At 56.7% G+C, this 55,979-nt stretch carries 53 protein-coding genes, 2 tRNA genes and 1 riboswitch (1 of these 56 running past the window's edge); of the genes, 23 read left to right on the top strand and 32 right to left on the bottom strand.

From position 1 onward, the window contains the following. The 3 genes from ACVLVH_RS22900 to ACVLVH_RS22890 all read right to left on the bottom strand — a co-directional run. On the bottom strand, positions 1-409 hold the 5' portion of the coding sequence (locus tag ACVLVH_RS22900) for a hypothetical protein (RefSeq protein WP_192415477.1). Its footprint begins 374 nt before the window's first position; 409 of the gene's 783 nt are visible here — the first part of the coding sequence; it begins with the start codon at positions 407-409; its stop codon lies off the left edge, out of view. After that, the gene (locus ACVLVH_RS22895) at positions 393-2,351 is read right to left on the bottom strand and encodes a lipase family protein (RefSeq protein ID WP_498950171.1); all 1,959 of its coding nucleotides are present in this window, start codon (positions 2,349-2,351) and stop codon (positions 393-395) included. The genes ACVLVH_RS22900 and ACVLVH_RS22895 overlap by 17 nt, the downstream gene beginning before the upstream one ends. A gap of 177 nt (positions 2,352-2,528) precedes the next feature. Beyond that, positions 2,529-2,693, bottom strand: a complete 165-nt coding sequence (locus tag ACVLVH_RS22890) for an MbeD family mobilization/exclusion protein (protein WP_110867689.1) — start codon at positions 2,691-2,693, stop codon at positions 2,529-2,531. 208 nt (positions 2,694-2,901) lie between these two features. On the opposite strand from ACVLVH_RS22890, the gene ACVLVH_RS22885 reads away from it, so the two are divergent. From ACVLVH_RS22885 to ACVLVH_RS22875, 3 genes are all read left to right on the top strand, one after another. Continuing rightward, positions 2,902-3,801, top strand: a complete 900-nt coding sequence (locus tag ACVLVH_RS22885; protein WP_110867690.1) for a LysR family transcriptional regulator — start codon at positions 2,902-2,904, stop codon at positions 3,799-3,801. A gap of 99 nt (positions 3,802-3,900) precedes the next feature. Beyond that, entirely contained in the window at positions 3,901-4,842 is a 942-nt protein-coding gene (locus tag ACVLVH_RS22880; RefSeq protein ID WP_192415473.1) for a glutathione S-transferase family protein, read from the top strand. Between the two features lie 11 nt (positions 4,843-4,853). After that, positions 4,854-5,459, top strand: coding sequence for an alpha/beta hydrolase (locus ACVLVH_RS22875; RefSeq protein ID WP_192415471.1), 606 nt, complete (start codon positions 4,854-4,856; stop codon positions 5,457-5,459). Here the strand turns inward: ACVLVH_RS22875 and ACVLVH_RS22870 are convergent. The 3 genes from ACVLVH_RS22870 to ACVLVH_RS22860 all read right to left on the bottom strand — a co-directional run bounded on the left by ACVLVH_RS22870 (position 5,456) and on the right by ACVLVH_RS22860 (position 8,077). Further along, positions 5,456-6,253, bottom strand: a complete 798-nt coding sequence (locus ACVLVH_RS22870; protein ID WP_192236925.1) for a sugar phosphate isomerase/epimerase family protein — start codon at positions 6,251-6,253, stop codon at positions 5,456-5,458. The two genes, ACVLVH_RS22875 and ACVLVH_RS22870, sit on opposite strands and share 4 nt — an antisense overlap. A gap of 106 nt (positions 6,254-6,359) precedes the next feature. Continuing rightward, a complete protein-coding gene (crcB, locus tag ACVLVH_RS22865) occupies positions 6,360-6,737 on the bottom strand; it encodes a fluoride efflux transporter CrcB (RefSeq protein ID WP_101762757.1) in 378 nt (125 codons plus the stop codon). Positions 6,738-6,827: 90 nt separating this feature from the next. Further along, positions 6,828-6,903, bottom strand: a riboswitch (Fluoride riboswitch). 145 nt (positions 6,904-7,048) lie between these two features. Beyond that, on the bottom strand, positions 7,049-8,077 hold the full coding sequence (locus ACVLVH_RS22860) for a zinc-binding alcohol dehydrogenase family protein (protein ID WP_498950167.1): 1,029 nt from the start codon (positions 8,075-8,077) through the stop codon (positions 7,049-7,051). A 135-nt stretch (positions 8,078-8,212) separates the two neighbouring features. Here ACVLVH_RS22860 and ACVLVH_RS22855 point away from each other — a divergent pair, with 135 nt between their 5' ends. Together ACVLVH_RS22855 and ACVLVH_RS22850 are read left to right on the top strand one after the other, a co-directional pair. Continuing rightward, complete coding sequence (locus tag ACVLVH_RS22855; protein ID WP_101762759.1) at positions 8,213-9,115, top strand: GntR family transcriptional regulator; 903 nt, start codon at positions 8,213-8,215, stop codon at positions 9,113-9,115. 174 nt (positions 9,116-9,289) lie between these two features. Then, entirely contained in the window at positions 9,290-10,642 is a 1,353-nt protein-coding gene (locus ACVLVH_RS22850) for an MFS transporter (RefSeq protein ID WP_222235040.1), read from the top strand. A gap of 409 nt (positions 10,643-11,051) precedes the next feature. Here the strand turns inward: ACVLVH_RS22850 and ACVLVH_RS22845 are convergent, their stop codons facing one another. Both ACVLVH_RS22845 and ACVLVH_RS22840 read right to left on the bottom strand, forming a co-directional pair. After that, positions 11,052-11,966, bottom strand: coding sequence for a LysR family transcriptional regulator (locus tag ACVLVH_RS22845; protein ID WP_110867695.1), 915 nt, complete (start codon positions 11,964-11,966; stop codon positions 11,052-11,054). Between the two features lie 2 nt (positions 11,967-11,968). After that, the gene (locus tag ACVLVH_RS22840; RefSeq protein WP_498950164.1) at positions 11,969-13,024 is read right to left on the bottom strand and encodes a dipeptidase; all 1,056 of its coding nucleotides are present in this window, start codon (positions 13,022-13,024) and stop codon (positions 11,969-11,971) included. Positions 13,025-13,222: 198 nt separating this feature from the next. Here ACVLVH_RS22840 and ACVLVH_RS22835 point away from each other — a divergent pair, with 198 nt between their 5' ends. The 6 genes from ACVLVH_RS22835 (at position 13,223) to ACVLVH_RS22810 (ending at position 19,953) form a co-directional block, all read left to right on the top strand. Next, on the top strand, positions 13,223-14,818 hold the full coding sequence (locus ACVLVH_RS22835) for an ABC transporter substrate-binding protein (protein ID WP_192415466.1): 1,596 nt from the start codon (positions 13,223-13,225) through the stop codon (positions 14,816-14,818). Continuing rightward, positions 14,818-15,828 (top strand): ABC transporter permease, encoded by a 1,011-nt coding sequence (locus ACVLVH_RS22830; protein WP_498950161.1) that lies wholly within the window; start codon positions 14,818-14,820, stop codon positions 15,826-15,828. Before ACVLVH_RS22835 ends, ACVLVH_RS22830 begins: the two co-directional genes overlap by 1 nt. Continuing rightward, entirely contained in the window at positions 15,825-16,724 is a 900-nt protein-coding gene (locus ACVLVH_RS22825) for an ABC transporter permease (RefSeq protein ID WP_312464093.1), read from the top strand. Before ACVLVH_RS22830 ends, ACVLVH_RS22825 begins: the two co-directional genes overlap by 4 nt. After that, complete coding sequence (locus ACVLVH_RS22820; protein WP_498950159.1) at positions 16,725-17,552, top strand: ABC transporter ATP-binding protein; 828 nt, start codon at positions 16,725-16,727, stop codon at positions 17,550-17,552. 137 nt (positions 17,553-17,689) lie between these two features. Further along, the gene (locus tag ACVLVH_RS22815) at positions 17,690-18,430 is read left to right on the top strand and encodes an ABC transporter ATP-binding protein (RefSeq protein ID WP_498950157.1); all 741 of its coding nucleotides are present in this window, start codon (positions 17,690-17,692) and stop codon (positions 18,428-18,430) included. Further along, positions 18,427-19,953, top strand: coding sequence for a serine hydrolase domain-containing protein (locus tag ACVLVH_RS22810; protein WP_498950155.1), 1,527 nt, complete (start codon positions 18,427-18,429; stop codon positions 19,951-19,953). The genes ACVLVH_RS22815 and ACVLVH_RS22810 overlap by 4 nt, the downstream gene beginning before the upstream one ends. A gap of 111 nt (positions 19,954-20,064) precedes the next feature. On the opposite strand, the gene ACVLVH_RS22805 is transcribed toward ACVLVH_RS22810, so the two are convergent. The 11 genes from ACVLVH_RS22805 to mntP all read right to left on the bottom strand — a co-directional run bounded on the left by ACVLVH_RS22805 (position 20,065) and on the right by mntP (position 31,372). Beyond that, the gene (locus tag ACVLVH_RS22805; protein ID WP_192415461.1) at positions 20,065-20,901 is read right to left on the bottom strand and encodes a fumarylacetoacetate hydrolase family protein; all 837 of its coding nucleotides are present in this window, start codon (positions 20,899-20,901) and stop codon (positions 20,065-20,067) included. A gap of 77 nt (positions 20,902-20,978) precedes the next feature. Next, entirely contained in the window at positions 20,979-21,800 is an 822-nt protein-coding gene (locus ACVLVH_RS22800; protein ID WP_222235034.1) for a M55 family metallopeptidase, read from the bottom strand. Continuing rightward, the gene (locus ACVLVH_RS22795; RefSeq protein ID WP_498950152.1) at positions 21,800-22,840 is read right to left on the bottom strand and encodes a DmpA family aminopeptidase; all 1,041 of its coding nucleotides are present in this window, start codon (positions 22,838-22,840) and stop codon (positions 21,800-21,802) included. Before ACVLVH_RS22795 ends, ACVLVH_RS22800 begins: the two co-directional genes overlap by 1 nt. 2 nt (positions 22,841-22,842) lie before the next feature. After that, the gene (locus ACVLVH_RS22790; protein WP_280172194.1) at positions 22,843-23,727 is read right to left on the bottom strand and encodes an ABC transporter permease subunit; all 885 of its coding nucleotides are present in this window, start codon (positions 23,725-23,727) and stop codon (positions 22,843-22,845) included. After that, complete coding sequence (locus tag ACVLVH_RS22785; protein WP_008106670.1) at positions 23,727-24,656, bottom strand: ABC transporter permease; 930 nt, start codon at positions 24,654-24,656, stop codon at positions 23,727-23,729. Before ACVLVH_RS22785 ends, ACVLVH_RS22790 begins: the two co-directional genes overlap by 1 nt. Positions 24,657-24,901: 245 nt before the next feature. Further along, positions 24,902-26,443, bottom strand: coding sequence for a glutathione ABC transporter substrate-binding protein (locus tag ACVLVH_RS22780; RefSeq protein WP_101762769.1), 1,542 nt, complete (start codon positions 26,441-26,443; stop codon positions 24,902-24,904). Between the two features lie 21 nt (positions 26,444-26,464). Then, complete coding sequence (locus tag ACVLVH_RS22775) at positions 26,465-28,327, bottom strand: ABC transporter ATP-binding protein (protein WP_498950148.1); 1,863 nt, start codon at positions 28,325-28,327, stop codon at positions 26,465-26,467. An 18-nt stretch (positions 28,328-28,345) separates the two neighbouring features. Next, the gene (gene dgcA, locus ACVLVH_RS22770; RefSeq protein ID WP_192415457.1) at positions 28,346-29,311 is read right to left on the bottom strand and encodes an N-acetyl-D-Glu racemase DgcA; all 966 of its coding nucleotides are present in this window, start codon (positions 29,309-29,311) and stop codon (positions 28,346-28,348) included. Position 29,312: 1 nt separating this feature from the next. Further along, on the bottom strand, positions 29,313-30,320 hold the full coding sequence (dgcN, locus tag ACVLVH_RS22765) for an N-acetyltransferase DgcN (protein WP_101762772.1): 1,008 nt from the start codon (positions 30,318-30,320) through the stop codon (positions 29,313-29,315). Positions 30,321-30,569: 249 nt separating this feature from the next. Continuing rightward, the gene (azuC, locus tag ACVLVH_RS22760; protein ID WP_141400269.1) at positions 30,570-30,647 is read right to left on the bottom strand and encodes a stress response protein AzuC; all 78 of its coding nucleotides are present in this window, start codon (positions 30,645-30,647) and stop codon (positions 30,570-30,572) included. Positions 30,648-30,799: 152 nt separating this feature from the next. Continuing rightward, a complete protein-coding gene (mntP, locus tag ACVLVH_RS22755) occupies positions 30,800-31,372 on the bottom strand; it encodes a manganese efflux pump MntP (RefSeq protein ID WP_101762773.1) in 573 nt (190 codons plus the stop codon). A gap of 284 nt (positions 31,373-31,656) precedes the next feature. Between mntP and ACVLVH_RS22750 the strand changes: the two genes are divergently transcribed. The 4 genes from ACVLVH_RS22750 to ACVLVH_RS22735 all read left to right on the top strand — a co-directional run bounded on the left by ACVLVH_RS22750 (position 31,657) and on the right by ACVLVH_RS22735 (position 34,840). After that, complete coding sequence (locus ACVLVH_RS22750; RefSeq protein WP_498950146.1) at positions 31,657-31,896, top strand: DUF1158 domain-containing protein; 240 nt, start codon at positions 31,657-31,659, stop codon at positions 31,894-31,896. 535 nt (positions 31,897-32,431) lie between these two features. After that, a complete protein-coding gene (mqo, locus tag ACVLVH_RS22745; RefSeq protein WP_498950144.1) occupies positions 32,432-34,042 on the top strand; it encodes a malate dehydrogenase (quinone) in 1,611 nt (536 codons plus the stop codon). Positions 34,043-34,172: 130 nt separating this feature from the next. Beyond that, positions 34,173-34,475, top strand: coding sequence for a type II toxin-antitoxin system HigB family toxin (locus tag ACVLVH_RS22740; protein ID WP_036621935.1), 303 nt, complete (start codon positions 34,173-34,175; stop codon positions 34,473-34,475). Beyond that, positions 34,475-34,840 carry a helix-turn-helix domain-containing protein gene (locus tag ACVLVH_RS22735; protein WP_192415454.1) on the top strand — a complete coding sequence of 122 codons (366 nt, stop codon included), beginning with the start codon at positions 34,475-34,477 and terminating at the stop codon, positions 34,838-34,840. Before ACVLVH_RS22740 ends, ACVLVH_RS22735 begins: the two co-directional genes overlap by 1 nt. Positions 34,841-34,907: 67 nt before the next feature. Here ACVLVH_RS22735 and ACVLVH_RS22730 read toward each other — a convergent pair whose 3' ends face one another. Further along, positions 34,908-35,495, bottom strand: a complete 588-nt coding sequence (locus tag ACVLVH_RS22730) for a LysE family translocator (RefSeq protein WP_176972553.1) — start codon at positions 35,493-35,495, stop codon at positions 34,908-34,910. Positions 35,496-35,631: 136 nt separating this feature from the next. On the opposite strand from ACVLVH_RS22730, the gene ACVLVH_RS22725 reads away from it, so the two are divergent. After that, entirely contained in the window at positions 35,632-37,122 is a 1,491-nt protein-coding gene (locus ACVLVH_RS22725; RefSeq protein ID WP_370581473.1) for an aminotransferase-like domain-containing protein, read from the top strand. On the opposite strand, the gene ACVLVH_RS22720 is transcribed toward ACVLVH_RS22725, so the two are convergent. Continuing rightward, the gene (locus ACVLVH_RS22720; protein WP_101762777.1) at positions 37,089-37,712 is read right to left on the bottom strand and encodes a glutathione S-transferase family protein; all 624 of its coding nucleotides are present in this window, start codon (positions 37,710-37,712) and stop codon (positions 37,089-37,091) included. The two genes, ACVLVH_RS22725 and ACVLVH_RS22720, sit on opposite strands and share 34 nt — an antisense overlap. Positions 37,713-37,825: 113 nt before the next feature. Here ACVLVH_RS22720 and ACVLVH_RS22715 point away from each other — a divergent pair, with 113 nt between their 5' ends. Further along, a complete protein-coding gene (locus ACVLVH_RS22715) occupies positions 37,826-38,674 on the top strand; it encodes a PhzF family phenazine biosynthesis protein (protein WP_101762778.1) in 849 nt (282 codons plus the stop codon). An 82-nt stretch (positions 38,675-38,756) separates the two neighbouring features. Here ACVLVH_RS22715 and ACVLVH_RS22710 read toward each other — a convergent pair whose 3' ends face one another. Next, entirely contained in the window at positions 38,757-39,515 is a 759-nt protein-coding gene (locus ACVLVH_RS22710; RefSeq protein ID WP_192415450.1) for an SDR family NAD(P)-dependent oxidoreductase, read from the bottom strand. Between the two features lie 115 nt (positions 39,516-39,630). Between ACVLVH_RS22710 and ACVLVH_RS22705 the strand changes: the two genes are divergently transcribed. From ACVLVH_RS22705 to ACVLVH_RS22695, 3 genes are all read left to right on the top strand, one after another. Further along, positions 39,631-40,530, top strand: a complete 900-nt coding sequence (locus ACVLVH_RS22705; RefSeq protein ID WP_101762793.1) for a LysR family transcriptional regulator — start codon at positions 39,631-39,633, stop codon at positions 40,528-40,530. A gap of 45 nt (positions 40,531-40,575) precedes the next feature. Then, positions 40,576-41,583: an inner membrane protein YhjD gene (yhjD, locus tag ACVLVH_RS22700; protein ID WP_110867713.1), complete on the top strand. Its 1,008-nt coding sequence runs from the start codon at positions 40,576-40,578 to the stop codon at positions 41,581-41,583. 289 nt (positions 41,584-41,872) lie between these two features. After that, complete coding sequence (locus tag ACVLVH_RS22695; RefSeq protein WP_101762781.1) at positions 41,873-43,207, top strand: MFS transporter; 1,335 nt, start codon at positions 41,873-41,875, stop codon at positions 43,205-43,207. Positions 43,208-43,455: 248 nt separating this feature from the next. On the opposite strand, the gene ilvC is transcribed toward ACVLVH_RS22695, so the two are convergent. Further along, complete coding sequence (gene ilvC, locus ACVLVH_RS22690) at positions 43,456-44,931, bottom strand: ketol-acid reductoisomerase (protein WP_192415448.1); 1,476 nt, start codon at positions 44,929-44,931, stop codon at positions 43,456-43,458. 161 nt (positions 44,932-45,092) lie between these two features. Between ilvC and ilvY the strand changes: the two genes are divergently transcribed. Next, on the top strand, positions 45,093-45,974 hold the full coding sequence (gene ilvY, locus ACVLVH_RS22685; RefSeq protein WP_008106630.1) for an HTH-type transcriptional activator IlvY: 882 nt from the start codon (positions 45,093-45,095) through the stop codon (positions 45,972-45,974). Here ilvY and ilvA read toward each other — a convergent pair whose 3' ends face one another. The 6 genes from ilvA to ilvL form a co-directional block, all read right to left on the bottom strand. Further along, positions 45,975-47,522 carry a threonine ammonia-lyase, biosynthetic gene (gene ilvA, locus ACVLVH_RS22680; RefSeq protein ID WP_192415445.1) on the bottom strand — a complete coding sequence of 516 codons (1,548 nt, stop codon included), beginning with the start codon at positions 47,520-47,522 and terminating at the stop codon, positions 45,975-45,977. Positions 47,523-47,525: 3 nt separating this feature from the next. Beyond that, positions 47,526-49,376 carry a dihydroxy-acid dehydratase gene (gene ilvD / locus ACVLVH_RS22675; protein WP_192415443.1) on the bottom strand — a complete coding sequence of 617 codons (1,851 nt, stop codon included), beginning with the start codon at positions 49,374-49,376 and terminating at the stop codon, positions 47,526-47,528. A 62-nt stretch (positions 49,377-49,438) separates the two neighbouring features. Continuing rightward, a complete protein-coding gene (locus tag ACVLVH_RS22670) occupies positions 49,439-50,368 on the bottom strand; it encodes a branched-chain amino acid transaminase (RefSeq protein ID WP_007888821.1) in 930 nt (309 codons plus the stop codon). A gap of 18 nt (positions 50,369-50,386) precedes the next feature. Continuing rightward, positions 50,387-50,644 carry an acetolactate synthase 2 small subunit gene (gene ilvM / locus ACVLVH_RS22665; protein WP_101762784.1) on the bottom strand — a complete coding sequence of 86 codons (258 nt, stop codon included), beginning with the start codon at positions 50,642-50,644 and terminating at the stop codon, positions 50,387-50,389. Beyond that, entirely contained in the window at positions 50,641-52,287 is a 1,647-nt protein-coding gene (gene ilvG / locus ACVLVH_RS22660) for an acetolactate synthase 2 catalytic subunit (RefSeq protein ID WP_008106622.1), read from the bottom strand. Before ilvG ends, ilvM begins: the two co-directional genes overlap by 4 nt. Before the next feature lie 149 nt (positions 52,288-52,436). Next, entirely contained in the window at positions 52,437-52,535 is a 99-nt protein-coding gene (gene ilvL / locus ACVLVH_RS22655) for an ilv operon leader peptide (RefSeq protein ID WP_071531048.1), read from the bottom strand. Positions 52,536-52,863: 328 nt separating this feature from the next. Here ilvL and ACVLVH_RS22650 point away from each other — a divergent pair, with 328 nt between their 5' ends. Further along, positions 52,864-54,384: a YifB family Mg chelatase-like AAA ATPase gene (locus tag ACVLVH_RS22650; RefSeq protein ID WP_192415441.1), complete on the top strand. Its 1,521-nt coding sequence runs from the start codon at positions 52,864-52,866 to the stop codon at positions 54,382-54,384. A 30-nt stretch (positions 54,385-54,414) separates the two neighbouring features. On the opposite strand, the gene ACVLVH_RS22645 is transcribed toward ACVLVH_RS22650, so the two are convergent. Next, a complete protein-coding gene (locus ACVLVH_RS22645) occupies positions 54,415-54,753 on the bottom strand; it encodes a MaoP family protein (RefSeq protein ID WP_008106616.1) in 339 nt (112 codons plus the stop codon). A 121-nt stretch (positions 54,754-54,874) separates the two neighbouring features. Between ACVLVH_RS22645 and hdfR the strand changes: the two genes are divergently transcribed. Next, complete coding sequence (hdfR, locus tag ACVLVH_RS22640; protein WP_008106614.1) at positions 54,875-55,696, top strand: HTH-type transcriptional regulator HdfR; 822 nt, start codon at positions 54,875-54,877, stop codon at positions 55,694-55,696. Between the two features lie 105 nt (positions 55,697-55,801). Here the strand turns inward: hdfR and ACVLVH_RS22635 are convergent. Both ACVLVH_RS22635 and ACVLVH_RS22630 read right to left on the bottom strand, forming a co-directional pair. Next, positions 55,802-55,877, bottom strand: a tRNA-Trp gene (locus tag ACVLVH_RS22635). An 8-nt stretch (positions 55,878-55,885) separates the two neighbouring features. After that, a tRNA-Asp gene (locus tag ACVLVH_RS22630) sits at positions 55,886-55,962 on the bottom strand. Positions 55,963-55,979: the final 17 nt, after the last annotated feature.

Here is a 55,979-nt window from a genome sequence, read left to right as displayed (position 1 = left end):
TGATGTTCTTTCCATTTGCTAAAGCAGATGTTTTTGATAGCTGTATCCCTAATCGTATGCCGCTCAGCTTCCAGCCACATTTGCCTCCGCCATTCAGGGCTATCTTCGCTTCCCGGTAGCCACTGCTGTCCGTCTGACTGAGAGAGACAAGTTGTGGGTTAACCCCCCTGACGGTAGCCATATGCGACTCGGAGGTATTGTCATAGACCTCTTTCCGACACGTCTCTGAGCGGTACAAAACATCCAGCGGCAGCGCCTCCGTTTCCTGCGGTAATTTTACGGTCACAGTCACCCAATCGTTACTCACAGGAGGGTTCAGCGTATAGTCCAGACGACTGGCGCAGCCGCTCAGCGGCAACATTGCAATTGCCGGAAAAAGCGCCGCGAGCGTTTTAGTTAGACAGTTCAACTTCTTCCTCCGCAACCGATTTGAAACGAATGAGAGCATTTTCTCCGCCAGGATACTTTCGGGTAATAATCAGCGAATTCCCCACCATATCCTGCAGGGCCAGGAACATCCGGTTTCGCTTCAGCTCCTCCGGGGGAGAGCTGTCACCGAATGTGTCCATCTGCTGCCTGAAGTCGGCCCTGTACGTTTTACGGCTTAGCTTCCGCTCCGGATCAGCTATCTCGAGCAGCTGGTTATTCAGAAACGGCAGGTACTCTTTCACCATCGAGTGCCGGGCGGGGTTGCTCGCGTGGTCAAAAGCGGGGTTGGTATTGCGTGGGAAAATCTTCTGAATATCGGCCATCGGAAACTCGCTGATAAACGCCTCCTGCGCCTCTTTCGCCTCCTCGCTTTCTGTCTCTGCCATTGACGGAACGAGGAACAGCTTCACCTTGTACTGCTGGCTGTATTTCAGCCGTCTGCACGTATTCGGATTCATCATCACCCTGCATTCTTCGAATGAACCGGTCTGGGTAGTGCGGAAGAACACCACCGGCTTGCCGTGGTGCCAGTAGTGTTCCCCGATATACAGCCCTCCCATCTGCGCCGGCAGTTCGGTGGTCAGAGTCCAGAAAAAGCCTAACGTGGCGCCGAGAGGCCCAAACTTGCCGTACAGCCAGTTGTCCAGATTGGCATCAAACGGCACGCTGGTGATGGTGTCGCTGTCGTTGACGTGCCGGTAATGGGTCACCTGATACAGGCGGCCTACCGCGTCTGCGGTGAAGGTGCGCGGCATACCGTAGGTGTAAAGGAGCGGTTCAAAAGCCTTCATCTCCGCCGCATAGATCAGCCCCAGAGCCCCACCAAGGCTGTGCCCGCAGATGTATAATTTCTTACCTTTATCCAAGATACCTTTGATATCGCTAAACTTATCTCCAAACCGCTCCTTAGCCAGCCGGTAAGCATCCAAAAAACCGCCGTGAATATGACCGGCCTCCGAAAGTTCAGGGGGACAGCGCTGCGGCGAAAAAGACAAATCGACGAACCAGTCAGGAGCCTCCTGGGTTCCCCGCCATGACACCACCACCTTTTCCGCGTTTTCCACGTAAAAAAGCTGCGTGCTGTCGAGCAACGGACGATTAGCAGCGCCCTCCCTGAGCTGACTGGAGTCCAGGAATTCAGCAGCGGTATAACGCTGACTGAACGGCACGTCAACGACCAGAGCCTGAGAAAACGACGGAAAGTCGATGTATTCGGGCGTGCGGGACAGATCCAGACACTGTTCAAAAAAGAACTGTTTTATGACCGTATCACCGCCCTTTGCGTAGGCCATATCGGCCATCACCCCAAGGTTATAGCCGTTCGCCAGCGAGTAATCTTTCGTGTCGTGCAGCACCAGCGACCACGCCCGGAATGGACAGACTTCGATGACATGTCGCTGATCCAGGCCTTCCCGCGCAATCGGCGTCCCTTTCATCACATCGCCGCTGGGGAAATGAAACCGGGGTGGTTCATTCTCTTTACAGTTATCAATCACTGGAAGCCGGTCGCAGAGCTGACCGATTGTCACGTAGTGGTGCCGCTGGCCGGCCGCATCCGCCTTTTTCTGCACGTCTGACTGCCATGTAAGATCCCGGGTGGCCGGCCTGGAACGGTTTTTACTTTCCGGATGGCTGTTCGGGTTGCGCCTGACGCCCAAGGGGCGCTGCTCCATCTCGTCAGCCAGCTGCTGCCCGTCAGCTTTTACGTTAACGCCGATCCAGTACAGGTTATCAAACCGCACCAGGCCCTGGCTGTCGGTGACGCCGACCGGCGGATTTGGCGGAGGCGTCGGATCGTAGCCGTCTTTGCCAAACCGTTTTGACGCAGCCACCTCCGCAGCCGTAGCCAGAGGATGATATTCAAGACTGACGTTCAGTCCGGAAACCGGCACGTTGTTTTCATCAACAAACTGCAACTCCATCCAGTATTTCCGGGGTTTACCCCGGCACAGTACGGTTTTAGATTTGGGTACAACGCTGGTTACACAGGTGTTATCGCCAACTATCTCCATTCCAATTCCATTTGGTTTATAGGGTTAATGGGGGTTAATCATACCCCATTAGTTTCACACCTGAATTACTTTATTGAAAAATGGTCTTTAGATCAGACAGCCTCGCGGGTGAATCGAACATAACATCCGTTGCGTAGTGCCAAACATCGTTTGCAATTCCCCTAAGGCGGCGTCCCACTCCCTCATCCGCAGCGAATAGTCCTGCTGTAGCTGCTTTAATGCGCTCAGCAACTGTTTTTCCAGCTTTGTCATCGTTCGTTACTCCTGCACCAGTCTGACTGCGTTCTGCTTCGATTTCCCTTCCCCGACCGTCTAGCCCGGTGCGGCGGTTATCCACAGCGGACCGGCGCGATTTTGTAGGGTTGCCAGTCATGAACTGCACCCCAAATGCACAGTGCAGAATTTGACACGGGCGGCCCGCAGGCCGCACCCTACGATTTTCTCGTCAGCTGGAATGTTCATGGATCGCCTCGATTGTGACCGCATGTTTGTCGCCGTGCTGGAAGTCGGCAGCTTTGCCGGTGCGGCTGAACGCCTCGGTACCAGCAGCGGCCAGGCGTCGAAACTGGTCTCCCGGCTGGAGCAGGAACTCGGCGTGCAGCTGTTTAAACGCAGCACGCGCGCGCTCTCGCCCACCGAAATCGGTCGCGCCTATTACGAACGGGTAAAAACGCTACTCGAAGCCTTTGATACGCTGGATGCTACGGTGCGCGACAGCGCCACTACGCCGAGCGGCCGCCTGAAGATCAGCGCGCCCGGCACCTTTGGTACTGCGGTGTTGGCCAGCGTGCTGGTGGAGTTCGCGCGTCATTATCCGCAGATCGAACTCGACGTGAACTTCTCCGATCGTGCAGTTAACATTGTCGATGAAGGCTTTGATATGGCGATCCGCATCGGCAAGCTTGATGACAGCAGCCTAATCGCGCGCCGCCTCGGCGATGTGCCGATCCGCGTGGCGGCGTCTTCCGGTTATCTGCTGCAACACGGCACGCCACAGCACTGGCGCGATTTGGCGGCTCATCAGTGCATCAGCGATACCAACTTCCGCGATCCCTGGCATTGGCCGTTCGTGACACCGTGCGGCGACAGCGTCAGCATGCCGATTCGCGGTCGTCTCTGTTTCTCCAATACCGAAGCCTGTTTGCAAGCAGCGATCGCCGGATTGGGCATTGCGCGGCTACCAGGTTTTATTGCCGCGCCCGCCCTGCAGCGCGGTGAAATCGTCTCGCTATTAGAGGAATTCGCCACGCCGCCCATGGGCCTGTTCGCGCTCTATCCGCCGGCGCGTCATCTGGCGCAGAAAACCCGGCTGCTGATCGATTTCCTCGCCGCCCATTTCCAGCACCATCCGCCCGGCTAATTCCTTCCATTTTGGAAGCAATGAAAGCCATTTTGCCCGGATTATCGCCTAACCAGCAGCGCTGTATGCTCACTTCATCAACACTGAGGAGAGAAGACGATGCTGGTAAACGGTAAGTGGAGTGCAGAGTGGCATCCGGTGCAAGCCACCGATCAACAAGGCGGATTTGTGCGCCAGACCTCCAGTTTTCGTCACTGGATTAGTGCAGATGGTTCCAGCGCATTCGCTGCCGAGCCGGATCGTTATCACCTCTATGTGGCGCTGATTTGTCCGTGGGCCTCGCGCACGCTGCTGGCGCGCAGTCTGAAAGGGCTGGATAAGGTCATCAGCGTGTCGGTGGTTGAGCCGCAGCTCGGCGCGCAAGGCTGGCGCTTCGGTGATTATCCTGGCGCGGATCGCGACTGGCTGAATAAAGCCGAATACCTTCACGAACTCTACACCCGTGCCGATGCCGATTTCACCGGCCGCGCCACCGTGCCGGTGCTGTGGGACAAAAAGACGCAAACCATCGTCAATAATGAGTCAGCCGATATCCTGCGCATGCTGAACAGCGGCTTTGGCGCGCTGGCGGACGATCGCATCGATCTTTATCCCGAGGATCTGCGCGCTGAGATCGACGCGCTAAACGAATCGATCTATCCGCGCCTGAATAACGGCGTCTATCGCGCCGGTTTTGCTACCACGCAGGTGAGTTATCAGCAGGCATTCAACGATGTGTTCAGCCAGTTGGATGAGCTGGAGCTGCGTTTGCAGGATGGCCGCACTTTCCTGCTCGGCGAGCGCTTAACCGAAGCGGATATTCGCCTGTTCGTCACGCTGGTGCGCTTTGACGCCGCCTATCACGGCCTGTTTAAATGCAACCTGCGCCGCCTGCGCGACTATCCGCTGCTCGATCGTTATCTGAAGAGTATGCTTTCGGTCTCTGGCGTGCGTCAGACAGTGAATATCGATCACATCAAGCAGGGCTATTATTCAATTAAAGCGCTGAATCCCAACGGCATTGTGCCGGTTGGCCCGGATATGGCGGCCTACGATTTATAAGGAACAGGGCGATGGCAAAAGCGTTAGTGATTTTTTTACATGGCGTCGGCAGCAACGGCGATGATCTCGCGGTGCTCGGCGAACATTGGGCTCGCCTGCTGCCGGATGTGGCGTTTGCCTCGCCGAATGCGCCCTATCCTTTTGAACACGCGATGGGATATCAGTGGTTTAGCCTGACCGGCATCACGCCCGAAAACCGCCCGGCGCGCGTGCGTGAAGCGCGCGCGGCCTTTGATAACACGCTGCAGCAGCTGATGGCGCAGCACGGCATGGCGGATGTGTGGGACAGAGTGATTCTGGTGGGCTTTTCGCAGGGTTCGATCATGGCGCTGGATGCGCTGGCGTCGGGCCGTTATCCGCTGGCTGGCGTGGTGGCCTTTTCCGGCCGTCTGGCATTTGATGGCGCACTAACGCCGCAGCCGTATACGCCTGCGCTGCTGATTCACGGCAAATCCGATGAGGTGATTCCGTTTAGCGAAAGCGTATCGGCGGAGCAACGTTTACAGCAGGCTGGCGTGACGGTGGAAGCGCGTTATGAAGCGGCAACCGGCCACACCATTTCATCGCAGGGTGCGATGGATGCCGCCGGTTTTATTGCGCAATGTTTACAGGATTAAGGCCAGTAACGATTTAACGCCTGCCACGCTTTTTGCGCAGCCACGTCTGCTGGCTGCGCCTTCAACTTATCGTTGAACACTTCAATGCCGACCGGCCCGCTGTAACCGGCACTTTTCAGCTTATCGACAAAGCGTTCCACTTCGATGATGCCATCGCCCGGCAACAGGCGCTGGTGACGCGCGTACTCGCTGAGCGGCTGCTTATCCTGCGGTGGCATGTCGGCCATATCGCACAGCTGCACTTCGTAGATACGGTCAGCGGGAATGCCATCCAGCTGCGACGCATCGCCGCCTAACGCGCAGATGTGGAACAGATCGACCACCAAACCGATATTCGGCTGGTCCAGCCGTTGCAAGCGTTCCCACGCCAGCGGCAGCGTGTTATCTACGCTGCACCACGCCATCGGCTCATACATGATGCGCATGTTGTAGCGCGCGGCTTCCGATGCCATCCAACGTAAATCTTCATCAATACGCGCCGCCACACAATCTTCACGCGTGCTGGCCGGTGCCTGAATGGTGTCGCAGCCGATGGTTTGGGCAATCTGAATGAACTGACGCAGCTCTTCGCGTTTTTGCTGGCGGTCGCGATCCGGTGCACCGGTGAAATCGCGCAGCACCTGCACATTGGTGAAGCCAAGCTGCAACTGCTTCGCTAACTGTGGCGTACTGGCTTGCACATCGTCGCGCCAGATCTCAACCTGATCAAAACCGGCGGCGCGTGCGGCACGCAGCTTCTCCTCAGGTTCACCGTTTAACAACACCAGGTTAAGGAATTTAGGGTTACAACGCATGACACAGCTCCTTAATCGTCCGGATAATCGGTGACAAATTCTGTGCGTCACGCGCACAGAATGGCGATCAGTATCTACCTCTGAGGAGTTATTTCAAGCGCGATGGTTATCCCAGCAGATTGACCGCGGCAAAACCGGCGAAAGTCATCAGCAGCGAACCAATAACATGCACCATCACGCTCGACATCGCCCAAAGGTATTTACCTGATTGTAGCAACCCAACAATTTCTGCAGAAAAAGTGGAAAAGGTGGTTAAGCCGCCACACAAGCCAGTGACAATTAACAGTTTCCAAAAGGGATCGATATGCGGATTACGCACAAAGAAAGCCAGTGCCGCACCGATGATAAAACCGCCCACCAGATTCACCATCAAGGTGCCGGGCGGCAAATTGGGAAACAGCGCGTTGAAACGTAATGAGATCAACCAACGCAGCGTACAGCCCACCGCACCGCCCAGCACCACCGCCAGTAACGATTTCAACATAGTTTGGAGCTCCTGATATGAATGACGCGCAGGGCCGCGGCAGGACAGAATAACACCTGACACACCGCCGTCTCCCGCGCAGGGATACGAGTGTTGTCAGGCGTCATCAGCCGTCTGTGACCAGAACGGCGGTTGGGGAAGGTGGCACGCCATCACCTTAGGCGGGAGATAATACGCTGGCTTGGCAATGCAGACAATATGGTGAAGGAGGCACAATGGTGTCGCGGCGCGATCTATCGCGCGCATCAGTGAAGGCACCGTGCCAACCCCTCTTGGCGCAATAAATTGCGCCGCTACGGTTGGTGCCAATATCAACGTTCGAAGTGAATCACGCCCTTAATCAGTTCCCGGTTGTTAATCACATCCGCTTCAAAGCGATCTGCCAGGGTAGAAAAATCATAATGGCGATTGAGCATCATGTCGGCACGAAGCTGCCCGTTCGCCATCAGTTCGCCTACTTTCGCGAAATCTTCCAGCGTGGCGTTGCGGCTGCCCAGCAGCGTGGTTTCCTTTTTGTGGAACTCGATATCCGGGATCACCAGATCGCCTTTATGCAGGCCGACAAACACGATGGTGCCGCCGTGACGAATCAGTTTCACCGCGCCGTTCATCGCCGCTGGGCTGCCGGTGGCATCGATCACTTTGGCCGGCAAACGCCCACCAAATTCCGCCCGCAACTGCGCCTCAAAATCGGCGTCTAATGGATTCACCGTCGCCAAACCCAGCTTCTGCGCTACGTGCGCACGGCGTTGCTCGCTGGTGTCGGCCACCACCACATTCGCCCCCGCCGCCGCCGCAATCGCGGCCACGCCAAGGCCAATCGGACCTGCGCCCACCACCAAAACCTGCTCATCCGCCGTAACGGCCGCACGGCGCACCGCATGCGCGCTGATGGCGAAGGGTTCAATCAGCGCGGCGGCTTCGGGATCAACCTCATCCACCGCCAGCAAATTGCTGGTCGGCGCGCTGAGGAATTCGCAGAAACCGCCATCCTGATGCACCCCAATCACCGAGATTTTTTCGCAGCAGTTGGTTTTGCCACTCAAACAGGCATCGCACTGCTGGCAGGCAACGTAGGGAATCAGCACCACGCGCTGGCCCAGCCTGAAGCCGCTGGCCTGGCTGCCGAGTTCCACCACTTCACCACACAGCTCATGCCCCAACACGCGTGGATAGCTGAAAAACGGCTGATTTCCGGCCCAGGCGTGGATATCGGTGCCACAAATGCCGGCGGCGATCGGTTTGATCAGAACTTCATGGGCGGCGGGCGTCGGCTTCGCGCGCTGCTGCCATACCATCTGGCGCGGCTCGGCGACTACCAGCGTTTTCATCATTGTCATTGGCTTCTCCTGTGCTGTTGTCGCAGTTATGGCGAAAATCGCCGATGGCAGCGTTTTGCATTGGGGGAAGTGTGAAGCCAACCGCTTTTTTTGGGCTTTGTATGGTTTTTAATAGATAAAAAACCGGAGACGCGTATGAGCCGCAGCCAGAACCTACGTCAGAACGTGATTAACCAGATGCTGGAAGGCATTGCTAAACGGCATATCCGTTCGCCGTTGCCCCCGCAGGCGGCGCTGGCCGAGATGTTCAACATCAGCCGCACTACGGTGCGCCACACTTTGCAGCATCTGCATGAGCGCGGCGTGCTGGAAAAGGTGGATGAAACCTACGTTATCGTGCGCGATCCCAGCGAAGAAGATGGTTTTAACGCCCTGACGCCGCCGATCGATCAGCAGGCGCTGCAGTTTGAGCAGACCTTTTTCAACCTGATTAATCAGCGTCAGCTGATGCCGGGCGATACCTTTAGCGAGCTGCAGTTAGCCCAGCAGGTGAAGGTCAGTCCGGTTGTGGTACGTGAATTCCTGCTGCGCTTTATGCGTTATGACCTGCTGGAACCGGTGAAGCGCGGACAATGGCGCATGAAGAAGTTCGATCAGAAGTATGCCGAGAACCTGTTTGAGCTGCGTGAAATGCTGGAAACCCACGCGCTGACCCGTTTTCTCAACCTGCCTTCGCAGGATGAGCGCTGGATGCAGGCGCGCGACCTGCTGGATCGCCATCGTTCGATGCGTGACACCATCGCCAGCAATTACCGCCACTTCGCCGCGCTGGATAAAGAGATGCACACGCTGATTCTCTCCGCCGCCAACAATCCGTTTTTTAATCAGTCGCTGGAGATTATTTCCGTGATTTTTCACTCGCATTATCAATGGGATGAAACCGATCTTAAGCAAAGAAATATCGTGGCGCTGGAGGAACATATGGCGATTCTGACAGCGCTGATTAGCCGTCAGGATGTCGAAGCGTTATGTGCGCTACACAATCATCTCGGCACCGCCAAGACATCGATGATCCGTTCGATCCGCCAGTACAATTAAAAACCGATTAAAAACCACAAAGCATTAGCTCCCGCACGAATCTGAAACATCTCCGCAACATCCCGATCTGATTGCTTCTAGTCTCGAAGTCTATCCGTTGGGGCAGCACCGTTTTGCTGCCGCAGGATCCCACACAAACGCATAACGATAAGTACCCAGATCCGGGAGGTCGCAATGGAAAATACTTCGGCTCGTGGCCGCGAAAACGCGCCACAACCGGCTGCAGACGGGCAAGATTTTATCCCGGCACGCAGTGACGTGGTGCGCTCGCCGCGCATCAGAAAGATCCAGATTACCGCCATGCTGCTGCTGCTGTTCGCCGCCATGATCAACTATCTCGACCGCAGTTCGCTGTCGGTGGCCAATATGACCATTCGGGGAGAACTGGGTTTATCCGCGACAGAAATTGGCGTGCTGCTGTCGGCCTTCTCGCTGGCGTACGGCTTAGCGCAGCTGCCGTGCGGTGCGCTGCTCGATCGCAAAGGGCCGCGCATCATGCTGGCGATTGGTATGTTCTTCTGGTCGCTGTTCCAGGCGGCCGCCGGTTTGGTGCATAACTTCACCCAGTTTATTTTGGTGCGTATCGGCTTAGGTATTGGCGAAGCGCCGATGAACCCGTGCGGCGTCAAGGTGATCAACGACTGGTTCAACATCAAAGATCGCGGCATGCCGATGGGCATGTTTAACGCCGCTTCGATGATTGGCTTGTCGATTGCGCCACCGATTTTGGCCGCGATGATGATGGTGATGGGCTGGCGCGGCATGTTTATCACTATCGGCGTGCTCGGCATGTTTCTCGCCATCGGCTGGTATCTGATGTACCGCGATCGCGATAACAACACGCTGAGCGGTGAAGAGATTCACTATCTGCAGGCGGGCAGCGTGGCATCGCGCAAAGAACCGCTGAGTTTTGCCGAGTGGCGCGGCCTGTTCAGGCAGCGCACCATGTGGGGCATGATGATTGGCTTCAGCGGCATCAACTACACCGCGTGGCTGTACATCGCGTGGCTGCCGGGCTATCTGCAATCCACTTATAATCTTGATCTGAAAAGCACCGGTTTACTGGCCGCGATTCCATTCCTGTTCGGCGCGGCGGGCATGCTGCTGAACGGTTATGTGGTCGATGCGCTGGTGCGTCGCGGCCATGATGCGGTGAAGGTGCGTAAGATCTCAATCGTCACCGGCATGCTGTTGTCCGCCGCGTTTACCGCCTTTGTAACGCGTGCCACCGACACCACCAGCGCGGTCACCATGATTGGTATGGCGCTGTTCTGCATCCACTTTGCCGGTACATCGTGCTGGGGTCTGATTCACGCCAACGTCACGGCGCGCATGACCGCCTCGGTCGGCAGCATCCAGAACTTCGCCAGCTTCGTGTTCGCCTCGTTCGCCCCGGTGATCACCGGTTGGGTGCTGGATACCACCAAGTCGTTTAGCCTGGCGTTGATGATTTGCGCCGGTGTGACGGTGGTGGGTGCGCTGGCCTATTTGCTGCTGGTGCGTAAGCCGATTACCGATGGGGTTTGAATGGTCGCCAGGAATGGCGTAATACATGTCAGTTAAGCGCAGTGCGACTTTCGTTCGCCTCGTACTGAGGCAGTTGCAGCACCTTCGTGCGGCGACCGAGCAGAGGGCGTCTGGCCACGCCCTCTGCACTCCCAGGCCTTGCGCCAGCCCAACCCGCCGCTTCGCGGTACCTTCACTCATTCACGATTCCTGACGGACCGGTGTCGATTCGCTCCTGCTCAACGCCACCTCTCGCCGCATCCATGCGGCTCGTCCTGGAATCCCTCAATCGTTCAGCGGATTGGGATGTCGCCTCAACACCCTCGCTGCAGCAGCAATGCGTTTTCTTAATTCACAATCGCTATAAGCTCCGTAAAGTCGCCATGCATGGCGACCGGATGCCTATGAATATGCGCACCGGCAATTGGCGTTATGCCGGGTGGGTGAAAAACTGCGATTCACACTGGCGCGCGATCTCCCACAGCTTGTTGCGAATCACCTGTTTCAGCTGCAGCGTTGATTGCGACTGCGGCTGATCGCGGCGACTGATTAACATCACTTCAAACGGTAGCGGCTGCGCGACCGGTAACAACTTGAGCTGGTCGGCATAACGGCACGCGGTAAACAGATCGACAATCCCGACGCCGCCGCCCGCCAGCACCATATCGGCAATCACCGAATAGGTTTTAATCGACAGCGATACCGCCGGATTGAGCCCTTTATCGCGCAGCGCGCGGTGCAGCACCCGACCAAGCGGATCCTGATTCTGCATCATCAACAGGTTGTTGGCGCACAGCCACTCCAGCGTCACCGGCTCATGGTGGGTGTGATCGCGCGGCAGCAACGCCACCATCGACGACTGAAACAGCGGTTCCGCCAGTAAATCGGCATCCACCTGCTGACCAAACACCAGCGCGAAATCGAGCTGATTATCCATCAGCATGCGGCACAAGGTGCTGAAGTGCTCGGTGACCAGTTCCACGCTGACCGACGCCGCCTGTTGCCGCCAGTTCACCAGCGCGGGTGCTAATACCATCTGACCAAACGCATGCGCAGCACCGACGCGCACCGTTTGCCCTTCGCCGCGCCGCAGTTGCTCGGTCAGTTGGGTAATCGCCTGTAAACGCTGATAGATATCTTCCACTTCCGGCAGCAAGCGCCTCCCTTCTGCCGTCACCACCATGCCCTGCGCGCGCCGCTCAAACAGCGCAAAACCGAGCTGCTGCTCGGCGTGATTAAGCACGCGGCTGACATTCGGCTGCGACACATTTAGCAAACGCGCCGCCGCACTGATGCTTCCGGTCTGCACAATCGCCTGAAAGACTTCGATATGCCGCAGCCGCATGATTATTCGCCCCAGGTGGCTTCAAGCACGCGCAGCCAGTTGCCGTGGCAAATCTTCTCCAGCAGCTCACGCGAATAGCCCCGCTGCGCCAGCGCCTGCACCAGTAGCGGGAATCCGGCCACGTCCTTCAGATCGCCTGGCATGGTGGCGCCATCGAGATCCGAACCAAAACCGACGCCCTCTTCCCCCACTTTTTCCAGCAGATACTCAACGTGACGCACGATGGCATCGACGCCGGTCGGCGCATGACGATCGCCATCTTCACGCAGGAACGGCACGGCAAAATTGACGCCGACAAAGCCGTTGGTTTCGGCAATCGCCGCCAGCTGGCGATCGGTGAGATTACGCGACTGCGCGCTGAGCACATGCGCGTTGGAGTGGCTCGCCACCAGCGGCGCATCGCTGATTTCCGCGGTGTGCCAGAAGCCTTTCTCATCCATATGCGACAAGTCGACCATGATGCGGCGGCGATTACAGTCGCGCACCAGCTGCTTGCCCGCAGCCGTCAGGCCGTTGCCGATATCTGGCGACGAGGGATAGAAGAACGGCACGCCGTCGCCGAACTGATTCGGGCGGCTCCACAGCGGTCCCAGCGTGCGCAAGCCGCTGGCATACAGCATGTCGAGCAGCTCGCCGTGGGTATCCAGCGCTTCCGCACCTTCGACGTGCATCACCACCGCTAACACCTTGTTCACCATGCAGTGACGAATCTCGCGCACGCTGCGGCAAATCTTCACCTGGCCATTCGAGGCCTGCTCAATGCGCAGCAGCAGCGCCAGCATGGAAAACGTCGCGTCGCGCGCTGAGTTGATAATTTCCTGAGGAAAATCTGCGAGGTCTGGCGCACTTCTTGCAATCAAAGGGTGGGACGGCACCCAGGTGGCGAAAATGCCACCTGCCATATTTCCCTGACGGATACGCGGCAAGTCCATTTGGCCCGTTTTGGTGCCAGTAAAAAAGGCATTAACCGCGTCCGGCTGATGGTGCTGCCACAGCTTATTCAGCACGTCGTTGTGGCCGTCAAAGACCGGAATATCGAGGGTAATCGAGTCAGACATGTTGTTCAGTTCCATGTTCGGGGGAAAGCGCAGCACTGCCAGCTGGCGGAGCAAATTGCACCATAAAAGGGCAAAACCACACGCGTGAAACAAAGGACGTAGAACCGGTATTAATCCTCCGGTGGGTGCCTAAAGTCAAGACAAAAAACAATCAAACGGCAATTTTTTATTTTAATTATCAATAAGTTGGGAGTTTACATGGTTACCAGAAGACGTTTTCTTGCAGGATGCACTGCTGTACCTGTTGTTTCCTACCTCAGCCTGAATGCTTCCTTTGCCGCGACGCCGCCGACCATGCTGGTGATCGCGATGCAGCTCGATAACATCACCAGCCTCGATCCACACGAAAGCTTCGAAGCCACCGGCGGCCAGATCTGCGGCAACCTCTATCAACGTCTAGTCACGCCCGATCCTAAGCAAGCCGATAAAGTGATTGGTCAACTGGCGCAAAGCTGGGACGTCAGCAGCGATAACGGCACTTACACGTTCCATCTCGATCCGGCGGCCAAATTCGCCGATGGTTCGCCGCTTACCGCAGAAGACGTGGCATTCTCGATTGAGCGTATCGTCAAGCTGGATAAGAGCCCGGCCTTTATTATCAACCAGTTCGGCTTTACCAAAGACAACGTTACGCAGCGGGTCACCGCGAAAGATGCGCACACCGTGGAGATGAAACTCGGCGCGCCGGCGGCCGAAACCTTCCTGCTCTACTGCTTGTCCGCCACCGTCGGCAGCATCGTGTCGAAGAAAGCCTGTCTGGCGAACCAGCAGAACAATGACTTCGGTAACGGCTGGCTGAAACAGCACAGCGCCGGTTCCGGTGCCTTTACCCTGCGCACCTGGAATGCCAGCGAAACGGTGATTCTGGAGATTAGCCCGCAATATAAAGGCGCCAGCAAAACCAAACGCGTGATCCTTAAACACATCGCCGACCCAGCCGCGCAGGCGCTGATGCTGAAAAAAGGCGATGTTGATGCCGCGTATGACCTCACCACCGAACAGCTGCTGCAGGTGAAAAACGACAGCAGCGTGTCGCTGGTGAATCAGTCGCTGTCGGCCATCATGCTGATGTCGTGCAACACCAATAATCCGTATCTGAAAAAACCGCAGGTGTGGCAGGCGCTGAAGTGGGCGCTGGATTACGACAGCATTCAGAAAAACATTCTGTCGATGAGTTTTGTTACCCATCAAAGCTTCCTGCCGAGCGGCTTCCCGGCGGCGCTGGACGATACGCCATTCCACAAAGATCTGGCGAAAGCCAAAGCGCTGCTGGCCGAAGCGGGATATCCGGACGGTTTCGAAATCACCCTCGATCACTACTCCATGCAACCCTATCCGGACATCGCGCAGGCGATTCAGACGCAATTGGGCGCGATTGGCATCAAAATGTCCCTTATCGCCGCCGAAAACCGCCAGGTGCTGACCAAGATGCGTGCGCGTCAGCATCAGCTGGCATTGACGGTTTGGGGCGCCGATTACTTTGATCCCAACTCCAACACCGAAGCCTTCTGCGTTAACACCGACAACAGCGATAACGCGCGTGCGCGAACGCTGGCGTGGCGCTGCAGCTGGTCAGACGATGAATTTAACAAACTCACCGAGCAGGCGCTGCATGAGCCGGATCCGACGAAGCGCATCGCGCTCTATCAGCAGATTCAGCAGTTAGGCCGCGAGAAGAGTCCGTTTATTTTCATGATGCAGAAGACCAAAAACGTGGCCACCAGCAAAGCACTGAGTGATGTCCACATGACCGTGCTGGAGCAGTGGCCGTATGCGCAGGTGAAAAAAGCCTGATGCCGTTACTGAAGAGAATCGTCAGCACCCTGGGAAGCCTGGTGCTGACGCTGTTTGGTCTGTCGGTGTTGACCTTTTTCATTGGCCGCGTCATGCCCACCGATCCGGTGCTGGCGGCGGTCGGTGATAACGCACCGCAATCGGTCGTCGAGCGCGTGCGTGCGGAAATGGGGCTGGATCAGCCCCTTTACGTGCAGTTTGGTCACTACATCAATCAACTGCTGCATGGCGATCTCGGTAAATCGATTCTCACCTCGAATCCGGTGATTACCGACATCGCCCGCTTCTTCCCCGCCACCATGGAACTGGCAACGGCGGCCATCATCATCGCGGCGCTGATCGGCATTCCGCTGGGCGTGTGGGCGGCGGTACGACAACGTTCGTGGGTCGACCAAACCATTCGCGTGATCTGTCTCGCAGGCCATTCGCTGCCGGTGTTCGTGCTGGCGCTGCTGAGCCTGCTGGTGTTCTACGCGGTGCTCGGCATTGCGCCCGGCCCCGGGCGTCAGGACATCATCTGGCAGGATATGGTGCCGCAGGTCACCGGCTTCCTCACCATCGATTCGCTGCTGGCAGGGGAAACCGACGCCTTCTGGGATGCGCTGGCCCACATGGCGCAGCCGTTGCTGATTCTGGCTTACTTCAGCATGGCCTACATCACGCGTATGACGCGCACCTTTATGCTTAACGCGCTGAGTGGCGAGTTCGTGATCACCGCGCGCGCCAAAGGTTTGTCGTCACGGCGGGTGATTTGGCGGCATGCGTTTCCCACCGTGGCGGTTCAGCTGGTAACGGTGCTGGCGCTGACTTACGCCGGATTGCTGGAGGGCGCGGTGGTGACGGAAAACGTCTTCGCCTGGCCCGGCATCGGCCAATATCTCACCACATCGCTGATGAACGCCGACATGAACCCGGTGATCGGCGCCACCTTGCTGGTCGGCACCGTGTATGTGCTGCTCAATCAGCTGGCTGACCTTCTCTATCGACTTTGGGACCCGCGCGTAAAATGATCTTCTTCTCACGAGAATGGCTGCTCGACGACACGCCAGCCAATCGTCGCCAGGCGGTGTGGGGCCGGCGTTATCGCTTGTGGCTCAGCCTGCGCAGTAATCCCCTGGCGATGGCCGGACTGCTGGTGGTGGCGGTGATGCTGCTGCTGGCGCTGTTTGCGCCGTGGCTGACGCCGTTCGATCCCGGCATGCAGCATCTGGAAAACCGTCTGGCGGCCCCTTCTGCCGCGCACTGGCTCGGCACTGATGAACTGGGTCGCGATGTCTGGACGCGCATTATCTACGGCGGCCGCACCACACTCGGCATGGTGATCGCCGTGGTGCTGCTTACCGCGCCGCTCGGCCTGCTGATTGGCTGCATCGCCGGTTATGCCGGCGGTTTCATCGATAAAGCGCTGATGCGTTTGACCGACATCTTCCTCGCCTTCCCACGGCTGATTCTGGCGCTGGCGTTTGTCGCGGCGCTGAAACCTGGCGTGGAGAGCGCGATTCTGGCGATTGCCCTGACATCGTGGCCGCCGTATGCGCGTCTGGCGCGGGCCGAAACCCTGCAGTTCCGCCACAGCGACTTTATCGCCGCCAGCCGTCTGACCGGCGCTTCGCCGCTGCGCATTATTTTGCGCCACATTATGCCGCTGTGCGTGCCGAGCCTGATTGTGCGCGTCACGCTAGACATGAGCTCCATCATCATTACCGCCGCCAGCCTCGGTTTTCTCGGCATGGGCGCGCAGCCGCCGTCACCGGAATGGGGCACGATGATCGCCACCGCGCGTCGTTTCCTGTTCAGCGAATGGTGGGTGCCATTGATGCCGTGTATCGCGATTTTCCTGACGTCATTGGCGTTTAACTTTCTCGGCGACGGTCTGCGTGACGTGCTGGATCCCAAGGAGCGCTAAATGTTGGTGGAAATCGAGAACCTGCGCGTTGCCTTCCGCTCGCGCAGCGAAACCGTTGAAGCCGTGCGCGGCGTCAGTTTTAGCGTGGGCCGCGAGAAGTTTGCCATTGTCGGCGAAAGCGGTTCCGGCAAGTCGCTGACCGCGCGCAGCCTGATGCAGTTATTGCCGGGCAATGCGGAAGTCAGCGCCGACGTGCTGCGCTTCGACGGTATCGATCTGCGCGGTGCCAGCGAGAAAGTGCTGCGTAAAATTCGCGGCAAGCGCGTCGGTTTTATCCTGCAGGACCCGAAATATTCACTCAATCCGGTGATGACCATCGGCCAGCAGATTGCCGAAGCCTGGCGCGAGCACAAAGGCGGCAGCCATAAAGCAGCGATGCAGGCGGCGATTGATCTGCTGGAGCAGGTGAAGATTCGCGATCCCGCAGCCGTGGCGAAACGCTATCCGCATGAAGTCTCGGGCGGCATGGGCCAGCGCGTGATGATTGCCATGATGCTGGCGCCCGATCCGGAGCTGTTAATCGCCGATGAACCCACCAGCGCGCTGGATGCCACGGTGCAGGCGGAGATCCTCAAGCTGATTGACGAGCTGGTATCGGCGCGCGGCATGGGGCTGATTCTGATTAGCCACGATTTGCCGCTGGTGTCGCACTTCTGCGATCGCGTGGCGGTGATGTACGCCGGCCGCATCGTTGAGCTGCTCGATGCCGGGCAGCTGCAGCAGGCGCAGCATCCCTATACGCGCGGTTTGCTGGCGTGTTTGCCGTCGTTGCGCCATCCGCGCGAGCGTTTACCCGTATTGCAGCGCGATGCCGCGTGGCGCAACTAACGCAGTTTCAAGCCGCTCCGTATGCGTAGCGGCGCGATTCATCGCGCATTTTGATGTTGGCACCGTGCTCATCCGGGCATTGCGCAATAAATTGCGCCGCTACGGAATGGTGCGTGAAAAATGAAAACAGGCTTCCCATGATTCAAATCGATAACCTGCGCATCAACTTCGGTGCGCACACGGCGGTAAAAGACGTCAGTTTCTCGGTCGGTAACGGCGAAAGCTTTGGCCTGGTCGGTGAAAGCGGCTCGGGCAAATCCACCATCCTGCGCGCGCTCGCCGGACTGAATGCCGACTGGCAAGGCAGCATGCTGTTTGGTGGCATGCAGCTCAGCGCCAAACGCAGCCGCGCCTTCTATCGTCAGGTGCAGATGGTATTTCAGGATCCGTTTGGTTCGCTGCACCCGCGCCAGACCATCGATCGCATCCTGCACGAACCGCTGCTGGTGCATCAGCTTGATCGCGCCGAACAGCGCATTAGCCAGACGTTAAGCGAAGTGGGGTTGCCCGCGTCGGTGCGTTTCCGCTATCCGCATCAGCTGTCGGGCGGCCAGCGTCAGCGCGTGGCGATTGCGCGCGCGCTGATCGCCGAACCGGAAGTGCTGCTGCTGGATGAGCCGACCTCGGCGCTGGATGTGTCGGTGCAGGCCGAAATACTCAATTTACTCAGCGATCTCCGCAGCGAGCGCAAACTCACCTACATTATGGTGACGCATAACCTCGCGGTGGTAACGCATCTGTGTCAGCGCATTGGCGTGATGCAGAATGGCGAGATGGTGGAACAGCTGAGCGCCGACGATCTGCGCGCGCGGCGCATCCAGCATCCACATACCGCCCAACTTTTCGATCTCAGCATGACGCTGGAGGAACCGGCATGACCGCTTACTGGCAACGCGCCGCGGATGTCGCACAACAGATCACTGAAAGCTGGCAACAGCCAGGCGCGCCGGGCGGTGCGATGATCCTGTTTGATGCGCACCAGATTCACTCAACGCACTGCGCCGGATTGGCTGATTTGGCGCAGCAAACGCCGTTCAGCGCCGACAGCGTGGTACGTTTCGCCTCCATCACCAAACATCTGTTTGCTGCGCTGGTGACCGGGCCGGGCCGCCGCTATCTCAAGCTCGACGATCCGCTGGTGCAGCATCTGCCGCAGCTGCGCGGCGCCAACGGCCAGATCACCGTCGGCCAGGCGCTGGATATGAGCAGCGGTTTGCCGGACGTGCGCGAAACCTTATCGCTGCTGGGATTGTCGGTGTACAACGCCACCCGCGCCGACGACCTGCTGGATTTTGTCGCGCGCGAAGGCGATCTCAACTACGCGCCCGGCAGCGAAATCTCCTACACCAATACCGGTTATCGGCTGGTTGAAGAGGCGCTGAAAGCCAAAGGCGTGTTATTCAATGACCTGCTGCAGCAGTACATCTGCGATCCGCTGGATATCAACCTGATTGCGCCGGAAAGCTGGTTCGATATTGTGCCCGGTTTAGTGCCCGGCTACTGGCAAAACGGCGCGCAGTGGCAGCTCTCCAGCGCCGGTTTGCATCTCTCGGCATCGGGCAGCGTCACCGGCAGCCTGAATCATCTGACGCGCTGGCTGCAAAGCCTGCTGGCCGATAGCGGGCCGGGTGCGGGCGTGCTGCAGCGCCTGAGCGCGCCGCGTCATCTCAACGATGGCCGCACCAGCGGATACGGTTTGGGCATCACCAGCTCGACGCTTGGCAGCCAGACGCTGTTCGGTCACGGCGGTTCGCATGCCGGTTATAAGAGCTATTTCCTGCTGCATCCGGAGCTGAAAATCGGCGTGGCGCTGGTCGCCAACCGCGAAGATGTCACCACCTCAGAAAGCGTGCTGCGCGTGATGGCGGCGCTGCTCAATCGTGCGTTACCGGAGAAAGGACACGATTTAACGCCCGGACTTTACGTGGCGGAAGACGCCGCCGACTGGCTGGAAATCAAAGGCGTGACCGCCACCTGGCTCGGCGCAGGCGATACCTTGTGGCGTGACGATGTGCACGGCACGGCGGTGTCGCTCTCCAGCACTTTCCCGATGCAACTACGCCATGCTGGCGCGGCGATTGTGGGAGAGATTGGTCATGCCGCCCGACGTTTTGTGCCGGTGCAGGCCGATCAGGCCAGCCTCGATCATCTGCAGGGCCGCTGGTTCGCGCCGCAGTGGCGCAGCGAGTTGGTGATTGAGGGCGACAGCTTAATCATGGGCATCGGCCCGGCGGCGATTCGTGCGCGTTTGCAGTCGCTGGGCAACGATCGCCTATTAGCCACCGCGCAGGATGGACCGTGGGAGAAGCGCTTCGCGATTGCGCGCGAAGGCGACACGCTGCGGCTGCTGTTGAATCGTAGCCGCGTGGTGCGCTTTTTACAGACAGCACGCCCTAAATAATTCGAGTTGCAGCAAGGCGGCAAGTGGGTGAATCCCCAGGAGCTTACATCAGTAAGTGACTGGGGTGAGCACACGTAGCCAACGCAGCGGCGGCTCGAAGTATGACGGGCGCTAAGCCACGTAATGATGTAAACGACCGATTTTCTCGATTTCGACTTCAATCTCATCGCCGGGGAACATAAACAGCGGTGGCGTGCGTTTTTTACCGACGCCGCCCGGTGAACCGGTGATGATCACATCGCCTGGCGACAGCGGGCTGAACGCGGAGATGTACTCAATGATCTTCGCCACCGGATGCACCATGCTGGCGGTGGTGTCGTTCTGCACTTCGCGCTGATTGAGCCAGGTTTTGATCGCCAGCTGCTGCGGATCGGGGATCTCGTCAGCGGTGGTCATCCACGGTCCGAAACCGCCGGTCTGCTGCCAGTTTTTCCCGGCGGTGAACCAGGTAAACTGCATGTCGCGCACCGTGGCATCCATAAAGCAGCTGTAGCCCGCAACGTGCTGCAACGCATCGGCGGCTTTCACCTGATAGGCCGCTTGGCCGATGATCACCGCCAGTTCACCTTCGTAATCAAATTCCTGCGTGGTGATGGGTTTCAGCAGCGGCTGCTGGTGCGCCGCCAGCGAATCCGCGAAACGCACAAATAGCGTCGGCGCTTCAATCGTCTCGGCAAACTCTTTGCGTTTGTCGGCGTAGTTCATGCCAACGCAGAACACTTTGCCAGGATTTTCCACCACCGGCAGGAAGCGAATGGCGCTAAACGGGTGATCAATCGGCTGGGACTCATAGGCGTCGAGATCGCTTAACGCGCCGCGTTGCAGCAAGGTTTTCAGGTCCGGGCAGTCAGCGCCGAGACGCAAGCCGATATCAATCACGCCCTCTTGCTGCACAATACCGTAACTTTTTCTTTGCTGTTCAATAAGATAAAAACTGCAGAGCTGCATGACTGCCTCGTTGTTATATATAAATTGCGCGCAGGTTAGCAAAATTCAGCAGGAAATGCGGACCGACCTGATGAAAATCACGACTGCGTGGTCGCCAGATAGGAGAAGGCGCTCAGCAGGCTAATCAACGTGTTCATGTCATCCGCGCGATAGCCTACGGTGACCGCGTCAATGCGCGTCACGCCGGGGATCAGGCTGAACAGATCCGCCAGCACCGGTTTGCTGGCTTGCAGCTGCATCTCATAGGGCGCGCTCAGGCGCGTGGTGCTGACCTGGCGTTTGCGTTGCACGGCGGCCGTCGCTGCAGCGCGAATGGCATTTTGCGCTGCCTGCGGGCTAATGGATTCGGCGCAGGTGTGCGAGATGGCGCGTTTCACGCAGACGTAATCCACCGAGGGATAATGCTCGGCAATCCAGCCTTTAAGCTGATCGTCACCGCTCACCAGCCACAGCGGCGTGCCCTGTTCAGCAGCGGCTGCGGCGTAGATGTCGCTTTCGCCCATCACCTTGCCGTTGATGTGAATGCGCCAGAACGCACGGCCGTTAATGGTGTGCGCCAGCACGCCCGGTTCACCCGCCGCGCTGTGATAGCCGATAAAGAACAGGCCATCAAACGGCTGCTGCTCAATGCCTTCTACCATCGATAAGCCGCGCGGTTTGCCCTGCACCATGCGCGCGCGGGGATCGATATTTTCCGCACGCAGGTTGGTCATCTGCGCGTGGCTGTCGGCCACCACCACTTCCGTTGCGCCGCCAGCAAAGGCGCCATCGATTGCGGCGTTAACTTCCTGTTCCATCAGTCCACGCGCCAGTTGGTATTCGGCGTGGCCGGGTGAACACTGTTCCGGCCGCATCACGCCGGCGATGCCTTCGATATCGGCTGAGATAAAGATTTTCATCAAATTAATTTATCCAATACTTCCGTTAACGACGGCCGATGATGGCCACGAAAACCGGTGACAGATTCGGCGCTGAGTAAGGCATCCAGCACAGCGTGTTCGGTGGCATCGGCGGCGGCGGCGAGCAGCGGTTCCAGCGTGGACTCTTCTGGCGGTTGCGGCTGCGACTGGGTGGAAAACGCCAGCGCGATATCGCCCGAACCGTGGCCCCAATAACTGCCTAGTCGTCCCAAACCGGCACCGGCGCGTTTGGCGACGCGCTTCAGCTGACGTGCATCGAGCGGCGCATCGGTCGCCATAATAATGATGATGGAACCGGCATCGCGCTGCGGCGTCAGTTCCGGCAGCAGCGGCGCGATCATCTCACCCAGGCGTACGCCATCCAGCGTCAGCGCGGTTAACGCGCCAAAGTTCGCCAGCACCAGCACGCCCAGCGTGGCGTTGAGCGACGGAATACTGCGCGATGCCGTGCCAATGCCGCCTTTCAAACTGAAACAGCTCATGCCGCGCCCGGCACCGACGCTGCCGCGCTCGAAATCTGCCGTGGCGTCATAGAGTGCCTGCTGCGCCATCGCTTCGGTGATCGCCAGCGCCTGAATATCGTTAAGCCAGCCGTCATTGCACTCCAGCGCCAGCGGATTGACCGTGGGCAAGCTGCGGCCCAACTCGCGGTTGCGGCTGATGGCATCGCGCACCAGCGTAGTAAACAGCGTGCCAACCGCCAGCGTGTTGCTCAGTAGAATCGGCGTTTGCAGCACGCCTAACTCTTCAATCTGCACCAGGCCAACCGGCTTGGCGAAACCGTTAAACACCGCCGCCGCACAAGGTAGCGGCTGGGTAAACAGATTGTCGCCCGGCGGCACAATCGCGGTAACGCCGGTTTGTCGCTCGCCGTCGGCTAGCGTGTAGTGACCGACGCGCACGCCGGGCACATCGCTGATGCGATTGGTTGGCCCGCTGGCGCTGCGCGGTTGTCCCAGCTGACGCTCGTTGCGCCAGCGTTGCAGCAGCAGGTCGCGCTGCAGTTGTTGAAAGTCCATGCTTAGCTCTTCAGTTTAGGATCGAGCGTGTCGCGCAGCGCATCACCCAGCAGGTTAAACGCCAGCACGGTAATAAATATCGCCAGACCCGGAAACACGCTAACGTGCCACAAGCCCGCCATCATCATGCTGCGGCTCATCGCCAGAATATTGCCCCACTCCGGCACATCGGGTTCCGGGCCGAGACCGATAAAACTCAGCCCGGCGGCGGTCAGAATACTGGTGCCGATACGCATCGTGAAATAGACAATCACGTTTGACAGCGTGCCCGGCAGAATATGGCGCAGCAGAATCACGCGATCCGGCGCACCGGCGCAGCGCACCGCTTCAACGTACGCCGCCTGTTTCAGCGACAGCGTAGAAGCACGCACGATACGGGCAAATACCGGCACGCTGAAGATCGCCACCGCGATGATGACGTTGTTGAGTCCCGGACCGAGAATCGCTACCACCGCAATCGCCAGCAGCATACCGGGAAAGGCGAACAGCACGTCGGAGCCACGCATAATCAGCATATCGATCCAGCGTCCGTAATAGCCCGCCAGCAGGCCCAGCAGCACGCCGACCACCATGCCGAGCGTCACCGACAGCACGCCAACGTACAGTGAGATACGCGCGCCGAAAATGATGCGGCTGAACAGATCGCGGCCGAGTTCGTCGGTGCCCATCCAGTGCGTGCTGGACGGCGGCGATGACAGCGCCATCCAGTCCGGCGCCATCGGATCCCATGGCGCCAGCCAGGGTGCGAAAATAGCCACCAGCACCAGCAGCAGCACAAAGCCACCGGAGACCAGCGCCAGCGGATTACGCACCAGCGCGTGCAGGAAATCACGCCACGGCGAACGGATCGCCTCCTGCGCTTGGGCAGGCAGAGATTGCAGACTCATCAGGGCTCCTGTCGCAGGCGAATTGCTGGGTTGACCACGGCATACAGCAGATCGACCAGCAGGTTAATGACGATAAATTCAAACACGAACAGCATGACTAATGCCTGGATCACCGGTTGATCCTGCGCCTTGATCGACTCGATCAACAGCCAGCCCAGTCCCGGCCAGTTGAACACGCTTTCGACCACAATCGATCCGCCGAGTAAGAAACCGAACTGCAAACCGAGCATGGTGATCACCGGGATCAACGCATTGCGCATCACGTGTTTCCACGTTACCAGCCGATTGCGCAGCCCTTTGGCTTTGGCGGTACGCACGTAATCTTCCTGCGCCACTTCAAGAAACGCCGAACGGGTGAAGCGCGCCATTACCGCTGCCACCGAGGAACCGAGCGTGATCGCGGGTAATACGATGTCGCTGGGCTGGTTGAAGCCGCTGACGGAGAACAGGCCAAACGGCATGGCGACGAACTGGATCAGCAGCAGACCGAGCCAGAAAGTGGGCATGGAGATGCCGCCGACGGCGACGCTCATTAAGGTCCAGTCCTGCCATTTACCGCGTTTCAGTGCGGCAAATACGCCGAGGAATAAGCCCAGAATCACCGACCAGGCAAACCCGGCCAGCGCCAGCCACAGCGTCGGCATAAAGCCCTGTTTGATCACGTCCAGCACCGGCTGTTGGGTGCGATAAGTGACGCCCAGATCGCCACGCAGCAGGCCGCCGATCCAGTTGATATATTGCTGCGGCAGCGGATCGTTAAGTCCGAGATGCTGACGCGCTGCTTCCACCGCGGCCAAAGGCGCATCCGGCCCGGCGTAGATACGCGCCGGATCGCCAGGCAGCAGTTTGATGAAGCCGAAGACCAGCAGCGAGACCACCAGCAATACGGGGATCATCTCCAGCAGTCGGCGAATGATGTATGCGAACATGCGGTTCCTTTATTTTTTGGGATGGTGCTGGTTGCTCCCAGATGGTGCTGGCTGCCCCCCATCCCGGCCTTCCCCCGCTTGCGGGGGAAGGAGATGCTGCCACATGCCAGTGATGAAGCTGCATGTGGCAGCATCTTCCTCCCCCATTTATGGGGGAGGACCGAGGAGGGGGACAGCGAGCACATTCGTGGGGTGCAGCAAGCACATTCGTAGGGGGACAGCGAGCCCCCAACCCCACCCAACCTTTACTTAAACGTCGCCTGATTAAACAGGAAGTTACCATCCGGCAGCATCGACACACCGCTCAGCGTGCTGCGTTTGCCGACCAGATTGTCTGGCGTGCCGAGGAACGCTACCGGTGCCTCTTTCCACAACACTTTCTGCGCCTCGGCGTAGGCTTCGCCACGCTTGGCCGGGTCGGCGGTGGCTAAGCCACCGGCAATCGCTTTGTCGGCTTCGGCGTTGCTGAAGTACGAAACGTTATACGAGGTCGGCACCCAGGATTCGGTGGCGTAGAGTGGACGCAAGGCCCAATCGGCATCACCGGTTGAGGTCGACCAGCCGCCGTAGTAGAGATCAAATTCCGCCTGTTTCGGGTCCTTCACGCCCCACAGTTTGGCGTTGCGCGTGCCGGAATCCATCGGCGTGACCGTGGCACGAATGCCCACCGTTGCCAGCTGCGCTTTTAACACCTGCGCGGCACGCACGCTGGCGGTGGCGTTGGTGACCCACAGTTTGAGATCGAGGCCATTCGGATAACCGGCGGCCTTCAGCAGCGCTTTGGCTTCATCTGGCGCATAGCGATAGTTAGGCGCGCTCTGCTTCTGGTAGAACTGCACGCCTTCCGGAATCGCCGAACTGGCCGGTTTACCCATGCCGGCAAACGCCACTTTCAGCCACAGATCGCGGTCAATGGCGTAGTTGATCGCCTGCCGCACGCGCACATCATTCAGCGGTTTGTGCTGAGTGTTGATCGCCATGTAATAGAGATAAATGCTCGGATCGCGCTGCACCGCCAGTTTGCTGTCGCTCTGCACGGTGGCGATCAGATCGGATGGCAGCGGCCAGATCGCATCCACCTGGCCCGACTTCAGCGCCGCAACGCGCGTGGCATCTTCCGGGCTGGGCGAGAAGATCACGTTATCCACTTTCGGCCAGCCTTTTTGCCAGTAGCCGTCGTATTTCGCCAGCGTCACCGCTTTGCCCGGCTGCCACGTTACAAACTTGAACGGGCCGGTGCCGACCGGATGCAGACGCAGCTGCGCTTCTTCCGGATACTGCTTGAGAATCGCCGGGCTCCACATCACCGCCGACGGATGCGCCAGCGTGTTAATGAAGGCACCAAACGATTGGTTCAGATCGATTTTCACCTGATCCGGCGCCAGCACCGTTACCTTGGCAATCATCTTGTAAAGGCTGTTGCGCTTGAGGCCTTTGCTCTGGTCGGCAAGGCGATCGAGGTTGGCTTTCACCGCTTCAGCATCAAACGGCGTGCCGTCCTGGAAGGTCACGTCTTTACGCAGAGTCAGGGTAAATTCGGTGGCGCTGTCGTTGCTGGTGTAGCTGGTGGCGAGCCACGGCTGCAGCTTCATCTTTGCATCGAACTGGAACAGACGCTCGAAGATGCCGCTCTGCACCGAGTAGCTGACGTTATCGGAGGTATCGTGCGGATCGAGGCCGGTGATGTCGGCATACATCGAAATGCGCAGATCCTGCGCCTGAGCGGCGGCGGCCAGCGAGAGGGTCAATCCCAGCGCAAGCGCAGTACGGCGAAAAATCGGGTTCATGAAATCTCCTGGTATTGAGGGTTAGCGCGAAACAAAATCAGCGACCCAGTGTTGCGGGGCAACCTGGCGATAACGCGGTTTAATGACCGTTTCTCCCACCTTGCGTAGCGGCGAAGGAATTTCGCCCTCTTCGAAAGTGCGGGGTTGCCGGTTCTGGGGATCGGCCACCGGCACCGAGGCCAGCAGACGTTGGGTATAAGGATGTTGTGGCTGGTTGAACACCGATTGGCGCGGGCCCAGCTCAACAATCTGGCCGAGATACATCACCGCCACGCGGTTAGCGATACGTTCCACCACCGCCATGTCGTGCGAGATAAAAATCCACGCCACGCCGGTTTGCTGTTGCAGATCCATCATCAGGTTCACCACCTGCGCCTGAATTGAGACGTCCAGCGCCGAGACGGCTTCGTCGGCGATGATCACTTTGGGTTTCAACGCCATGGCGCGCGCAATCGCAATACGCTGGCGCTGGCCGCCGGAAAATTCGTGCGGATAGCGCCGCGCATGTTCCGGCAATAAGCCCACGCTTTTCAGCAACGCATCAACCTGCGGCGACGCTTCTTCCAGCGATTTCACCCTGCCGTGCAGCAGCAGCGGTTCGGCAATGGTGAAGCCGACAGTGATACGTGGATTGAGCGAGGCGTAAGGATCCTGAAACACCATCTGGATTTCACGGCGCAGCGGCTGGAACTGCGCTTCTTTCAGGTTGGCGATTTCATTGCCCTGGAAATGGATGCTGTCGGCGTCGCTGTTAATCAGCCGCATCAGCGCCCGGCCGGTGGTGGATTTGCCGCAGCCGCTTTCGCCGACAATCGCCAGGGTTTCACCCGGCCACAGGCTGAAGTCGATCTGCTCCACCGCGTGCACCTGATGGGTGAGCGCCGAGAAAATCCCGCTGCGAATCGGGTAGTACACTTTCAGGCCACGCACATCCAGCAGCGGCGTTTCGTCATAGCGCGCGGTGCGCTGCTCGCTGTTATCGCTAGCATTGCTGCCCAACAGCGGAAAACGCTGCGGCCATGCGTGCTCACGCATATCGCCAAGTTTCGGCACCGCCGCCAGTAACGCTTTGGTGTAAGGATGCTGCGGCGCGTTGAAGATTTCAGTTACCGTGCCCTGTTCAACCACTTCGCCGCGCAGCATCACCACCACGCGATCGGCGATTTCTGCCACCACGCCCATGTCGTGGGTGATGAACAGCACCGCCATCTGCTTCTCGCGTTGCAGGTCGCGCAGGATGTGCAGAATGCGCGCCTGCACCGTGACATCCAGCGCGGTGGTCGGCTCATCGGCGATCAGCAGTTGCGGATCGCAGGCCAGCGCCTGCGCAATCATCACGCGCTGGCGCATGCCGCCCGACAGCGAATGCGGATAGCTTTTCATCACGCGATCCACATCGGCGATGCGCACCTGGCGCAGTAATTCACGTGCGCGCGCGTCGGCCTGACTTTTGTCGCAAATCTGATGGTCACGTAGCGCTTCAGTCAGCTGATCGCCGACGCGCAGCACCGGGTTGAGCGAGGTCATCGGCTCCTGAAATATCATCGCCATTTCGCGGCCACGCAAAGCACGGCGCTGGGTTTCATTCAGCGTGGCAAGCTGATGCGCGTGGCCCTGACGATCGCGGAACTGCATGCTGCCGCGATCGATACGCCCGGATGCGGCTAGCAAGCCCATCACCGCCAGCGAGGTGACCGATTTACCCGAGCCACTTTCGCCCACCACGGCGACAATTTCGCCCTGATGAATGTTAAAACTGATGCCCTTCAGCGCCTGATTTTCGCCGCTGCGGCCGCGAAAACTGACGCTGAGATCCTGAATCGCGAGCACCGGTTCTGAACCGGCAACGCTGGCGGCGTTGGGTGTAAGTAAAGTGTCCGTCATCGTTGCTCCGCATGCGGGTTACAGCCAGATTTGGCCTTGAGCGTAAGAAAGGAAGGGCGAGCTATCGGCGGCCAGCCAAATGGGGCCATCGAGATCGACATGTTCAGCGGCAATCGTCACCGGCAGCGCCGCTTCCATCGCCAGTGAAGAACCGAGCATGCAGCCGACCATCAACCGCATATCGTGCTTCTGCGCCTCCTCCACCATCGCCAGCGCTTCGGTCAAACCGCCGCACTTATCCAGCTTGATATTGATCATCTCGTAGCGATTGCGCAGCGGCGCGATGTCCTCGCGGGTGTGGCAGCTCTCGTCGGCACACACCGGAATCGGGTGCGTGAAGCGCTGCAACGCCTGATCCTGACCCGCCGGCAGCGGCTGCTCGACCATCGCGATGTTAAAACTCGCCAGCGCGTTGAACAGGCTGGGCAAATCCACGCCCGACCAGGCTTCATTGGCATCAATGATTAAGATGGCGCGCGGCGCGGCCTGACGAATCGCGGCGACTTTCTCCAGAATGTCGTCGCGATTAAGTTTGATTTTCAGCAGGATGGCGCCGCGTGATACCGCATCGGCAGCGGCGGCGGCCATGTTTTCGATGGAGTCGAGGCTGAGGGTTTCGGCGGTGATCACCGATGGCGGCTGACGACGCTCGCACTGTTGCCACAGCGTGTGCTTCGCCAGCGCGGCATCGAGACGCCACAGCGCACAGTCCAGCGCATTACGCGCTGAACCGGCTGATAAACGGCTTTGCAGATCGAGGCGGCTCAGGCCCGCTTCCATGGCAGCGCGCAGCGCTTCCAGTTCGGCGTTGACGCTTTCTGGCGTTTCATCGTAGCGCGGCGTTGGCGTACATTCGCCGCGGCCAATAAAGCCGTTCTGCTCCAGCGTCACGCGAATCACCGTGACTGCGGTGCGCGTACCGCGTGAGATGGCGAACGGACGCGCCAGCGGCAGCTCCAGCACTTCAATCTGCATGCGCCGCATGTTAGCCACGCTCCTGCAGCAGCGCGGCGATATCCGCAATGCCAAAACGCACCGGATCGGTAGCAGGCACGCCGAATTCGGCGCTGATCTCTGCACAATAGGCGCGCGCTTCGTCTTCGCTGTAGTTCGAGGTGTTGATGGCGAAACCGGCCAGCTGAACCGCGTCGCTGGTGACGTGCGCTGCGCGCAGGTTGGCTTCAACGCAATCTTTCAGGCTGACCATTGGCTGATGCGGCAGATGACGCATATGCGGACGCCCCATTTCATGGCACATCACCAGCCAGTGCGGCTGCGCACCGTGGATCAGGCCCATGCTGACGCCAGCATAGGAAGGATGGAACAGCGAACCCTGACCTTCAACGATATCCCAGTGATCGGCGTCATTGGCTGGCGACAGCGCTTCGACCGCGCCGGCGATGAAGTCGGCAATCACTGCATCAATCGCGATACCTTCGCCCGCGACCAAAATACCGGTCTGGCCGGTGGCGCGGAAATCGGCTTGCATGCCGCGTTCACGCATCGCGGCTTCCAGCGCCAGCGAGGTGTACATCTTGCCTACCGAGCAATCGGTGCCGACAGTAAGTACACGCTTACCTGTGCGCTTTTTACCGCTGCCGACCTCCAGTTTTGGGCGCATGTGGCGCAGGTCGAACAGTTCAACGCCGAACTCTTTGGCCAACGCCACCAGCTCCGGCTCATCCACCAGACGATGGTGCAAACCGCTGGCCACGTTCATCCCGGCAGAGATGGCGCTTTTGACCGTGTCGAGCCAATGCGTGGGCAAGTAACCGCCAGCATTGGCGGTGCCGAGCACCAGCGTTTTGGCACCGCGCGCTTTGGCAGCGGCGATGTCGAGGACGTCGAGGCCAAGCGTGACGGTGCAGCCCGGCAGTTTGATTTCGCCAACGCACTGCTCTGGACGCCAGACGTGAATGCCGCGTGCGGTTTTAGCGGCCAGTGGATCGGTTACATCGCCGAGGAAGAGTAAATAAGGTTGTGGGATCAGCATGATGTTTCTCGTTTCAGACGGTTTATAGGGCCTGAATTGACTATTTCACGCAGAAGATGGGGTGACGAATGCTTGTTTAGTAGCGGGGTATAACGTGCGGCTATAGCCAGATCGAAATCTAATGGCTGAGGAGTTTTATCAGCGAGTTAGGGGAAAAATGGGGAGATTAGCGGCTGGATAGATAAGAAAATCGTTGATAACCACAGGTCGATCCCTGACCGCGATTATCGAGGGTATTTGACGGAATGCTTAGTTTAAAGCACCCGGCGGTACGTGTTTGAAAGTCTCGACATAAGAACGGAACACGTAGCGGAAAAAGCGTTTCATAAAGCACCTGGTTCAAAAATTGTTGAAGAAATACGCAAAAAGTATAGCCGCTGAGCGTTTTTACCGCAATTATTTTTGAAGTAGATCACAGAATTGGGGGTTGGTGCGGGTGTTAAGAAGAGGTCGCCATGAATGGCACAACGACAACGTGGTTAGTTAAACCAGCCTAAATGCTCGCTTAAAATGGTGCAGCCAATGCTGATCAGCACTACTCCGCCCAACACTTCCGCCCATTTGCCCATCACCGGGCCGATAAAGCGTCCAACCAATACGCCGGTGGTTGCCATGATAGTGGTCGCCGCGCCGATGGTGACGGCGGTCATGATGATATTCACCTGCAGGAACGCCAGGCCAACACCGACGGCCAGCGCATCAAGACTGGTGGCGACGGCGGTTAACGCCAGCACCATAAAACCATGACGCTGCGGCGCTTCGCACGGCTCGTCAGCGGTTTGACGAAAACCTTCCATCATCATACGGCCGCCCAGCACGGTTAACAGCACGAATGCCACCCAATGATCCCACGCCATGATGTAGCGGCTGGCCGCGAGGCCAATTGCCCAGCCAATCAGCGGCGTCAACATTTCGATAACGCCGAAAATCAGGCCGGTTCGCAGTGCCTCTTTGAAACCTGGGCGATGCAGCGACGCGCCTTTGCCCAGTGCTGCGGCGAAAGCGTCCATCGACATGCCAAAGGCCAAAATCAGGGTTGCGATAAATGTCATGGGTTTTCAATCAATGCCGCGGAACCGGCGCTAAAGCCGCTACTTCTCCGCATTTATTGTTCAGTAATGAAAAAGTGCGCGCAGTCTAACACGCAAAAACGGCAAAAAAAAGACAGTAAAATCAGGGATTTAAGTATAGCAAAGGCTATAACTCTTAACTTCCGCTATTTTTGACGCTAAGTGAATGGAATAGAAGAAATTTCTGAGCGCGAGCCGGCGCGGGGATTGCACCGTAGCGCGGTTTTATGCGCTAATGCCCGCGCTAACTGATTTGGACAATGACCATGAATAACCCATTCGAAACGCTGATCATCCCAGGCGGCATTCTGCTGCTAGGCTTTCTTTCCGCCCTGCTGCTGCCCGCGCCTTCATTTGGTATTGAGCTGGCAAAACAATTGCAGGTAACCCTGCATCTGATGGATGTTAATCAGTTGTATACCATCGTCTTTAGTTTGTGGTTTTTGCTGCTGGGCGCGATCGAGTTTTTCGTCATTCGCTTCCTGTGGCGCCGCCGATCGCGCTGATCATTTTTCCGGCAAGGTGATGCATTTTTCTTCTGGCAGCTTTACGCGGCCATACCTCAATTCATCACCACAAAAATGTAACATTACTTTTACACGGCATGGCGAAATATCGCGCAACATAAAATCCGCATAAATAATCAATTTAGTTAAAACATATATTTTTCAACACATTAAAATGTGATGCATATCACCCGCCGTTTTCACCCCCGTCAAAACCCCTCACAATAGCGTAACAACTGCATTACGCTAACCGTCTGATTAAGAGATAAAAATCCCTTATGACCGCGAGGTTGAGCTGATTAATTCTTATGCTGAATCATTTCCGCCTTTAAAAAATAAACAAACGTTTAATTCCGATACGAGAATGTTATATTCGGATGCATATGCATAACGTGCAGTTAACCGTTATCGTCCCCGTGACTTATACCTGAGTCTTAACCTTTGAGAGATAGCGCCACGCGCTCGAAAGAAGCGCGGCTATTTCGCCTGCGAACCTGTTGAGCTTCAGGTCAACAGAGAGAGGAGATGTCGCCTCATGAGTACTACTGCGGTAAATCTGGCGCTCGCCGCCGCTTCAATGGAAAGTGCAAACCTTCAGGAACGAAAAGACGTCGACGTACTGCTGATTGGCGCAGGCGTGATGAGTGCGACTTTGGGCGCATGGCTGCAAGATCTCGAGCCTGACTGGTCGATTGAGATGGTTGAACGTCTTGATGATGTGGCCGTTGAATCCTCTAATGGCTGGAACAACGCCGGAACCGGTCACGCCGCGCTGGCGGAGCTCAACTATACGCCGCAGAAGGCGGATGGCAGCATCGACATCGCCAAAGCGGTCGCAATTAACGAATCGTTCCAGATTTCGCGTCAGTTCTGGGCGTATCACGTGCAGAAAGGCAACCTGCGCAATCCCAAAAGTTTTATCAACAGTACGCCGCACATGAGTTTCGTCTGGGGCGACGATAACGTTGAATTCCTGCGTAAGCGTTTCAATGCGCTGCAGAAAAGCACGCTGTTCCGCGGCATGAATTACTCTGAAGATCGCGATCAAATCACGGAGTGGATTCCGCTGGTGATGAACGGCCGCGACAGCAAACAGAAAGTGGCGGCGACCTGGACCGAAATGGGTACCGACGTGAACTTCGGTGAAGTAACGCGTCAGCTGATTGCCTCTTTAGAGAAGAAAGCCAATTTCCGCCTGCGTCTGCGCCAGGAAGTGCGTGATATCAAACGCCTGAGCGATGGTCGCTGGCAGGTCACGCTGCATAATCTGGCCAGCGGTGAAAATCGTGTGCTGACCACGCGCCAGCTGTTTATCGGTGCCGGCGGTGCGGCGTTGCCGCTGCTGCAGAAATCCGGCATTCCGGAAGTGAAAGGCTACGCCGGTTTCCCGGTGGGCGGTTCATTCCTGGTGACGGAAAATCCTGACGTGGTGAAACAGCATATGGCGAAGGTGTATGGCAAAGCCAGCGTCGGCGCACCGCCGATGTCGGTGCCGCACGTCGATACCCGCGTGCTGGATGGCAAACAGGTGCTGCTTTTTGGGCCGTTTGCTACCTTCTCAACCAAATTCCTCAAAGAGGGTTCGCTGCTGGATATGTTCGGCGCGATGAACACCAGCAACCTCAAGCCGATGGTGCAGGTTGGCCTGAAGAGCTTCGACCTGGTGAAATATCTGGTTGATCAGGTGTTGCAAAGCGACAGCGATCGTATGGAAGCGTTGCGCGCTTACGTGCCGCAGGCGAAGCATGAAGATTGGCGTTTAGTCACTGCCGGCCAGCGCGTGCAAATCATCAAGAATGATGCCGTTGAAGGTGGCGTGCTGCGTCTTGGTACTGAAGTGGTGACTTCGGAAGATGGCACCATTTCCGCCCTGCTGGGTGCCTCACCGGGCGCCTCCACCGCCGCACCGATTATGCTCGAGCTGATGGCGAAAGCCTTCCCGGAACAGATGCGTTCACCGGAGTGGCAGACCAAAATCCGCATGGTGATCCCATCGTGGGGCCGCAAGCTGAACGGCGACGTCGCACTGACCGAGAAAGTGCTGGCCGATACCAGCCGCGTGCTGCAACTCGACTACGAGCCGGTGATTACACCTGATGCCGCCAACGATGAAGCGCGCGAAACCGCGCACGTGGTGGGTAAGTAACAAGGTAGTATCAGAGGCTGGCAAGATGAGAGGCCGCGAAAGCGGCCTCTTTTTTATGCCTAACGCAAGAAATGTCCCAAATTGGGATTCAAGTTTGTTATAGTCCCAAAACGGGATTAAGATGCGCTGCATGAGAATCATATCGGTAAGGTCATTAAGGGAGTTTATGACGGCGAACCCCGACTCTTCGCAGCCGTTGAGAGCCTGGATTGATGAAGCACAGAAGGCCGACTGGTCAAGCCCGGCAGATATTAAGGAACAATACCGCCACGCCAGCATCCTTAAAGGCAGCCGAGTGGTATTCAACATCAAAGGAAACGATTATCGACTGATAGCGGCCATTGCGTATCCACAGAAGCTGATATTTATAAAGTTTATCGGCACACATCGGGAATATGACGCGATTGACGCTAATACGGTGGAGCAACGCTAATGACATTAACCATTAAACCTATTCATTCCGAACAGGATTACGAAGCGGCTCTTGAAGCTATTTCGCCGCTCTTTGAACATGTGCCCGAGCTCGGCACGCCAGAGAGCGATTATATGATTGTGATGAGCATGCTAATTGAGGCATGGGAAAAAAAGCATTATCCCATTGAGGCTGCCGATCCGATTGAAGCCATCAAGTTCCGGATGGAACAACAAGGGCTTACTGCCAAGGATTTGGAGCCCGCAATTGGCCGCCGCAATCGCGTTTATGAAGTGCTCAATGGCAAACGTTCATTGTCACTGGAAATGATCCGTAATCTGCATAAGCAGTTTGGAATTCCATTAGAAAGCCTGGTCGGATTGTAAGGCGAACGGATCGCCATTAATGGCAACCCGGAAAGTGCAAAGTGCGCATTTTTGCGCACCGAAGTATCTAGCTCAGCAGCACCGCGTCGTACAACATCCACACTGTTGTCGCCACCAGCGACAGCGCCATCAAACTGTTAAACGCCTGACGTTTCCACGCGACCTGCAGATGGCTGCGAAGGCGATCGCCCAGCGCTGCCCAAATCAAAATGCACGGCAGATTCAGTGCGGCGAATCCCAACAGCACCGTCAGCACGCCGTTACTGTTGGCGTACATCAGCGCCACGTTGGTGACCATCAGCCAGGCTTTGGGATTCACCGCCTGGAAACAGATGCCGCCAATTAGCGTCATGGGACGCGGGCGTTCACGCAGTTGCGGCGCGCCAGCGCGGAAAATCTTCCACGAAAGCCACAGCAGATAGCTACAGCCGACTACCGTCAGCGGCAGGCGAATCGCGCCCATCCAGTGCAGCAGCGCATCCAGCGCCACGCTCGCCAGCAGCATCTGTATTGCGCAGCCTAGCAGGATGCCAAACAGCATCGGCAGCGTGCGTTTAAAGCCAAAGTTAACACCCGACGTTGCCAGCAGCAGGTTATTTGGACCCGGCGTGATCGACATCACGGTGACGTAGCTGAAGAATGAGGGATCGAGCATGATGCGCTTCCTGAAGAATCAATGATGCCTTCATGCTAATGCGTATGTTGCAATGGAAACAGAGACACAAAACCACTATTGTAATGGGTACAGTTGTCTCAAAAATGAATTGTACCCATCGCGCGCGGAGGCTTTTGTGTCCCTTCCACTCTCATCCGGTCAAACGCTGTATCAGCAGTTGGTCGATAGCTTTGCCGAGTCGATACATCAGGGCACGCTGAAGCCGGGTAAACGGCTGCCGGCGATACGCCGCGTGGCACAATCGCATCAGGTGAGTATCAATACCGTGCTCAATGCGTGGCAAATCCTCGAAGATCGCGGCCTGATTGAATCGCGGCCGCAGTCGGGTTATTACGTGCGTGGCGTGCTGCCCGCCGTGACGCGTTCAGTAAAACCGCTGCCGGCAAAAATCAACGATCCCAGCGCGCAGAAGCTGGAGCTGATTGAGCAAGTGTTCGCGGCGCAAAATAATCCCGATTACACCAATATCTCATTAGCCTGTCCGCAGGATGGCACCTTCTATCCGGCGGCGCGAATCGGGCGAATTACTGCATCGATTTTGCGCCAGAATCCCGACATTATCGGACGCTATGCGCTTCCACCCGGTAGTGAGCGCTTACGGGAGGAGATTGCGCGTCGTGCCCTGCACAACGGCATCAACTTGCCGCCGCAGGCGATCACACTGACGCACGGCTGCATGGAAGCACTCCAGCTGGCGCTGCGCGCGGTGACTAAACCCGGCGATTGCATTGGTTTGGAGTCGCCGACCTATTTCTTCCTGTTCCCGCTGCTGGCGTCGCTGGGGCTGAAAGCGCTGGAAATTCCTACCGATCCGCAGAAGGGTTTGTCGCTGGATGCGCTGGAGATGCTGCTGCAGGAGAAGCGGGTTCAGGCGGTGATCGCCATGCCCGGCGCGCAGAACCCGCTGGGATATGTGATGCCGCTGGAGAATAAAAAGCGGCTGGCGAAGTTAGTGAACACTTACCACGTTCCGCTGCTGGAAGATGGTTTGTACGACGAATTGCAGTTTGAGTGGCCGCTGTCGCCGCCAGTAAAGGCGTTTGATAGCGAGGGTTGGGTAATTTACTGCACCAGCTTTACCAAAACCGTGGCGCCTGATTTCCGCGTCGGCTGGACTGCTGCCGGGCGTTTTCATGACGCTATCGCTCACCTGAAAGCGGTGTCGTCGATGGCGGAATCACGCTTGTTAAGTGAAACCCTGGCCGAATTTCTTGCCAGCGGCGGCTACGATCATCATCTGCGCACGCTGCGTCGGCGCTATGCCGCCAATCTGGATGCGGCGCGCGGGATTCTGGCACGCCACTTTCCGCAGGGCACGCGCGCGACCCTGCCGCGCGGCGGGTTTGTTTTTTGGGTCGAACTGCCGGGGAACATTGATACCGTAGAGATGTTTCATCGTCTGCTGCAGGAGCAAATCTGTGTGACGCCGGGCGCGCTCTACTCCCTGAGCGATCGTTACAAACATGCGTTGCGCCTCTCCTGCTGCTACCCGTTTGATGAACGTTATACGTGGGCGCTGCAGCGCACCGGCGCGCTGGCCTGTGAAATGACAGGCCTCGCGCCGGGACAGGATCAGGGTTTGCCGTTGCGGCCCCAGGTGGTGTAAGGCTCACGCTCGGTCAGGCGTTCGTAATAAGTCTGCACCGCCGGGAAGTCAGGGTGTTCCAGCGGGGTTTCAAACCAGCGGTTCACCGCCAGCCCAACCGGAATATCGGCCAGCGAGAAATTGCGGCCTGCGACATAGCGCCCGGTTTTCTCCAGATGCTGGTTGAGTATGTTCATGGTGTGCGTCCAGCCTTTCACCGCCGCCGCCAGCAAGCGGGGATCCTGATGCGCCGGCGAGTTGCGCACCAGCGACATAAATGCGTAACGCCAGGACGTGTTAAGTTCGGTGGCTTGCCAATCCATCCACTGATCAACTGGCGCGCGCGCGCGGGGATTGTCGGGATAGAGCCATTCGCCGCCATTGCTGTTGGCGAGATAGCGCAGAATAGCGTTGGATTCCCACAGCACGAAGTCGTCCTCGATTATTACCGGGACCATGGCGTTGGGATTGAGTGCCATAAACTCTTTCGAGTGCAGCGATTGTGGATCATCGCCCCAGGGTTCTAATTCGTACGCAATATCGAGTTCTGCGCACAGCCACAGAACTTTTCGCACGTTTATTGATGAAGTACGGCCAAGAACTTTTAACATTGCGGACTCCGATTCCAGAATTCTTAATCTATTCATAGCCCTGTTGCTGGCCTTTCGCAATCAGCAGGATGTAAATCCCGATTTCAGACAACCTCAACGAGGAAGGAGTGACAATGAAGGTCGCATTTAAACAGGTGGACGTGTTTACCTCATCGGCGTTTAAAGGTAATCCGCTGGCGGTGATCATGGATGCACAGGGATTGAGTGACGCGCAGCTGACGGCGATTGCGCGCTGGACCAATCTGTCGGAAACCACCTTTGTGCTGCCGCCACAGGATGCGTCGGCGGATTACCGCGTGCGCATTTTTACCGTCGAAGGTGAACTGCCTTTTGCCGGGCATCCGACGTTAGGTACCGCGCATGCGCTGCTGGAAGCCGGTTGGCCGCTGAAAACGCCGGGCAAAATCGTGCAGGAGTGCGGCGTTGGTCTGGTTGAGGTGAAAATCAGCGATGACGGAGCGCTGGCGTTTGCCGCGCCTGCCGCCACATTAACGCCGTTCAGTGATGCGCTGATGAGCAGCGCGCTGAACAGTGAATCATTCGATCTCAGCCAAATGCCGACCATCGTTGATATGGGTATTCGCTGGCTGCTGATTCCTATGAGTAGCGCGCAAGCGGTGCTGGATGTGGTGCCGTCCGCAGCCGATTTACACCGTTTACATCAGCATGCTGAGGTTAACGGTACGGCAATTTTTGGTGCGTTACCGTCGGGCGAAAACGAGCAGTATGAAGTGCGCGCATTGCTGGTTGAGAACGGCAGCTTGACTGAGGATCCGGTGACCGGCAGCGCCAACGCCTGTCTGGCGCGCTATTTCGAGGCTAACAAGCAAACGCGGGATTATCGGGCACGTCAGGGCAGCGCGATTCAGCGGGAAGGTCGCATTCAGGTGAGTTTTAGCGATAAAGCGATCTGGATTGGTGGCCAAACCGTGACGGTGATTGACGGGACGATTGAGCTGTAATTGTAATCTGCACCATCCGTAGCGGCGCAATTTATTGCGCAATAAATTGCGCCGCTACGAATATGTGCATCAGTTTATATTTTTACAGACCTTGGCCGCCTGAGGCTTCAATGCGCTGTGCGGTGATCCAGCCGGTTTCATCGCTGAGAATCGCGCTGATGGCATCGCCGATATCACCCGGCAAGCCGACGCGGCCCAGCGCGGTGACTGAAGCGATATGATCGTTGAGATCTTTGGTATCACGCACGCGACCGCCGCCGAAGTCGGTTTCAATCGCGCCTGGCGCCAGAATGTTGACGCGGATATGACGCTCGCCTAACTCTTTGGCCTGATAGCGCGTTAACACTTCCATCGCGCCTTTAATTGAGGCATACGTGCCTGAACCTGGCAGCGTTAAACGGGTTAAACCGCTGGAGATATTCAGGATGCGTCCACCATCAACGATCAGCGGCAGCAGTTTTTGCGTCAGGAAGAACGGCCCTTTGAAGTGCACATTCACCAGCGCATCAAACTCATCTTCGCTGGTCTCTGCAAACAGCTTGTAGTGACCGTGACCGGCGTTGTTCACTAAATAATCAAACCTGTCACGCTGCCAGGTTTTCTGTAGCGCTTCTTTCACCTGCGCCACGAAGCCGTCAAACGTGCCGGTGTCGCCTACATCCAGCTGCAACGCCACCGCACGCGCGCCCAGCGCTTCAATCTCCTGCACAACCGCCTGCGCTTCTTCCGCGTGACCGCGATAGGTAAACAGGATATCGGTGCCTTTGGCAGCCAGTTTCAGCGCCCCATTCTTGCCTAAACCGCGATTTCCGCCGGTAATCAATGCAATTTTATGACTCATGTTTCGCTCCAGTTGGAAAATTGAACACGTGTTAAGGATATTCGTGAATAATTGATCTATAAACGCAGAGGAATACGCAGCACTGTTTCACTAACAACAACAATCGGTGAACAACATGGATAAAATTCACGCTATGCAGGTTTTTGTGCGGGTGGCAGAAATGGGCAGTTTTACCCGTGCGGCAGAAAGCTTAGGTTTACCGAAAGGCAGCGTATCCCGCCAGCTGCAGGCGCTGGAGAATCAAATGGGGACGCGCCTGCTGCATCGCACCACGCGACGTGTGCACCTGACGCAAGACGGCCTGGTTTATTACGATCGCTGCCTCGATTTACTGTCGATGCTCGACGACATGGACAGCCTGTTCCAGCACGATCCCGGCACCTTAAGCGGCAAATTGCGCGTGGACATGTCGGTGGCGATGGCGACCGGCTTTGTGCTGCCACGATTGCCGGAGTTTTTGCAGCACTATCCCGGTCTGGAAATTGAGTTGAGCAGCAGCGATCGTCAGGTTGATGTGATTCGCGAAGGATTTGACTGTGTGGTGCGCGTTGGCGAACTGAAAGATTCCGGGCTGATTGCGCGGAAAATCGGCTCGCACGCGTTGATCAACTGCGCCAGCCCCGGCTACCTTTCCCGCTTCGGCATGCCGGTGCGGCTGGAAGATCTGTCGCAACACGCGATGGTGCATTACACCCAGCAGCTGGGACAACCTTCATTGGGCTTTGAATATTTTGATGGCAAACAGTGTCATTACGTTCAAACCGGCGGCGTAGTGACGGTAAACAGCACCGAAACCTATCGCGCCGCCTGTATGGCAGGGCTCGGCATTATTCAGGTGCCGGCGATTGGCGTGCAACCGCTGCTGGAATCAGGGCAACTGGTGGAAGTGCTGCATCACTTCCCGGCGAAACCGATGCCGATCTCGCTGCTTTATCCGCATCGCCGCAACGTGGCGCGCCGCGTGCGAGTGTTTATGGAATGGCTCAGCCAAGTCCTGCAGGAATATGTAACTTAGCAGACTATAATTGTATTTTCGCAGTGAACAGGATGACTATCGTCTATGACGGACAAAACCCCTAAACAGACCGCGGCCGAGGCAGAAGCCAAGCCGCTGATTGACATTAAAACCGGCAATAAAACCGTGGATGGCTCGATTCAAAATGTGTCGCGCTTCGCTGCCTGGTTCCAGGCGATTCCGGCGGTGGCGCACTTTATGCGCGCGCTGGAACGCTTCAACGATCGTCTCGGTAGCCAGTTTGGCGCGGCGATCACTTACTTTTCCTTTCTCTCTCTGATACCGATTTTGATGGTCTCCTTTGCGGCGGTCGGTTTTGTGCTGGCGTCGAATCAGGATTTGCTCACCGAGTTGATCAACAAAATCGTTAACAGCATCAGCGACCCGACGTTGGCCACCACGCTGAAAAATACGGTGAATACCGCGATTCAGCAGCGCGCTACGGTGGGATTAACCGGTTTGCTGCTGGCGCTCTACTCCGGCATTAACTGGATGGGCAACCTGCGTGAAGCGGTGCGCGCGCAGTCACGCGACGTGTGGGAACGCACGCCGGACGATCAGGAGAAATTCTGGAAGAAGTACGCGCGCGATCTGATTTCGCTGTTGGGTTTGATGTTTGCGCTGGTGATTACGCTGTCGCTGACCTCGATTGCCGGCGCGGCGCAGGCAGCGATCGTTAACGCGCTGGGGCTGGAAGACATTGAGTGGCTGCGTCCAGCGATGACGGTGATTGCGTTATCCATCTCTATCCTGGCTAACTATCTGCTGTTCCTGTGGATCTTCTGGATTTTACCGCGCCACAAGCCGCGTAAAAAAGCGCTGTTCCGCGGCACCCTGCTGGCGGCGATTGGCTTTGAGGTGATCAAGTTTGTAATGACGCTGACGCTGCCGAAGCTGGCAAGCTCGCCGTCGGGCGCGGCCTTTGGTTCAGTACTCGGCTTAATGGCGTTCTTCTACTTCTTTGCGCGTTTGACGCTGTTCTGCGCCGCGTGGATCGCCACCGCCAAATACAAAGATGATAAAGAGATGCCGCAGCCGCATCAGGCTAAATAAGCCAACGAGGTTGTTACAATTGCCGTACTAGCTAAAAATGTCTCCTGCTGGCTGCTTTTTCAGCAAAAACCAGCAGGAAACGCTAAAGGGTCACTTTAATTTGGCCCTTTTGCAGAGATTCCCGCCAAAAAAGTGACACTTCCCGTTCCCATCCGCCACTGATCGCAGCAACTCAGAAATTATCCACTTATTCGCCGAAAAAGCCCGGTCTGACGCGGTTTTTCGCCATTGAATGCCGCAAACCAGGTGCGTAAGATTCTCTGTCTACATTTACAATTAAGAAACACTTATGCAAGCCTCCATCACAGAAACACTCGACAAAAAACACGACGACACACCGGTCAATTCACGTGGCAAAGTGGTTGTGGCATCGCTTGTCGGCACCGCCATTGAGTTCTTCGATTTCTATATCTATGCCACCGCCGCAGTGATCATTTTCCCGCACATCTTCTTCCCGCAGGGCGATCCGACCGTGGCCACGTTGCAGTCGCTGGCGACTTTCGCGATCGCCTTCGTGGCGCGTCCTATCGGTTCTGCCGTGTTTGGACACTTTGGCGACCGCGTTGGCCGTAAAGCCACCTTGGTGGCATCGCTGCTGACCATGGGCGTCTCGACGGTGCTGATTGGTTTACTGCCAGGTTATGAAACCATTGGCGTGGCAGCGCCGCTGCTGCTGGCGCTGGCGCGTTTTGGTCAGGGTCTTGGCCTTGGTGGCGAATGGGGCGGCGCAGCACTGCTGGCGACCGAAAATGCTCCGGCGAAGAAACGTGCGCTTTATGGTTCGTTCCCACAGCTCGGCGCGCCGATTGGCTTCTTCTTCGCTAACGGCACGTTCCTGCTGCTTTCATGGTTGCTGACCGACGAGCAGTTCATGAACTGGGGCTGGCGCGTGCCGTTTATTCTCTCAGCGGTGCTGGTGTTAATTGGCCTGTATGTGCGCGTTTCGCTGCATGAAAGCCCGGTATTCGCCAAAGTGCAGAAAGAGAACAAACAGGTGAAAATGCCGATCGGCACGCTGCTGAGTAAGCATCTGACCGCCACCATTCTCGGCACCTTCATCATGCTCGCCACTTACACGCTGTTCTACATCATGACCGTGTATTCGATGAGTTACGGCACTGCACCCGCACCGGCTGGCCTTGGCTATTCGCGTAACAGCTTCCTGTGGATGCTGATGGTGGCGGTGATTGGTTTTGGTGTGATGGTGCCGATTGCCGGTCTGCTGGCCGATCGCTTTGGTCGTCGTAAAACCATGATCACCATTACGTTGATGATTATCGCCTTTGCATTGATGTTCCCAATGCTGCTGGGTTCCGGTTCTCAGGTGCTGGTAATGGGCTTCCTGATCCTTGGTCTGAGCATTATGGGCCTGACGTTTGGTCCGATGGGCGCGCTGCTGCCAGAGCTGTTCCCAACGGAAGTGCGTTATACCGGCGCATCGTTCTCTTACAACCTATCGTCGATTCTTGGTGCCTCGGTAGCGCCTTATATCGCCACCTGGCTGAACGCCCATTACGGTTTGCAGGCGGTGGGTTTCTATCTGGCTTCGATGGCGGTGCTGACGTTGATCGCGCTGATTGCCTGTAAAGAGACGCGAAATCAAACGCTGTATGAAGCGGTGTGATTGAGCTGACTGTACTTTGTACGTGCTTGCTGTCCCCCATCCCGGCCTTCCCCCGCTAGCGGGGGAAGGAGACGCTGCCACATGCAGCTTCAGAACTAACATATGGCAGCATCTTCCTCCCCCATTCATGGGGGAGGACCGAGGAGGGGGACACCGAGCACATACCTAGAGCAACAGCGAGCACCAATAACAAAAAACCCCGGCAAGCCGGGGTTTTTTATTGTGCTGAAAACTGTGTCGCGCGTGGCTTAGCCAGCGACAGCGATACGTTTCATATCGGTCATGTAGCCACGCAGTTTGCGGCCTACAGATTCGATTGGGTGCTGACGAACGGCTTCGTTGACGTCACGCAGCTGCGCGTTATCCACCTGCGTACCTTCAACTGCTTTGCCCAGATCGCCCGGCTGCAGCGTGGTCATGAACTCTTTCAGCAGTGGAACTGCCGCAAAGGAGAACAGGTAGTTACCGTATTCTGCGGTATCCGAGATCACCACGTTCATTTCATACAGACGCTTACGTGCGATGGTGTTAGCAATCAGCGGCAGCTCGTGCAGTGATTCGTAGTAAGCCGACTCTTCGATGATGCCCGCGTCAACCATGGTTTCGAATGCCAGCTCAACGCCTGCTTTGACCATCGCAACCATCACGACGCCTTTGTCGTAATATTCCTGCTCTTCGATTTTGCCATCAAACTGCGGTGCGTTTTCGAATGCCGTTGCGCCGGTCTCTTCACGCCAGGTCAGCAGGTTTTTGTCGTCGTTAGCCCAGTCAGCCATCATGCCTGAAGAGAATTCGCCAGAGATGATGTCATCCATGTGCTTCTGGAACAGCGGAGCCATGATGGTTTTCAGCTGCTCAGACAACGCATAAGCGCGGATTTTTGCCGGATTAGACAAGCGATCCATCATCAGCGTGATGCCGCCAAACTTCAGTGATTCGGTGATGGTTTCCCAGCCGAACTGAATCAGTTTTTCGGTGTAAGCCGCGTCATGACCTTCAGCCACCAGCTTGTCGAAGCACAGCAGAGAACCGGCCTGCAGCATACCGCACAGGATGGTCTGCTCGCCCATCAGGTCAGATTTCACTTCCGCAACGAAGGAAGATTCCAGCACGCCTGCACGGTCGCCGCCGGTCGCTGCTGCCCAGGCTTTAGCAATCGCCATGCCTTCGCCTTTCGGATCGTTTTCCGGGTGAACGGCGATCAGCGTAGGTACACCGAAACCACGCTTGTACTCTTCACGTACTTCCGTACCCGGGCACTTCGGCGCCACCATCACGACGGTGATGTCTTTACGGATGGTTTCGCCTACTTCAACAATGTTGAAACCGTGTGAGTAACCCAGCGCAGCGCCATCTTTCATCAGCGGCTGAACAGCCTGAACGACCGCAGAGTGCTGCTTGTCTGGCGTCAGGTTAACCACCAGATCGGCCTGTGGGATCAGCTCTTCGTAAGTACCGACTTTGAAGCCGTTGTCGGTCGCTTTGCGGAAAGAGGCACGCTTATCAGCAATCGCTTCAGCACGCAGGGCATACGCCACGTCCAGACCAGAATCACGCATGTTCAGACCCTGGTTCAGACCCTGAGCACCACAGCCAACGATGACCACTTTCTTGCCTTTCAGGAAGCTAGCGCCATCAGCGAATTCGTCGCGTGACATGAAACGACATTTGCCCAGCTGCGCTAATTGGTTGCGCAGATTCAATGTGTTGAAGTAATTAGCCATGGGTACTCCGGTTAGATGTTGTGTTTGTTTTTGTTCAGTAACGACGTTATCTCTTACGCCGCGAATGACCCCATCATATGACAGGAAATCCGTTGCTTAAATTGATATATTAGCAAGGTCACATTGCATAATTTGCAACATAACCTTGAGGCGATACGCGCATGGATTTACGAGACCTGAAACTCTTCCTTCATCTGGCTGAAAGCTGCCACTTTGGCCGCACCGCGCGTGCCATGCACGTCAGCCCTTCAACTCTTTCGCGCCAGATTCAGCGCCTGGAAGAGGATGTCGGTCACGCGCTGTTCCTGCGTGATAACCGCACCGTCACGCTAACCGAAGCCGGTGAGCGCCTGCGCCAGTTTGCGCAGCAGACGTTGCTGCAGTATCAGCAGTTACGCCATGTGATGGATCTTAACGGCCCGTCACTGAGCGGTGAACTGCGCCTGTTCTGCTCGGTGACCGCCGCTTACAGCCATCTGCCGCCGATTCTTGACCGCTTTCGTGCTGAACATCCGCAGGTAGAGATCAAACTTACTACCGGTGATGCCGCCGATGCGATTGAGATGGTGCAGTCCGGCGACGCCGATCTCGCCATTGCCGGTCGCCCAGAATCGCTGCCGGCCAGCATAGATTTTACGCCACTGGGCCTGATTCCGCTGGTGCTGATCGCTCCGGCGCTGCCTTGCCCGGTGCGCAATCAGGCGACGCAGGAGCAACCCGATTGGGCGCAAATTCCGTTTATCCTCCCGGAACAAGGACCTGCACGCCGCGGCATCGATTTATGGTTCCGCCGCCAGCGCATTCCCAATCCGCAGATTTATGCCACGGTTTCCGGTCATGAGGCGATTGTGTCAATGGTGGCGCTGGGATGTGGTATTGCGCTGCTGCCGGATGTGGTGCTGGAGAACAGCCCGGAACCGGTGCGCAATCGCGTGTTAACGCTGGAGAATGTGGAGTCTGTCGCACCGCTGGAACTCGGCGTTTGCGTACAAAAAAAGCGGCTCGGAGAGCCGCTTATCAATGCGTTCTGGCACCAGCTGTAATCACTGCCCGGCGAGGAAGAAACGGAACGCCGGGTTGCTCGCTTCGTCATGCCATTCGTAACCCAACGCGGTGAGATGGGTTTCGAAATCCGGTTCCTGATCGTTGGCTTCAAATGCCGCCAGCACGCGGCCATAATCGGTGCCGTGGCTGCGATAATGGAACAGCGAGATATTCCAGTGCGCACCCAACGTCTGCAGGAACTTCAGCAGCGCGCCCGGTGCTTCCGGGAATTCAAAGCTAAACAGGCGTTCGCGCAGCGGCTTCGATGGACGTCCGCCGACCATGTAGCGCACGTGCAGCTTGGCCATTTCGTCATCCGACAGATCCACCACGTGATAACCGGCTTCGCTCAGTTGGCTGATGATCTCACCGCGCTCCTCCAGCCCGCGCGTTAAGCGCACGCCGACGAAAATGCAGGCGTTATCCGCATCGGCGTAACGATAGTTGAACTCGGTGATGGAGCGCCCGCCGATGGTCTGACAGAACTTGAGGAAACTGCCCTGCTGTTCTGGAATGGTGACCGCCAGCAGCGCTTCACGCTGTTCGCCCAGTTCGCAACGCTCGGAGACATAGCGCAAGCCGTGGAAGTTGACGTTGGCACCCGACAACACGTGCGCCAGGCGCTCACCTTTGATGTCGTGCAGCTGGATGTACTTCTTCATACCCGCCAGCGCCAGCGCGCCGGAAGGTTCCGCCACGGCGCGCACATCTTCGAACAGATCTTTCACCGCTGCGCAAATTGCATCGCTATCCACCGTGATGATGTCATCGAGATACTCCTGACACAGACGGAAGGTTTCGCTGCCGATGCGTTTGACCGCTACGCCTTCCGCAAACAAGCCCACGCGCGCCAAATCTACCGGTTCACCCGCTTCCAGCGCGGCCTTCAGGCAGGCTGAATCTTCCGATTCCACGGCAATCACTTTGATCTGCGGCATCAGCTGCTTGATCAGCACCGCGACACCCGCCGCCAGACCACCGCCGCCGACCGGCACGAAGACGCGATCGAGATGCGCATCCTGCTGCAGCAACTCCATCGCCAGCGTGCCCTGCCCGGCGATCACCGCCGGATGGTCAAACGGAGGAACGAAGGTGTAACCCTGCTGCTCTGCCAGCTCAATCGCTTTGGCTTTCGCCTCGTCGAAGTTGGCACCAAACAGATAAGCCTCACCGCCAAATGCGCGTACTGCATCAACCTTGATGTCTGCCGTGGCCAGCGGCATCACAATCAGTGATTTGATGCCCAACGTGCTGGCCGAAAGCGCCACGCCCTGCGCATGGTTACCGGCCGAAGCCGTGACCACGCCGCGAGCTTTTTGCTCTTCGTTCAGCCCGGCAATCATCGCGTAAGCCCCGCGCAGCTTGAAGCTATGCACCGGCTGACGATCTTCACGCTTCACCAAAATGGTGTTGCCAAGACGCGATGAAATTTTTTCCATTTTTTGCAGCGGCGTCACCTGGGCAATTTCATACACCGGTGAACGCAGCACTGCGCGCAAATACTCCGCGCCGTTTGGCGTCGCGGAGAGCGGTTGAGACTCAGCCATCGGTTAGCCTCCCAGCTTGGACTTATCGCGTACCGCGCCTTTGTCTGCGCTGGTCGCCAGTGATGCATAGGCGCGCAGGGCAAAGGAGACTTCACGTACGCGGCCGTGCGGGGTATAAGCCGCATCGCCGCGCGCTTGCTCTTCTTCACGACGGGCATGCAGTTCGTTATCCGGTACCGCCAGCTTGATGCCACGGTTGGGGATATCGATCTCAATCATGTCGCCATCTTTCACCAGCGCGATGGTGCCGCCGCTCGCCGCTTCCGGAGAGGCGTGACCAATCGATAAGCCTGACGTGCCGCCAGAGAAGCGACCATCGGTGATCAGTGCGCAGCTTTTGCCAAGGCCCATGGATTTCAGATAAGTGGTCGGATAGAGCATTTCCTGCATGCCCGGTCCGCCTTTCGGTCCTTCGTAGCGGATCACCACGACGTCGCCGGCTACCACTTTGCCGCCAAGGATCGCTTCAACTGCATCATCCTGGCTTTCGTACACCTTCGCCGGGCCTTTGAAGGTGAGGATCTCTTTGTCTACACCCGCGGTTTTAACGATACAGCCATCTTCGGCAATGTTGCCGTAAAGCACAGCTAAGCCGCCATCCTGCGAGTACGCGTGTTCGCGAGTACGAATACAACCCTCGGTACGGTCATCATCCAGCGTGTCCCAACGGCAGTTCTGCGAGAACGCCTTGGTGGTACGAATACCAGCAGGACCGGCGCGGAACATATCCTTCACCGCCTGATCTTTGGTCAGCATGATGTCGTACTGATCGATGGTTTCACGCATGCTCTGCTGCAGAATGTTGCGCGCGCTGGTGTCGATCAAACCGGCGCGATCTAACTCACCGAGAATGCCGATAACGCCACCCGCACGGTGCACATCTTCCATATGGTATTTTGGCGTACTTGGCGCCACTTTGCACAACTGCGGCACTTTGCGTGACAGACGGTCGATATCGGAGATATTGAAATCGATCTCGCCTTCCTGCGCGGCAGCCAGAAGATGGAGAACGGTGTTGGTGGAACCGCCCATGGCGATATCCAGCGTCATCGCATTCTCGAACGCCGCTTTGGTGGCGATGTTACGCGGCAGCATGTTGACGTCATCCTGCTCGTAGTAGCGTTTGGTCAAGCTAACGATGCGCTTACCGGCATTGATGAACAGCTCTTTACGATCGGCGTGTGTGGCCAGCAGTGAACCGTTACCCGGCTGCGACAAGCCCAGCGCTTCGGTCAGACAGTTCATCGAGTTGGCGGTGAACATACCGGAACAGGAACCGCAGGTTGGACAAGCAGAACGTTCGATCTGATCGCTGTCGGCATCGCTGACGTTCGGGTTGGCGCCCTGAATCATCGCATCAACCAGATCCAGCTTGATGATTTGATCAGACAGTTTGGTTTTACCGGCTTCCATCGGGCCGCCAGACACAAAGATCACCGGAATGTTGAGGCGCAGTGACGCCATCAGCATGCCAGGAGTGATTTTGTCACAGTTGGAGATACATACCATGGCATCGGCGCAGTGCGCGTTGACCATGTACTCCACTGAATCGGCAATCAGCTCACGTGAAGGCAGTGAATACAGCATGCCGCCATGACCCATGGCGATACCGTCATCCACCGCAATGGTGTTGAACTCTTTGGCCACGCCGCCAGCTGCTTCGATTTCCTCAGCAACCAGTTTGCCAAGATCGCGCAGGTGCACGTGGCCCGGTACGAATTGGGTGAATGAGTTGACCACGGCGATAATCGGCTTACCGAAATCGTCGTCGGTCATTCCTGTCGCGCGCCACAAGGCACGGGCACCGGCCATGTTACGTCCATGGGTGGTGGTGGCGGAACGGTACTTTGGCATGCTCTATTTACTCCAGTAATAATAAAGTTGCGGGCGCCATCTGACGCCCGCAAAAAATCTCGTTATGCGTTAACCGGATCCAACCAGCCCCACTTGTCTTCCGTCTCGCCAGTGAACAGGCCAAAAAATGCCTTCTGGATACGACCGGTGACCGGACCACGTTTACCTTCGCCGACCTGAATGCCGTCGACGCTGCGCACCGGAGTGATCTCCGCTGCAGTACCTGACATGAAGACTTCGTCGGCCAGATACAGGGATTCGCGCGACAGAACCTGCTCACGCACTTCAATACCCATGTCTTGCGCCAGCTTGATGATGGCGTCACGGGTGATGCCCGGCAGCGCTGAAGAGGTGAACGGCGGCGTGAACAGAATGCCATCTTTCACTTCGAACAAGTTTTCGCCAGCACCTTCTGAAATATAGCCGTTGGTGTCGAGCGCGATACCTTCCTGATAGCCGTGGCGGCGCGCTTCGCTGCCTACCAGCAGAGAGGAGAGATAGTTACCACCCGCTTTCGCGGCGGTTGGCAAGGTGTTTGGTGCAACGCGGTTCCACGAAGAAACCATGGCATCGATACCGTTTTCCAGCGCTTCAGCGCCCAGGTAAGCACCCCAGGGGAAGGCAGCGATGATTACATCGGTGGTGTAGCCATCTGGCGGGTTCACACCCAGACCCACGTCACCCACGAAGGCCAGCGGACGGATATAAGCGCTTTTCAGTTTGTTCACGCGGATCACTTCGCGGCACGCTTCCATCAACTCATCAACGCTGGCTTTAATCGGGAAACGGTAAATTTTGGCGGATTCATGCAGACGCTTCATATGCTCACGGTGGCGGAACACCACTGGACCTTTGTGTGAGTCGTAGCAACGCACGCCTTCAAACACAGAAGTACCGTAGTGCAGGGCGTGAGACATAACGCTGACCTTGGCGTCTTCCCACTTAACCATCTCACCATTGAACCAAATAAAGTCTGCTTTCTTCGTACTCATTGCTTTTTCCTTTGGCGACTATGCGCGGATTTGTTGTGTTGTCTGTTGTTGGATCTCGACGCAAGCGACATCCATAAGTTTGCTTAACTGCGAAGACAGTAAATCGACTGAGCGTTGGCTGGCAACGGTCATTTCGATATTAATGTTCTCCGCATTGACCGCGGTGGCCATATTCATTGCACACACCTGGAAACCACGGTGACGCACGACACGCAAAATGCGCTCCAATATTTCAGGACGAAAGCGGGCTTCGATAGACAATTGATGCTGATTCATGCGGTTTTCTCCATCATGTTTGCGTTGCTGGCACCTGGCGGTACCAATGGCCAGACGTTTTCATGCTCATCTATCGAAACATGCAGGAAGTAAGGACCTTCACTGTTCAGCAGAGCATCGAGGGCGGCGTCGACCTGATCTTTACGGCTAATGCGCTGGCCTGGGATATCAAACGCGCTGGCCAGCGTAAGGAAATCGGGGTTGTCGGTCAGAATGGTTTCGCTGTAGCGACCATCAAAGAACAGTTGCTGCCACTGGCGCACCATGCCGAGACGCTGGTTATCCAGCAGCAGAATTTTCACCGGCAGCTTGCCGCGCTTGATGGTGCCCAGCTCCTGAATGTTCATCATGATAGAACCATCGCCAGACACGCAGATCACTGTGTCCTCTGGACGTGCCACCTGCGCACCAATCGCCGCCGGCAGGCCAAAGCCCATAGTGCCGAGACCGCTCGAGGTGATGAAGTTTTCTGGCGCGGTGAAACTCATGTGCTGAGCGGCCCACATCTGGTGTTGACCTACATCGGTGGTGACCACGGCGCTGTCCGCTTTGCGGTCAGACAACTGCTTCAGCAGCAACGGCGCGTAAATCGCTTCGCCGGGATGATCGTAGCGCCAGTCGAACTCGCTTTTCATCGCGCTGACTTCTTTGCGCCAGCCATCAATGTGCATTGGCATGCTCAGTGCCGGCAGCACCTGATTCATATCGCCCTGCAGTGAAACGTGAGCACGGCGCAGTTTGTTCAGCTCGGCAGGATCGATATCGATATGGATGACGCTGGCGTGCGGTGCGAAGGTGTCCAGCTTGCCAGTAACGCGGTCGTCAAAACGCGCGCCAACCGCAATCAGCAAATCACAGGATTGTACCGCGAGGTTAGCGGCTTTGGTGCCGTGCATGCCCAGCATTCCGAGATAAAGATCGCTGCTGGCATCCGCGCTACCAAGACCTTTCAGCGTAGAAACCATCGGGATACCGGTTTCCTGCGCCATGGCACGTAAGGCTGGAACCGCCTGCGCCATACCCACGCCGCCACCGATATACAGCATCGGCTTATGCGATTGCGCCATCAATGCGCGCGCCTCTGCAATGTGCTGAGCGGAGTGGCTGATTTCTTCCTCAACTGGCAGCAGATGAGGCGTCAGTTCGCCATTGGCGATCTGAATGTCTTTCGGGATATCGACCAGTACCGGGCCGGGACGACCCGATTGCGCGATGGCAAAAGCTTCTGCCATCACTGAGGGTAAATCATCAAGCGATTCAACGAGGAAACTGTGTTTGGTGCAGGCTAACGATAAACCAAGAACGTCTATTTCCTGGAAGGCGTCGGTGCCGATGAAGGCCGATGATACCTGGCCGGTGATCGCCACAACCGGGATCGAATCCATCATCGCATCCGCCAAACCGGTGATCAGGTTGGTGGCGCCGGGCCCCGAAGTGGCGATACATACGCCAGTCTTGCCGGTTGCGCGGGCATAACCGATAGCAGCCATCACCGCACCTTGCTCATGACGACACAGTAGGTGTTCCACGCCGCCATCGTAGAGCGCATCGTACACTGGCATGATTGCGCCGCCAGGATAGCCAAACACTGTATCGACACCCTGCGCGCGTAAAGCCTGAACTACCCACTGTGCACCTGTCATGGTTATTCTCCTGTATTCCTAGGGGAACAACAGAATTTTATGCTACTGCTCATAATCTGTTCCTCGCTAATTTGCTGATATTTAGCCTGGTCAAAAAAAAACCCCCGGACCTTTCGGTGCGGGGGTTTTTGGAATTCCAGACTTGATTTTTAAGCCTTTCTTTCTCCAAGCGATGCCCCGCACGGTGGGATAATAATCACCACCACGCTAATCACGACTAGGCTAATCACTTGTAGAAGGGCTTTCATGTGTTGTTTATTTTTTCGATTGTTCGAAGTAATACCTACAGAGTTACCATAGTTAGCGTGTCGTTGACAATAATTTTCATTGGAAAATTTTATGATGCCGCTGGCGGCCCGCCGTTATCACATTGTAAATAAAAGGTTATTTACATTTGTGATAAAAATTCATAACGCCCGCGTCGTAATCTTCATTTGGAGTTTACGATCAAGCTCTGATTTTCAGTGAAAGAGCGGCAATTATCAGGGAATGTAAGGAATCTGGCTCTGAAGTTGAGCAGTAAGCCATTGTTCATCTGTCTGGCTGCTTTGATGATAAGGACAACAAGGAGCGGTTATGTCTTTATCGAAGGTATTAACACGAGCTGCGCTGGGTGTTCAGGCTCCGCTGGTGACGGTGGAAGTGCACATCAGCAACGGCTTGCCGGCCCTGACGCTGGTTGGACTGCCTGAAACCACGGTAAAAGAAGCGCGGGAACGGGTGCGAAGCGCGATTATTAATAGCGGGTTCACCTTCCCGGCGAAACGCGTCACCATCAATCTGGCGCCTGCCGATCTGCCAAAAGAGGGCGGACGCTATGACCTCCCCATCGCTATCGCCATTCTGGCGGCCTCTGAGCAGCTGCCAGACGCAAAACTCGGGCAATATGAATTCCTGGGGGAGTTAGCACTTAACGGCGCGCTCTGTGGCGTTCAGGCCGCTATTCCAGCTGCGATGGCGGCACTGCAAGCGGGCAGACAAATGGTGTTAGCTGAACAGAATCAACAGGATGTAGGGTTGATTCAACATGGCGAGACGCTGGTAGGCAAACATCTGGTAGAAATCTGTGCGTTTCTCCATAACAAAACCACTCTCACTGTCGCGCATTATCAGCCCGAAACGCTTGAACAGGAAAAGCGGGACCTCAGCGATATCATTGGCCAGGATCAGGGCCGACGTGCACTGGAGATCACTGCAGCCGGCGGCCATAACCTATTACTGATTGGGCCGCCTGGCACCGGCAAGACCATGTTGGCGACGCGTCTGCCCGGTATCATGCCACCGTTAGACGACCAGGAAGCGCTGGAGTGCGCCGCTATAGCCAGCCTGGTAAGCAGTGGCAATCTCCATCATCAGTGGCGCAAACGGCCGTTCAGAGCGCCTCATCACAGTTCATCACTCTATGCGCTGGTTGGGGGCGGCTCCTTGCCGCGGCCGGGAGAAATCTCATTGGCACACAATGGCGTGTTATTCCTCGATGAGCTGCCTGAGTTCGAGCGCAGAACGCTTGATGCTTTGCGCGAACCGATTGAATCCGGGGAAATCGCCATTTCACGCACGCGCGCTAAAGTGACGTATCCTGCGCGCTTTCAATTGATCGGCGCGATGAATCCCAGCCCGACCGGGCATTATCAGGGCAACCATAATCGCTCATCACCTCAGCAGGTGTTGCGCTATCTCAATCGGTTATCAGGACCTTTTCTCGATCGCTTTGATTTATCGTTAGAGGTCCCACTTCTGCCCAGTGGATCGCTAAGTAAGAAACAACAAGTCAGCGAAAGCAGCGCTGAAGTTTTAACTCGCGTCCTCGCCGCACGAAAGATTCAAACAGCACGCAGCGGAAAAGTGAATGCTCATCTCTCTAACCCAGAGATTTTACGCTGGTGTCCATTGAAGCAGCAGGATGCTGAATGGCTGGAAGAAGTGTTGAATTCGTTGGGGCTTTCAGTACGCGCCTGGCAGCGGATTTTAAAGGTGGCCAGGACAATAGCTGATTTAGCAGGTGAAGAGCAGATTACTCGTAGTCATTTGCAGGAAGCGGTGGGATATCGCAGCATCGACCGCTTAATGATCTATGTGCACAAGACTCTGGAATAAAAAACGGGGCTTATATAAGCCCCGCTATTCTTAATCATCGCTATCGCTAAAATCTTCCACCGTATCCATCTGCGGCTTGCCGCCAGATAGCGTATGGAAACGCTTAGGTCGCTTGATACGTGCGGTATATTTCGACCATACACGTTCAGCTTCCGTTTGTGGCTCACGAAGACCACGACATACTTCTAAAAATGAACGCTCTTCTTCTGTAATGGGTTCACGCTTAGCGAGATCCAGTTCATTAAAGGCGTAACCGTGGCGCTCCAGAAGCTGAGCTTCTTTAATGGTGAAATCACCATGACGCGAAAAACCACGTGGGTAATGTTTGTTATCAAAGAAACGATTCGTTGTTGCGAAGCTATCCGCCATTTTACACGCTCCTGACTCTCATATGGCCGTGCTATTTATGGCGCGGAGTATTAGATAGGCTTGACAGAGTGTAAAACAAAACATTTAAATCAGTACGACAAACAATTTTTGGGAGAATGCAGTGGATACGGAATTACTGAAAACTTTCCTCGAAGTGAGCAGAACACGCCATTTCGGGCGTGCTGCTGAAGCGCTTTACCTCACGCAATCTGCCGTTAGTTTTCGCATTCGTCAGCTGGAAAATCAGCTGGGCGTAAACCTTTTTACTCGTCACCGTAATAACATCCGGCTGACTTCAGCAGGCGAGCGTTTATTACCCTATGCCGAAAGCCTGATGAGCACCTGGCTGATGGCCAAAAAGGAAGTTTCGCATACACAACAGCATCATGAGCTTTCAATAGGAGGTAGCGCATCCCTTTGGGAAGCGTACTTAACTCCCTGGTTGCAAACACTTTATGAGAATCGAGAAAGCCTTCATCTTGAGGCACGTATCGCCCAGCGACATTTACTGGTTAAGCAATTGCATGAACGTCAGTTGGACCTGTTGATCACAACTGAAGCGCCAAAAATGGATGAGTTAACCAGCCAGCAAATAGGGCATATTTCGCTCGCATTATTCCGGGCGCGTAAAACCGAGAAGCGTGAAAAATATGACTATATCAAGCTGGAATGGGGCGCAGATTTTCATCAGCATGAAAGTTATCTGTCTAGTGATGATGTTCCCGTATTAACCACCACATCCGCACATTTAACACGCGAATTACTGCATACCACCGGTGCTTGTGCCTTTTTACCTGATTTTTGGCACGGCATTTATAGTGATTTGATGGTTATTCCAGATACACCCGTCGCCGTGCGACCGTTATATGCGGTGTGGCTGCAGAATAGCGATCAGCAAAGTCACATTCGTCAGCTGCTTAAATATCCGGTTTTGACACAATAAGATAATAAATGAGGGAGTTTGAGTGGATCACAGTGAAACTCAAACTCATTTCACTGCCGAATTTTGGACAAAAAAAATCCTTTGCCGAAGCAAAGGATTATTTTCTGGCAGGGGCGGAGGGACTCGAACCCCCAACACCCGGTTTTGGAGACCGGTGCTCTACCAATTGAACTACGCCCCTAATTAGGGTGGCGGAACGGACGGGGCTCGAACCCGCGACCCCCTGCGTGACAGGCAGGTATTCTAACCAACTGAACTACCGCTCCACCGATTCTGTACTGAT

Source organism: Kluyvera sp. 1366 (assembly GCF_054823405.1).
Note: the sequence above shows the minus strand (reverse complement) of the source record. Positions and strands in the feature narration are given on the sequence as shown.

What these genes read in the sequence shown, in the direction of transcription:
- ACVLVH_RS22895 (WP_498950171.1), bottom strand. Translation starts at nt 2,351, where the DNA reads ATGGAGTTGCAGTTTGTTGATGAAAACAACGTGCCGGTTTCCGGACTG.
- ACVLVH_RS22890 (WP_110867689.1), bottom strand. Translation starts at nt 2,693, where the DNA reads ATGACAAAGCTGGAAAAACAGTTGCTGAGCGCATTAAAGCAGCTACAG.
- ACVLVH_RS22885 (WP_110867690.1), top strand. Translation starts at nt 2,902, where the DNA reads ATGGATCGCCTCGATTGTGACCGCATGTTTGTCGCCGTGCTGGAAGTC.
- ACVLVH_RS22880 (WP_192415473.1), top strand. Translation starts at nt 3,901, where the DNA reads ATGCTGGTAAACGGTAAGTGGAGTGCAGAGTGGCATCCGGTGCAAGCC.
- ACVLVH_RS22875 (WP_192415471.1), top strand. Translation starts at nt 4,854, where the DNA reads ATGGCAAAAGCGTTAGTGATTTTTTTACATGGCGTCGGCAGCAACGGC.
- ACVLVH_RS22870 (WP_192236925.1), bottom strand. Translation starts at nt 6,253, where the DNA reads ATGCGTTGTAACCCTAAATTCCTTAACCTGGTGTTGTTAAACGGTGAA.
- crcB (WP_101762757.1), bottom strand. Translation starts at nt 6,737, where the DNA reads ATGTTGAAATCGTTACTGGCGGTGGTGCTGGGCGGTGCGGTGGGCTGT.
- ACVLVH_RS22860 (WP_498950167.1), bottom strand. Translation starts at nt 8,077, where the DNA reads ATGACAATGATGAAAACGCTGGTAGTCGCCGAGCCGCGCCAGATGGTA.
- ACVLVH_RS22855 (WP_101762759.1), top strand. Translation starts at nt 8,213, where the DNA reads ATGAGCCGCAGCCAGAACCTACGTCAGAACGTGATTAACCAGATGCTG.
- ACVLVH_RS22850 (WP_222235040.1), top strand. Translation starts at nt 9,290, where the DNA reads ATGGAAAATACTTCGGCTCGTGGCCGCGAAAACGCGCCACAACCGGCT.
- ACVLVH_RS22845 (WP_110867695.1), bottom strand. Translation starts at nt 11,966, where the DNA reads ATGCGGCTGCGGCATATCGAAGTCTTTCAGGCGATTGTGCAGACCGGA.
- ACVLVH_RS22840 (WP_498950164.1), bottom strand. Translation starts at nt 13,024, where the DNA reads ATGTCTGACTCGATTACCCTCGATATTCCGGTCTTTGACGGCCACAAC.
- ACVLVH_RS22835 (WP_192415466.1), top strand. Translation starts at nt 13,223, where the DNA reads ATGGTTACCAGAAGACGTTTTCTTGCAGGATGCACTGCTGTACCTGTT.
- ACVLVH_RS22830 (WP_498950161.1), top strand. Translation starts at nt 14,818, where the DNA reads ATGCCGTTACTGAAGAGAATCGTCAGCACCCTGGGAAGCCTGGTGCTG.
- ACVLVH_RS22825 (WP_312464093.1), top strand. Translation starts at nt 15,825, where the DNA reads ATGATCTTCTTCTCACGAGAATGGCTGCTCGACGACACGCCAGCCAAT.
- ACVLVH_RS22820 (WP_498950159.1), top strand. Translation starts at nt 16,725, where the DNA reads ATGTTGGTGGAAATCGAGAACCTGCGCGTTGCCTTCCGCTCGCGCAGC.
- ACVLVH_RS22815 (WP_498950157.1), top strand. Translation starts at nt 17,690, where the DNA reads ATGATTCAAATCGATAACCTGCGCATCAACTTCGGTGCGCACACGGCG.
- ACVLVH_RS22810 (WP_498950155.1), top strand. Translation starts at nt 18,427, where the DNA reads ATGACCGCTTACTGGCAACGCGCCGCGGATGTCGCACAACAGATCACT.
- ACVLVH_RS22805 (WP_192415461.1), bottom strand. Translation starts at nt 20,901, where the DNA reads ATGCAGCTCTGCAGTTTTTATCTTATTGAACAGCAAAGAAAAAGTTAC.
- ACVLVH_RS22800 (WP_222235034.1), bottom strand. Translation starts at nt 21,800, where the DNA reads ATGAAAATCTTTATCTCAGCCGATATCGAAGGCATCGCCGGCGTGATG.
- ACVLVH_RS22795 (WP_498950152.1), bottom strand. Translation starts at nt 22,840, where the DNA reads ATGGACTTTCAACAACTGCAGCGCGACCTGCTGCTGCAACGCTGGCGC.
- ACVLVH_RS22790 (WP_280172194.1), bottom strand. Translation starts at nt 23,727, where the DNA reads ATGAGTCTGCAATCTCTGCCTGCCCAAGCGCAGGAGGCGATCCGTTCG.
- ACVLVH_RS22785 (WP_008106670.1), bottom strand. Translation starts at nt 24,656, where the DNA reads ATGTTCGCATACATCATTCGCCGACTGCTGGAGATGATCCCCGTATTG.
- ACVLVH_RS22780 (WP_101762769.1), bottom strand. Translation starts at nt 26,443, where the DNA reads ATGAACCCGATTTTTCGCCGTACTGCGCTTGCGCTGGGATTGACCCTC.
- ACVLVH_RS22775 (WP_498950148.1), bottom strand. Translation starts at nt 28,327, where the DNA reads ATGACGGACACTTTACTTACACCCAACGCCGCCAGCGTTGCCGGTTCA.
- dgcA (WP_192415457.1), bottom strand. Translation starts at nt 29,311, where the DNA reads ATGCGGCGCATGCAGATTGAAGTGCTGGAGCTGCCGCTGGCGCGTCCG.
- dgcN (WP_101762772.1), bottom strand. Translation starts at nt 30,320, where the DNA reads ATGCTGATCCCACAACCTTATTTACTCTTCCTCGGCGATGTAACCGAT.
- azuC (WP_141400269.1), bottom strand. Translation starts at nt 30,647, where the DNA reads ATGAAACGCTTTTTCCGCTACGTGTTCCGTTCTTATGTCGAGACTTTC.
- mntP (WP_101762773.1), bottom strand. Translation starts at nt 31,372, where the DNA reads ATGACATTTATCGCAACCCTGATTTTGGCCTTTGGCATGTCGATGGAC.
- ACVLVH_RS22750 (WP_498950146.1), top strand. Translation starts at nt 31,657, where the DNA reads ATGAATAACCCATTCGAAACGCTGATCATCCCAGGCGGCATTCTGCTG.
- mqo (WP_498950144.1), top strand. Translation starts at nt 32,432, where the DNA reads ATGAGTACTACTGCGGTAAATCTGGCGCTCGCCGCCGCTTCAATGGAA.
- ACVLVH_RS22740 (WP_036621935.1), top strand. Translation starts at nt 34,173, where the DNA reads ATGAGAATCATATCGGTAAGGTCATTAAGGGAGTTTATGACGGCGAAC.
- ACVLVH_RS22735 (WP_192415454.1), top strand. Translation starts at nt 34,475, where the DNA reads ATGACATTAACCATTAAACCTATTCATTCCGAACAGGATTACGAAGCG.
- ACVLVH_RS22730 (WP_176972553.1), bottom strand. Translation starts at nt 35,495, where the DNA reads ATGCTCGATCCCTCATTCTTCAGCTACGTCACCGTGATGTCGATCACG.
- ACVLVH_RS22720 (WP_101762777.1), bottom strand. Translation starts at nt 37,712, where the DNA reads ATGTTAAAAGTTCTTGGCCGTACTTCATCAATAAACGTGCGAAAAGTT.
- ACVLVH_RS22715 (WP_101762778.1), top strand. Translation starts at nt 37,826, where the DNA reads ATGAAGGTCGCATTTAAACAGGTGGACGTGTTTACCTCATCGGCGTTT.
- ACVLVH_RS22710 (WP_192415450.1), bottom strand. Translation starts at nt 39,515, where the DNA reads ATGAGTCATAAAATTGCATTGATTACCGGCGGAAATCGCGGTTTAGGC.
- ACVLVH_RS22705 (WP_101762793.1), top strand. Translation starts at nt 39,631, where the DNA reads ATGGATAAAATTCACGCTATGCAGGTTTTTGTGCGGGTGGCAGAAATG.
- yhjD (WP_110867713.1), top strand. Translation starts at nt 40,576, where the DNA reads ATGACGGACAAAACCCCTAAACAGACCGCGGCCGAGGCAGAAGCCAAG.
- ACVLVH_RS22695 (WP_101762781.1), top strand. Translation starts at nt 41,873, where the DNA reads ATGCAAGCCTCCATCACAGAAACACTCGACAAAAAACACGACGACACA.
- ilvC (WP_192415448.1), bottom strand. Translation starts at nt 44,931, where the DNA reads ATGGCTAATTACTTCAACACATTGAATCTGCGCAACCAATTAGCGCAG.
- ilvY (WP_008106630.1), top strand. Translation starts at nt 45,093, where the DNA reads ATGGATTTACGAGACCTGAAACTCTTCCTTCATCTGGCTGAAAGCTGC.
- ilvA (WP_192415445.1), bottom strand. Translation starts at nt 47,522, where the DNA reads ATGGCTGAGTCTCAACCGCTCTCCGCGACGCCAAACGGCGCGGAGTAT.
- ilvD (WP_192415443.1), bottom strand. Translation starts at nt 49,376, where the DNA reads ATGCCAAAGTACCGTTCCGCCACCACCACCCATGGACGTAACATGGCC.
- ACVLVH_RS22670 (WP_007888821.1), bottom strand. Translation starts at nt 50,368, where the DNA reads ATGAGTACGAAGAAAGCAGACTTTATTTGGTTCAATGGTGAGATGGTT.
- ilvM (WP_101762784.1), bottom strand. Translation starts at nt 50,644, where the DNA reads ATGAATCAGCATCAATTGTCTATCGAAGCCCGCTTTCGTCCTGAAATA.
- ilvG (WP_008106622.1), bottom strand. Translation starts at nt 52,287, where the DNA reads ATGACAGGTGCACAGTGGGTAGTTCAGGCTTTACGCGCGCAGGGTGTC.
- ilvL (WP_071531048.1), bottom strand. Translation starts at nt 52,535, where the DNA reads ATGAAAGCCCTTCTACAAGTGATTAGCCTAGTCGTGATTAGCGTGGTG.
- ACVLVH_RS22650 (WP_192415441.1), top strand. Translation starts at nt 52,864, where the DNA reads ATGTCTTTATCGAAGGTATTAACACGAGCTGCGCTGGGTGTTCAGGCT.
- ACVLVH_RS22645 (WP_008106616.1), bottom strand. Translation starts at nt 54,753, where the DNA reads ATGGCGGATAGCTTCGCAACAACGAATCGTTTCTTTGATAACAAACAT.